Annotated in this window: 55 protein-coding genes, 1 tRNA gene and 3 pseudogenes (1 of these 59 only partly in view); 30 read left to right on the plus strand and 29 right to left on the minus strand. The window is 70.6% G+C overall.

What is annotated here, in order from left to right; translation table 11 throughout:
- Window positions 1-331 precede the first annotated feature (331 nt).
- Entirely contained in the window at window positions 332-1,777 is a 1,446-nt protein-coding gene (locus ABGB11_RS33945; RefSeq protein ID WP_347639569.1) for a non-reducing end alpha-L-arabinofuranosidase family hydrolase, read from the minus strand.
- Window positions 1,778-2,126: 349 nt separating this feature from the next.
- Between ABGB11_RS33945 and ABGB11_RS33950 the strand changes: the two genes are divergently transcribed.
- A complete protein-coding gene (locus tag ABGB11_RS33950) occupies window positions 2,127-3,536 on the plus strand; it encodes an endo-1,4-beta-xylanase (RefSeq protein ID WP_347639570.1) in 1,410 nt (469 codons plus the stop codon).
- 113 nt (window positions 3,537-3,649) lie between these two features.
- Here ABGB11_RS33950 and ABGB11_RS33955 read toward each other — a convergent pair whose 3' ends face one another.
- The 4 genes from ABGB11_RS33955 to ABGB11_RS33970 all read right to left on the minus strand — a co-directional run bounded on the left by ABGB11_RS33955 (window position 3,650) and on the right by ABGB11_RS33970 (window position 6,782).
- Window positions 3,650-3,826, minus strand: coding sequence for a hypothetical protein (locus ABGB11_RS33955; RefSeq protein ID WP_347639571.1), 177 nt, complete (start codon window positions 3,824-3,826; stop codon window positions 3,650-3,652).
- A 92-nt stretch (window positions 3,827-3,918) separates the two neighbouring features.
- Window positions 3,919-4,212: a hypothetical protein gene (locus tag ABGB11_RS33960; RefSeq protein WP_347639572.1), complete on the minus strand. Its 294-nt coding sequence runs from the start codon at window positions 4,210-4,212 to the stop codon at window positions 3,919-3,921.
- A 3-nt stretch (window positions 4,213-4,215) separates the two neighbouring features.
- A complete protein-coding gene (locus ABGB11_RS33965; RefSeq protein ID WP_347639573.1) occupies window positions 4,216-4,386 on the minus strand; it encodes a hypothetical protein in 171 nt (56 codons plus the stop codon).
- A 569-nt stretch (window positions 4,387-4,955) separates the two neighbouring features.
- Window positions 4,956-6,782, minus strand: a complete 1,827-nt coding sequence (locus ABGB11_RS33970; RefSeq protein ID WP_347639574.1) for a hypothetical protein — start codon at window positions 6,780-6,782, stop codon at window positions 4,956-4,958.
- Window positions 6,783-6,888: 106 nt separating this feature from the next.
- On the opposite strand from ABGB11_RS33970, the gene ABGB11_RS33975 reads away from it, so the two are divergent.
- From ABGB11_RS33975 to ABGB11_RS33990, 4 genes and pseudogenes are all read left to right on the plus strand, one after another.
- A complete protein-coding gene (locus tag ABGB11_RS33975) occupies window positions 6,889-7,251 on the plus strand; it encodes a hypothetical protein (RefSeq protein ID WP_347639575.1) in 363 nt (120 codons plus the stop codon).
- A 121-nt stretch (window positions 7,252-7,372) separates the two neighbouring features.
- Entirely contained in the window at window positions 7,373-7,594 is a 222-nt protein-coding gene (locus tag ABGB11_RS33980) for a hypothetical protein (protein ID WP_347639576.1), read from the plus strand.
- Window positions 7,595-7,889: 295 nt separating this feature from the next.
- Window positions 7,890-8,161, plus strand: a pseudogene (gene ccsA / locus ABGB11_RS33985) (cytochrome c biogenesis protein CcsA); the annotation flags it as partial.
- A gap of 182 nt (window positions 8,162-8,343) precedes the next feature.
- Window positions 8,344-9,726, plus strand: coding sequence for a tannase/feruloyl esterase family alpha/beta hydrolase (locus tag ABGB11_RS33990; RefSeq protein ID WP_347639577.1), 1,383 nt, complete (start codon window positions 8,344-8,346; stop codon window positions 9,724-9,726).
- A 68-nt stretch (window positions 9,727-9,794) separates the two neighbouring features.
- Here ABGB11_RS33990 and ABGB11_RS33995 read toward each other — a convergent pair whose 3' ends face one another.
- Window positions 9,795-10,922 carry a Clp protease N-terminal domain-containing protein gene (locus tag ABGB11_RS33995; protein ID WP_347639578.1) on the minus strand — a complete coding sequence of 376 codons (1,128 nt, stop codon included), beginning with the start codon at window positions 10,920-10,922 and terminating at the stop codon, window positions 9,795-9,797.
- 143 nt (window positions 10,923-11,065) lie between these two features.
- On the opposite strand from ABGB11_RS33995, the gene ABGB11_RS34000 reads away from it, so the two are divergent.
- The 4 genes from ABGB11_RS34000 to ABGB11_RS34015 all read left to right on the plus strand — a co-directional run bounded on the left by ABGB11_RS34000 (window position 11,066) and on the right by ABGB11_RS34015 (window position 14,705).
- Window positions 11,066-12,487, plus strand: coding sequence for a histidine kinase (locus ABGB11_RS34000; RefSeq protein ID WP_347639579.1), 1,422 nt, complete (start codon window positions 11,066-11,068; stop codon window positions 12,485-12,487).
- A gap of 5 nt (window positions 12,488-12,492) precedes the next feature.
- Window positions 12,493-13,146 carry a response regulator transcription factor gene (locus tag ABGB11_RS34005; protein WP_347639580.1) on the plus strand — a complete coding sequence of 218 codons (654 nt, stop codon included), beginning with the start codon at window positions 12,493-12,495 and terminating at the stop codon, window positions 13,144-13,146.
- A 270-nt stretch (window positions 13,147-13,416) separates the two neighbouring features.
- Window positions 13,417-13,815, plus strand: a complete 399-nt coding sequence (locus tag ABGB11_RS34010) for an STAS domain-containing protein (RefSeq protein WP_347639684.1) — start codon at window positions 13,417-13,419, stop codon at window positions 13,813-13,815.
- A gap of 197 nt (window positions 13,816-14,012) precedes the next feature.
- Window positions 14,013-14,705, plus strand: coding sequence for a GAF and ANTAR domain-containing protein (locus tag ABGB11_RS34015; RefSeq protein ID WP_347639581.1), 693 nt, complete (start codon window positions 14,013-14,015; stop codon window positions 14,703-14,705).
- 8 nt (window positions 14,706-14,713) lie between these two features.
- Here the strand turns inward: ABGB11_RS34015 and ABGB11_RS34020 are convergent, their stop codons facing one another.
- The 3 genes from ABGB11_RS34020 to msrB form a co-directional block, all read right to left on the minus strand.
- Window positions 14,714-15,010, minus strand: a complete 297-nt coding sequence (locus tag ABGB11_RS34020; RefSeq protein WP_347639685.1) for an FCD domain-containing protein — start codon at window positions 15,008-15,010, stop codon at window positions 14,714-14,716.
- A gap of 120 nt (window positions 15,011-15,130) precedes the next feature.
- On the minus strand, window positions 15,131-15,637 hold the full coding sequence (gene msrA / locus ABGB11_RS34025; RefSeq protein WP_347639582.1) for a peptide-methionine (S)-S-oxide reductase MsrA: 507 nt from the start codon (window positions 15,635-15,637) through the stop codon (window positions 15,131-15,133).
- 9 nt (window positions 15,638-15,646) lie between these two features.
- On the minus strand, window positions 15,647-16,114 hold the full coding sequence (msrB, locus tag ABGB11_RS34030; RefSeq protein WP_347639583.1) for a peptide-methionine (R)-S-oxide reductase MsrB: 468 nt from the start codon (window positions 16,112-16,114) through the stop codon (window positions 15,647-15,649).
- 479 nt (window positions 16,115-16,593) lie between these two features.
- On the opposite strand from msrB, the gene ABGB11_RS34035 reads away from it, so the two are divergent.
- From ABGB11_RS34035 to ABGB11_RS34085, 11 genes are all read left to right on the plus strand, one after another.
- Complete coding sequence (locus ABGB11_RS34035) at window positions 16,594-17,511, plus strand: NADP-dependent oxidoreductase (protein WP_347639584.1); 918 nt, start codon at window positions 16,594-16,596, stop codon at window positions 17,509-17,511.
- Between the two features lie 65 nt (window positions 17,512-17,576).
- On the plus strand, window positions 17,577-18,206 hold the full coding sequence (locus ABGB11_RS34040) for a TetR family transcriptional regulator (RefSeq protein ID WP_347639585.1): 630 nt from the start codon (window positions 17,577-17,579) through the stop codon (window positions 18,204-18,206).
- Between the two features lie 186 nt (window positions 18,207-18,392).
- A tRNA-Leu gene (locus tag ABGB11_RS34045) sits at window positions 18,393-18,465 on the plus strand.
- A gap of 164 nt (window positions 18,466-18,629) precedes the next feature.
- Complete coding sequence (locus ABGB11_RS34050; RefSeq protein ID WP_347639586.1) at window positions 18,630-19,424, plus strand: IclR family transcriptional regulator; 795 nt, start codon at window positions 18,630-18,632, stop codon at window positions 19,422-19,424.
- An 80-nt stretch (window positions 19,425-19,504) separates the two neighbouring features.
- Window positions 19,505-20,560 carry an ABC transporter substrate-binding protein gene (locus ABGB11_RS34055; RefSeq protein WP_347639587.1) on the plus strand — a complete coding sequence of 352 codons (1,056 nt, stop codon included), beginning with the start codon at window positions 19,505-19,507 and terminating at the stop codon, window positions 20,558-20,560.
- Window positions 20,561-20,583: 23 nt separating this feature from the next.
- A complete protein-coding gene (locus ABGB11_RS34060; RefSeq protein ID WP_347639588.1) occupies window positions 20,584-21,456 on the plus strand; it encodes an ABC transporter ATP-binding protein in 873 nt (290 codons plus the stop codon).
- Entirely contained in the window at window positions 21,453-22,256 is an 804-nt protein-coding gene (locus tag ABGB11_RS34065; RefSeq protein ID WP_347639589.1) for an ABC transporter permease, read from the plus strand. Before ABGB11_RS34060 ends, ABGB11_RS34065 begins: the two co-directional genes overlap by 4 nt.
- Window positions 22,253-23,956 carry a dihydroxy-acid dehydratase gene (locus ABGB11_RS34070; protein WP_347639590.1) on the plus strand — a complete coding sequence of 568 codons (1,704 nt, stop codon included), beginning with the start codon at window positions 22,253-22,255 and terminating at the stop codon, window positions 23,954-23,956. The genes ABGB11_RS34065 and ABGB11_RS34070 overlap by 4 nt, the downstream gene beginning before the upstream one ends.
- Before the next feature lie 40 nt (window positions 23,957-23,996).
- A complete protein-coding gene (locus ABGB11_RS34075; RefSeq protein ID WP_347639591.1) occupies window positions 23,997-25,286 on the plus strand; it encodes an FAD-dependent oxidoreductase in 1,290 nt (429 codons plus the stop codon).
- 9 nt (window positions 25,287-25,295) lie between these two features.
- Window positions 25,296-26,576: an aconitase X catalytic domain-containing protein gene (locus tag ABGB11_RS34080; protein WP_347639592.1), complete on the plus strand. Its 1,281-nt coding sequence runs from the start codon at window positions 25,296-25,298 to the stop codon at window positions 26,574-26,576.
- A complete protein-coding gene (locus ABGB11_RS34085) occupies window positions 26,573-27,010 on the plus strand; it encodes a DUF126 domain-containing protein (RefSeq protein ID WP_347639593.1) in 438 nt (145 codons plus the stop codon). Before ABGB11_RS34080 ends, ABGB11_RS34085 begins: the two co-directional genes overlap by 4 nt.
- A gap of 383 nt (window positions 27,011-27,393) precedes the next feature.
- Here the strand turns inward: ABGB11_RS34085 and ABGB11_RS34090 are convergent, their stop codons facing one another.
- Window positions 27,394-27,717: an amidohydrolase family protein gene (locus ABGB11_RS34090; RefSeq protein ID WP_347639686.1), complete on the minus strand. Its 324-nt coding sequence runs from the start codon at window positions 27,715-27,717 to the stop codon at window positions 27,394-27,396.
- Window positions 27,718-27,737: 20 nt separating this feature from the next.
- Here ABGB11_RS34090 and ABGB11_RS34095 point away from each other — a divergent pair, with 20 nt between their 5' ends.
- Window positions 27,738-28,007, plus strand: coding sequence for a hypothetical protein (locus tag ABGB11_RS34095; protein WP_347639594.1), 270 nt, complete (start codon window positions 27,738-27,740; stop codon window positions 28,005-28,007).
- On the opposite strand, the gene ABGB11_RS34100 is transcribed toward ABGB11_RS34095, so the two are convergent.
- Window positions 28,004-28,888: a LysR family transcriptional regulator gene (locus ABGB11_RS34100; protein WP_347639595.1), complete on the minus strand. Its 885-nt coding sequence runs from the start codon at window positions 28,886-28,888 to the stop codon at window positions 28,004-28,006. The two genes, ABGB11_RS34095 and ABGB11_RS34100, sit on opposite strands and share 4 nt — an antisense overlap.
- Before the next feature lie 193 nt (window positions 28,889-29,081).
- Here ABGB11_RS34100 and ABGB11_RS34105 point away from each other — a divergent pair, with 193 nt between their 5' ends.
- The 4 genes from ABGB11_RS34105 to ABGB11_RS34120 all read left to right on the plus strand — a co-directional run bounded on the left by ABGB11_RS34105 (window position 29,082) and on the right by ABGB11_RS34120 (window position 33,209).
- Window positions 29,082-29,960 carry an SDR family oxidoreductase gene (locus ABGB11_RS34105; RefSeq protein WP_347639596.1) on the plus strand — a complete coding sequence of 293 codons (879 nt, stop codon included), beginning with the start codon at window positions 29,082-29,084 and terminating at the stop codon, window positions 29,958-29,960.
- 12 nt (window positions 29,961-29,972) lie between these two features.
- Complete coding sequence (locus tag ABGB11_RS34110) at window positions 29,973-30,407, plus strand: nuclear transport factor 2 family protein (RefSeq protein ID WP_347639597.1); 435 nt, start codon at window positions 29,973-29,975, stop codon at window positions 30,405-30,407.
- A 96-nt stretch (window positions 30,408-30,503) separates the two neighbouring features.
- Window positions 30,504-31,865, plus strand: coding sequence for an FG-GAP and VCBS repeat-containing protein (locus ABGB11_RS34115; protein WP_347639598.1), 1,362 nt, complete (start codon window positions 30,504-30,506; stop codon window positions 31,863-31,865).
- A 264-nt stretch (window positions 31,866-32,129) separates the two neighbouring features.
- The gene (locus ABGB11_RS34120; RefSeq protein ID WP_347639599.1) at window positions 32,130-33,209 is read left to right on the plus strand and encodes a SagB/ThcOx family dehydrogenase; all 1,080 of its coding nucleotides are present in this window, start codon (window positions 32,130-32,132) and stop codon (window positions 33,207-33,209) included.
- On the opposite strand, the gene ABGB11_RS34125 is transcribed toward ABGB11_RS34120, so the two are convergent.
- The 12 genes from ABGB11_RS34125 to ABGB11_RS34180 are packed head-to-tail and all read right to left on the minus strand — an operon-like array spanning window position 33,199 to window position 46,640.
- Complete coding sequence (locus ABGB11_RS34125; RefSeq protein WP_347639600.1) at window positions 33,199-33,747, minus strand: cysteine dioxygenase family protein; 549 nt, start codon at window positions 33,745-33,747, stop codon at window positions 33,199-33,201. The two genes, ABGB11_RS34120 and ABGB11_RS34125, sit on opposite strands and share 11 nt — an antisense overlap.
- A 27-nt stretch (window positions 33,748-33,774) precedes the next feature.
- Window positions 33,775-34,938 (minus strand): aminotransferase class I/II-fold pyridoxal phosphate-dependent enzyme, encoded by a 1,164-nt coding sequence (locus ABGB11_RS34130; protein WP_347639601.1) that lies wholly within the window; start codon window positions 34,936-34,938, stop codon window positions 33,775-33,777.
- Entirely contained in the window at window positions 34,931-36,574 is a 1,644-nt protein-coding gene (locus ABGB11_RS34135; protein WP_347639602.1) for a rhodanese-like domain-containing protein, read from the minus strand. The genes ABGB11_RS34130 and ABGB11_RS34135 overlap by 8 nt, the downstream gene beginning before the upstream one ends.
- Window positions 36,571-38,937, minus strand: coding sequence for a molybdopterin-dependent oxidoreductase (locus ABGB11_RS34140; RefSeq protein WP_347639603.1), 2,367 nt, complete (start codon window positions 38,935-38,937; stop codon window positions 36,571-36,573). The genes ABGB11_RS34135 and ABGB11_RS34140 overlap by 4 nt, the downstream gene beginning before the upstream one ends.
- Window positions 38,934-40,328 carry an amidase gene (locus ABGB11_RS34145; RefSeq protein WP_347639604.1) on the minus strand — a complete coding sequence of 465 codons (1,395 nt, stop codon included), beginning with the start codon at window positions 40,326-40,328 and terminating at the stop codon, window positions 38,934-38,936. The genes ABGB11_RS34140 and ABGB11_RS34145 overlap by 4 nt, the downstream gene beginning before the upstream one ends.
- Window positions 40,329-40,940, minus strand: a complete 612-nt coding sequence (locus ABGB11_RS34150; RefSeq protein WP_347639605.1) for an urea carboxylase-associated family protein — start codon at window positions 40,938-40,940, stop codon at window positions 40,329-40,331.
- A complete protein-coding gene (locus ABGB11_RS34155; RefSeq protein ID WP_347639606.1) occupies window positions 40,937-41,977 on the minus strand; it encodes a M14 family metallopeptidase in 1,041 nt (346 codons plus the stop codon). The genes ABGB11_RS34150 and ABGB11_RS34155 overlap by 4 nt, the downstream gene beginning before the upstream one ends.
- The gene (locus ABGB11_RS34160; protein WP_347639607.1) at window positions 41,974-42,741 is read right to left on the minus strand and encodes an ABC transporter ATP-binding protein; all 768 of its coding nucleotides are present in this window, start codon (window positions 42,739-42,741) and stop codon (window positions 41,974-41,976) included. The genes ABGB11_RS34155 and ABGB11_RS34160 overlap by 4 nt, the downstream gene beginning before the upstream one ends.
- Window positions 42,731-43,510: an ABC transporter ATP-binding protein gene (locus ABGB11_RS34165; protein WP_347639608.1), complete on the minus strand. Its 780-nt coding sequence runs from the start codon at window positions 43,508-43,510 to the stop codon at window positions 42,731-42,733. The genes ABGB11_RS34160 and ABGB11_RS34165 overlap by 11 nt, the downstream gene beginning before the upstream one ends.
- Window positions 43,507-44,571, minus strand: coding sequence for a branched-chain amino acid ABC transporter permease (locus ABGB11_RS34170; protein WP_347639609.1), 1,065 nt, complete (start codon window positions 44,569-44,571; stop codon window positions 43,507-43,509). The genes ABGB11_RS34165 and ABGB11_RS34170 overlap by 4 nt, the downstream gene beginning before the upstream one ends.
- Window positions 44,568-45,443, minus strand: coding sequence for a branched-chain amino acid ABC transporter permease (locus ABGB11_RS34175; protein WP_347639610.1), 876 nt, complete (start codon window positions 45,441-45,443; stop codon window positions 44,568-44,570). Before ABGB11_RS34175 ends, ABGB11_RS34170 begins: the two co-directional genes overlap by 4 nt.
- A 39-nt stretch (window positions 45,444-45,482) precedes the next feature.
- Window positions 45,483-46,640 (minus strand): ABC transporter substrate-binding protein, encoded by a 1,158-nt coding sequence (locus tag ABGB11_RS34180; protein ID WP_347639611.1) that lies wholly within the window; start codon window positions 46,638-46,640, stop codon window positions 45,483-45,485.
- Window positions 46,641-46,868: 228 nt separating this feature from the next.
- Between ABGB11_RS34180 and ABGB11_RS34185 the strand changes: the two genes are divergently transcribed.
- Window positions 46,869-47,924 carry a LacI family DNA-binding transcriptional regulator gene (locus ABGB11_RS34185; protein ID WP_347639612.1) on the plus strand — a complete coding sequence of 352 codons (1,056 nt, stop codon included), beginning with the start codon at window positions 46,869-46,871 and terminating at the stop codon, window positions 47,922-47,924.
- Here ABGB11_RS34185 and ABGB11_RS34190 read toward each other — a convergent pair.
- The 3 genes and pseudogenes from ABGB11_RS34190 to ABGB11_RS34200 form a co-directional block, all read right to left on the minus strand.
- Window positions 47,905-50,052 carry a SpoIIE family protein phosphatase gene (locus ABGB11_RS34190; protein ID WP_347639613.1) on the minus strand — a complete coding sequence of 716 codons (2,148 nt, stop codon included), beginning with the start codon at window positions 50,050-50,052 and terminating at the stop codon, window positions 47,905-47,907. The two genes, ABGB11_RS34185 and ABGB11_RS34190, sit on opposite strands and share 20 nt — an antisense overlap.
- Window positions 50,053-50,113: 61 nt before the next feature.
- Window positions 50,114-50,650, minus strand: a pseudogene (locus ABGB11_RS34195) (PfkB family carbohydrate kinase); the annotation flags it as partial.
- Window positions 50,651-50,671: 21 nt separating this feature from the next.
- Complete coding sequence (locus ABGB11_RS34200) at window positions 50,672-51,796, minus strand: helix-turn-helix transcriptional regulator (protein ID WP_347639614.1); 1,125 nt, start codon at window positions 51,794-51,796, stop codon at window positions 50,672-50,674.
- Between the two features lie 130 nt (window positions 51,797-51,926).
- Here ABGB11_RS34200 and ABGB11_RS34205 point away from each other — a divergent pair, with 130 nt between their 5' ends.
- On the plus strand, window positions 51,927-52,526 hold the full coding sequence (locus tag ABGB11_RS34205; RefSeq protein ID WP_347639615.1) for a dihydrofolate reductase family protein: 600 nt from the start codon (window positions 51,927-51,929) through the stop codon (window positions 52,524-52,526).
- A 4-nt stretch (window positions 52,527-52,530) separates the two neighbouring features.
- On the plus strand, window positions 52,531-53,118 hold the full coding sequence (locus tag ABGB11_RS34210) for a dihydrofolate reductase family protein (protein ID WP_347639616.1): 588 nt from the start codon (window positions 52,531-52,533) through the stop codon (window positions 53,116-53,118).
- Window positions 53,119-53,127: 9 nt separating this feature from the next.
- On the opposite strand, the gene ABGB11_RS34215 is transcribed toward ABGB11_RS34210, so the two are convergent.
- Window positions 53,128-53,367: a hypothetical protein gene (locus ABGB11_RS34215; protein WP_347639617.1), complete on the minus strand. Its 240-nt coding sequence runs from the start codon at window positions 53,365-53,367 to the stop codon at window positions 53,128-53,130.
- Between the two features lie 4 nt (window positions 53,368-53,371).
- Between ABGB11_RS34215 and ABGB11_RS34220 the strand changes: the two are divergent.
- Window positions 53,372-53,782 (plus strand): annotated as a pseudogene (locus ABGB11_RS34220) (alcohol dehydrogenase catalytic domain-containing protein); the annotation flags it as partial.
- 42 nt (window positions 53,783-53,824) lie between these two features.
- Here the strand turns inward: ABGB11_RS34220 and ABGB11_RS34225 are convergent.
- Entirely contained in the window at window positions 53,825-54,151 is a 327-nt protein-coding gene (locus ABGB11_RS34225; protein ID WP_347639688.1) for a hypothetical protein, read from the minus strand.
- A 377-nt stretch (window positions 54,152-54,528) separates the two neighbouring features.
- Here ABGB11_RS34225 and ABGB11_RS34230 point away from each other — a divergent pair, with 377 nt between their 5' ends.
- Window positions 54,529-54,942 (plus strand): VOC family protein, encoded by a 414-nt coding sequence (locus ABGB11_RS34230; protein WP_347639618.1) that lies wholly within the window; start codon window positions 54,529-54,531, stop codon window positions 54,940-54,942.
- Window positions 54,943-55,354: 412 nt separating this feature from the next.
- On the opposite strand, the gene ABGB11_RS34235 is transcribed toward ABGB11_RS34230, so the two are convergent.
- Window positions 55,355-55,926, minus strand: the end of a protein-coding gene (locus ABGB11_RS34235) for a phosphopentomutase (RefSeq protein WP_347639619.1). Its footprint extends 601 nt past the window's final position; the window shows 572 of its 1,173 coding nt (coding positions 602-1,173); its start codon lies beyond the right edge, outside the window — the gene reads right to left on this strand; it ends in the stop codon at window positions 55,355-55,357.

Raw genomic sequence — 55,926 nt, forward strand, 5'->3', positions numbered from 1 at the left:
CACGACAACATCGCCGCTGCCAACCGGCACCACGCCCGCGACCCGCAACGCACCGTCACACTGCTCCAGACCACATGAACGACAACCCCAGGTCACACCCTCTTTTCACGACTTTGCCGGGTCCCTGCCCCGCTCGCGCACTGGATCCTGCGGATCTTCATGGCGCTCGTCCTCGCCCCGTCACCCGGCGACCTGGACGAACTCCTGGAGGACATGCTCCTTCCCGCCCTCGCCCCGTGAGCGAGCCGAGGTGAGACGTCGCGTGGCGGGCTCGGCCTTCCCCCCAGCCCCCCACGCCGGGTCCGCCCCGAGCCGGACCCGTGTCGAGTCGTCAGCGCTGCAGCGTCAGCAGGCCCGGCCGGTATGGCAGGAGGCCGTAGTCGCCGCCGGAGTTGGGGCTGCGCCCCTGGTAGAGCAACTGCAGATTGCACGGATCGATGGTGAAGGTCTGGTCGGCGCTGGTGCGGATCAGTTCGCCATGGCTGATGTCGTTGGTCCAGGTGGCGCCACTGTTCGCCTTGCCGGCGAAGGGGTTGCTCTCGGACGTGGCCTGCGGTGTCCACGAACCGTTCAGGCTGGTGGCCGTGAACGAGCGGAAGTAGCGCCCCTGGGAGCCGATCGCCTCGACGATCATGAGGTAGCGGTTCTGGTCCTGGAGCTTGTAGACCTGGACGGCCTCGAACAGGTTGTTGGTCGAATCGCTCATGACCACTGTCGACGTCGTGCCGAAACTGCCCGGGAAGTTCCCGATCGGCATACTGGCCCGGTAGATCTTGCCGTTGTCACCGGCGAAGAACAGGTACATGTTCGAGCCGTCGCCGATGAGCGTCTGGTCGATGGGCCCTGTTCCGGATCCGCTGATGCTTCCCGAGAAGAGCACCTGCTCGGACGACCAGCCATTCGGGTTGGCGGGGTCGCTCGACGTCCGGTAGGAGAAGGCGGTCCCACCCCACTGGTAGGCGAGCACCCAGACGTTCTTCGGCGCGAAGTAGAAGAGCGTGGGAGCGACGGTTGAATTCGACATCGTGTTCTGGCTGGCCGAGGCCATCTCAGACCAGTTGCTGAACAGGCCGAAGTTCATCGAACCCCACCTCGTCCCTGTGTCATGCGTCGTCGCATAGACGAGATGCCTGCCGTTGTACGGGGCGACGGTGAAGTCCTTGAGCGAGACCCACCCCGACTTGGGCTGCGCGAGGGGGCCTGTCGACGTCCAGCGGTATGACGACGGAAGATCACAGGTCGGAGTGGGGTCGCCGCCGTCGACCTCGACGAGCCGCCACTGCTGGTTGTCCCCGCCCCAGTCGTCGTACTGGACGATGTTCGCGCCGTCGGCCGTGGACCCGCCCTGCACTTCGAGGGCCTTGCTGCTGTGGCGCGAGACGAGCCTGACGTAGCCGTCCGAGCTGTCGGCCAGCCGCCACTGCTGGTTGGTGCCGTTCAGATCCGTCCATTGGACGATCGAGCCGCCGTTCGCGGTGGAGTAGTTGTAGACGTCCAGCACCTTGCCGGAGTGGCGGGACTTGATGCGGTAGTAGCCGCCACCGGAGTCGACGAACTGCCACTGCTGCTGGTTCTGGTCGTTCCTGGTCCATTGGGTGATGCGGGCGCCGTCGTTGGTCGCCAGGTTGTAGACGTCCAGGGTCTTGCCGCTGTTGCGGTTGACCAGGACGTACCACTTGTTCTCGTCCACGGTCGCGGCGTGGACGGCGCCGACGCTCAGCACGGACAGGAGCACCGACAGCAGGAGCGATGCCAGGACCGCACAGGTCCTCACCATGCACTTCTCCTTTTCGCTCGAATGTTAGCGCTAACATTCCTATGTCGGCGAGACCTCCTCTCCATCGGGGATCGGGGGGCGGTGGTGGTGGCCCGGAGTAAATACGAGACTGAGCGACACGTCAAGAACAACGATCGTCGAAAATTTTTCGGTCGTAGACCACCTGCTAGACCGCACACGCTATCCAGGTTAGAGATGAAAACTTTCAAAACTATTGACGAGATCTTCGAGGCCTCACACACTGGGGCCGCGACGCCCCGGTGGTGAGTGCGTTCCCGAGATGGGGCGCGGCGTCTGTTGCACGGCGATGTCCCGTGCTTCCACCCCTGTCATTCATGGAGGATCAGACGTGCGTGCGAACGTCATACCCAGGCCCCGGAGGCGGGCCATCCTCACAGGCGCCCTCGGGGTGCTCTGCGCAGCGGCCGCCCTGGTGGCGCCGTCTCCCGCATCCGCGGCGGAGAGCACGCTGGGCGCCGCGGCGGCGCAGAGCGGCCGCTACTTCGGCACCGCCATCGCCTCGGGCCGGCTCAACGACTCGGTGTACACCACCATCGCCAACCGCGAGTTCAACATGGTGACCGCCGAGAACGAGATGAAGATCGACGCGACCGAACCCCAGCGCGGCCAGTTCAACTTCAGCTCCGCCGACCGCATCTACAACTGGGCGGTCCAGAACGGCAAGCAGGTACGCGGCCACACCCTGGCCTGGCACTCCCAGCAACCCGACTGGATGCGCAACCTCGGCGGCGGCACGCTGCGGCAGGCGATGATCGACCACATCAACGGCGTCATGGCCCACTACAAGGGCAAGATCGTCCAGTGGGACGTCGTGAACGAGGCCTTCGAGGACGGCAACTCGGGAGCCCGCCGCGACTCCAACCTGCAACGCACCGGCAACGACTGGATCGAGGTGGCCTTCGAGACCGCGCGCGCCGCCGACCCGTCCGCCAAGCTCTGCTACAACGACTACAACATCGAGAACTGGACCTGGGCCAAGACCCAGGCCGTGTACTCCATGGTCCGCGACTTCAAGCAGCGCGGCGTGCCCATCGACTGCGTCGGCTTCCAGTCCCACTTCAACAACGGCAGCCCGTACAACAGCAACTTCCGCACCACCCTGCAGAGCTTCGCCGCCCTCGGCGTCGACGTGGCCATCACCGAACTGGACATCCAGGGCGCCTCGCCCACGACCTACGCCAACGTGACGAACGACTGCCTGGCCGTCTCGCGGTGCCTCGGCATCACCGTCTGGGGCGTGCGGGACACCGACTCCTGGCGCTCGGAGCAGACACCGCTCCTGTTCGACGGGAACGGCAACAAGAAGTCGGCCTACAACGCGGTCCTCAACGCCCTGAACGGCGGCGACACGACGCCTCCCGGCGACGGCGGAACGATCAAGGGTGACGGTTCGGGCCGTTGCCTGGACGTGCCCAACGCCAGCACCACCGACGGCACCCAGCTCCAGCTGTGGGACTGCCACGGCGGTACCAACCAGCAGTGGACCTACACCGACGCGAGCGAGCTCAGGGTCTACGGCGACAAGTGCCTGGACGCCGCCGGCACCGGCAACGGAGCCAGGGTCCAGATCTACAGCTGCTGGGGCGGCGACAACCAGAAGTGGCAACTCAACTCCGACGGATCCATCGTCGGCGTCCAGTCCGGCCTCTGCCTGGACGCGGCCGGCACCGCCAACGGCGCCGCGATCCAGCTCTACTCCTGCTGGAACGGCAGCAACCAGCGCTGGACCCGTTCCTAACCTGCTGCACACGGCGGCGGTGAACCCGTCGCAGCCCACCTCGCAGCCAGGGCAGTGAGGGCGTGGACACCGGCCGGGGGAAGGCGCGATCGGCGCCTTCCCCCGGCTTGCGGCTAATCGCGGCTGATCTCCTCGGCGGCCTGGCAGCAGCATCGGCCGGGGTCCGTGCAGGAATGACCCGGCTCGCCGAGGCCGGTGCGGCCGAACGCCGCGGCGGCCGTCCTGGCCTCGGCACCGTCTCCCCGCTCGTAGACGACCTTGCCGTCGACCACCGTGGCGGCGACTTTCATGTCGATGAGCTCGTGGGGTCCCGCGTCAGTACGTCGCCATCGCCGTCGGCGTCGGTCTGGTCACCGACTGGGATTTGTGGGACCTGGTGTGGCTATGCCTGGGCGATCAGTCGTCGGGTCAGCTCGGCGATCGGTGCGGAGCTTTGGGATCCGTAGTTGCCCAGGACGGCGACGACAAAATCGCCGCCGGGAAAGAAAACGAGCCAGGCGGACGCGCCGCTCGGGCTGCCCCCGGAGTGTCCGTGCCGCCACACGCCGTTGATCAGCCGGGTACCCAGGCCGGAGGCGCCGAACACGGTGACACCCGGTTCTTCTTCCGGGGGTGCGGGCGGCTTACCCGATTCCGAAGGCTTCTGGGCAAGCCCGGGTTGCTTTGGCCCCAGCATGAGTTAAACATACGGGGCTTCCAGCAACTTGCCGTGCATCAGTGCCCGCGCGAAACGGCCCAGATCCGCGCACGTCGCGAAGGAGCCACCTGCCGGCAACCCGATGAACTCGTTCAGTTCGAGGCCGTCGGACCACACGGCTTGCTCGTCACGTTGGTAATAGGGATGGGCCATTCGCGAGTCCATACGCTACTGGGGCTTGGCGAAGAAACCACTGTCGCGCATCTCGGCGACCTCAGTGGGGAAACTTTGAAGTTACGTCCCCAGCTTCTCGTCGTATTTCACCTTCTCCCGCTGCACGACTGATGGACGGCGAGAGCGGTGAAAATCTTGGTCACCGACGCGAGGAAGAAACGAGTATCGGGGCGATTGCGAAGTCTGGTGCCTTTGTTCGCGAAGCCATGTGATCGGCTCAGCACCGTCCGTCCGCGATGGGTCACCAGCAGCGAACCGGAGAACTGATCCTTGGCTTCGCGGCGAGCCGATCGAGTTCCCCACCGGGCTTGAGACCGTCGGGGACTCTGCCGGTTCCGCCCGTGGACGTCGCGGCGGCGGGCACGCCGATCATCGGTGCCTCCGGCGGCGGCCCCGTAGGAGGCGACGGCGGCGCCGCCAAGAGCCAGAAGGTTTACATCGCGACGTGCTGACCGAAGCCATGCCGACCCGGGCATCCCCGGACAGAACCGCACGAGGCACGCCGCGAGCAGTTTGGGTCCAATCGGCAGACTGGCACTGCTCGGCTGTCAGTCTGGTGAGGGCTCGTTCTTGGGCTGTGGTGCCGGGCCGGGCATGTCGGGCGGCGACGTGGGTTCCGGATCGGGGGTGGACACGCCCGGGGCGGAGGGTTCTGCCGGGCGGTCGGTGGTGATGGCCAGGCGGTCCAGGTAGGTGATCTGCAGCGCGGCCAAGGCGAGCAGCGCGACGATGACCACGATCAGGGGTGTTGCCGGTCCGATCGGGACGTCGGATCGGCTGAACTGGCCCAGGTCGTTCGCCAGTGCGACCGGCACCGTCGCGTTGTCGCGCCGGGCGCCGACCAGCAGCGGCCACAGCAGGCTCTGCGCGTTGATCAGGGTCACCGCCATGCCGAGGAGCGCGGCCATGGGAAGCGCCGGTGCGACGACGACGCGCAGGAATCCGGTGGCGGCCGGAGCCCCGGCCGCCACCTGCGCCTGCCACAAGGGGGCTCGGCCGCGGCACACCAGCGTCAGCACCACCAGCGCGGGGACGCTGACCAGCATGGGCGGGGTCAGGACGACGGACGTGTCGAGCAGACCAAGGCGCTGGGCGTTGTCCCAGCCTGCGAGGCTCAACGGCCCGATGCCGACGAACAGCCACGGCGCGAAGGGCGCCAGCAGCCACTCGCTGTGGCGGCCCATCGGCCGCAGCCCTCCGATGCCCAGCGCGGCCACGAACGCGATGCCCACCGAGACGAACGCGCTCAGCAATGACGGCACCCAGGTGTTGAGATACGTTCGCGCCTCCGCGCTGGACGGTGCGTCGTCCGGTGAGGAGAACAGCGCCGACAGCCACGGCCACATACCGATCAGGGCGACGGCCAGGACGGCGAGCAACGCCATCACGGCGACCACGGTGCGGAGCGGGGATCGCGGCGCGGTGCTGTCGGCCGGGGTGACGTCGATGCGCAGCGCGGCGATGATCACGACGAGGGTGGCCGCGATCCCCAGCACCCCGAGGATCAGTCCGGTCACCGTGGCGATGGCGGCGCCGTGGCCGAAGTCGAAGGCCGTGAACGATCGGCTGTATTGCAGCAGGGCCAGCGTCTGGGTGGATCTGGCAGGCCCTCCGCGGGTCGTGGTGAAGACCAAGGTGAACGCCTGGAGGCTTACCGCGAACGTGGCCAGGGCGGCGATGGCCGCGACCGCGAAGGCCACCGGCCGGGCCCGCCGTCCGCGCAGCGCCGCGAGATGGCCGAGCAGGGCGAGCCCGCACACCGCGCCGAAGGTCGTCAGCCCGCTGATCGCCACCACCGCCACCCGCGCCGAGCCGGGGCTGGTGAGTTCCCCGAACGCGGTCTCCAGTCCCCCGTCCCGCGTGCCCAGCAGCCAGGCGATGGCATAGGCGACGGGGGCGAACGTCACCAGCGGCACCGAGAGCAGCACCCGCCCGGCACGACGCGGCCACGTCCCGGCACGGTGCAGCGCCCCGGCGAGGAGCGGAGCGACGACGACCGCCACGACGAGCGGGACGACGGCCAGCGACAGAGTGAACGCCAGGGCCTTCCAGAACTCACCGTCGCCGAACAGGTCGAGGTAGTTGTCGAGGCCGACGAACTCGGGGTCGATCCGGGGGCCGCCGCGGCCGAGGCGCGACGGCCCGCCGCGCTCGAAGCCGCGCATGATCGTCTGGACCGTCGGCACGACCAGGGAGATCAGCGCGCCCAGCAGGGCCGGGCCGAGCAGCAGCAGTCCGAGCGCGAGCCGCAGGCCGCCGCCTTGCTCGGGCCGGGCGGCGGGCGATGGTGCGGGTGGCGGGGCGGCGGGGGGCGGAGAGACATCATCGGCTCCGGGGGGAAGCGTGGTTCGAGCGGCGCGGCGATGGCCGCGCACCCGCCTCAGCCTGCCCGATAACGGGCCCGGTCAACGCCGGTAATGGCGACGTTGCGACGATATGCCCAACTCTCCCCCGGGTCAGGTGGCGGGTTGGGCGGCGTGCATGGCGAGCGGTCTCAGTCGCGGTTACCCGGGCGCCGGGAGGCTCCTGGACCGCGTCCTGGTTCTGCATCAGGGACGGACCGTCGCCCTCGACACCCCCGGACGGCTCAAGGACCGGTTCGGCGGCCTCGTCCGGCTTCACCTGGTCTGGCGCCAGGCCCCGCCGCTCGCCCCCGGCGATCTCGGCGGCGAGATCCACGAGCACGGGAACCGGTGGTCGGCACGGCTTTCAGTCCAGGACGCGCAACGAGCGCTGGCGGAGATCCTGTCCGGGTCCGCGTACGCGGCGCTCGACGACTTCAGCCCGGCCCCGCCCAGCCTGGAGGACGTCCTTCTCTCTTACGACACCGGCGAGGAGACCTGATGGCGTCCACGTCAGCGCGCTCACCTCGGCGATCGCCTTCGGCGGCCTCGGCGCGCTCAGCGGTCTCGCCCCGGCGCGTCCGGAGACCGCCACGCTCGCCGGGCAGTTCGGCCTGACCGCCGTGATGTTCGTCGGCCTCATCCCGCCGGACTCGCTGCCGGACCGGTCGGCACCGATCCGAGCCGCCGTGCCGCTCGCCTACGACATCGACGCGTTCGCGTCCGCGCTCACTTCGCATCCCGACTGGGCGGCGATCGTCCTGCGCCTCACCGGCTCGGCCGTGTTCGGCGCCGGCTGCCTCGCCCTCGCCGCCCGCTCCTACCGCAAGGCCATGAACCGCTGACAGGAGGACCTACGCCGCCCGCACCGATCTCACCCGCTCCGCGCCGGAGGCACTTCGACGGACCTTCACCACCGATTCCCTGGGACGCTATGCGCTCGGGCTCACCCTGATCGGGTGGGTCGTCCAACTGGCGGCGCTCGGCACGCGAGGTCTGGCCACCGGACGCGTCCCGTGGGCCAACATGTACGAGTTCGCGTGCGCCGTGACGTTCGCCGCCGTCACCGTGCTGTACCTCCGCGAGGGCCGCGGTACGGCCGCGCGGGACGCTCTGCGGACCGATCTCACCGTCGGCGCCCTCGCCGCGCGGCTGCCGTCCGCCACCGCGCTCGAACGGCTGGCACGCCAGACGATCACCTTCGCTTTCCCGTCTGGACGTTCGCGATCGTCGCCGGTGCCACCTGGGCCGACAACGCCTGGGGACGCTGGTGGGGCTGGGCCCCCAAGGAAACCTGGGCGTTCATCACCTGGGTCGTCTACGCCGCCTACCTGCACGCCCAGCGCACCCGCGGCCGGAACGGGCGCAAGGCAACTCAGGTGATCGGCCACATATCCAGGCTCTCGATATGAGGCGCAGCACACCAGCGGTGGGAGGTCGACCGGTCGTTGTCCCGGGATCATGAAGTGGCAACCACAGGATGGCGACGAAGAGTGGCTCCCGCCACGTGGTCGCCCACGTTGCCGGTCAAGCAGCATGGCGTCCGCCACGGGATCGATCGATGAGTCCCGTTTCCCACCCTTGGGAGCTGCACATGCCCATGTTTCGCAGATCATCCGTCACCACGAGCCTGCTGGGGCCGCTCATCGCGGCCCCTCTGGTGATGGCCGTGCCGGCCGCGCAGGCCGAGACCCGCTGCACCCACATGAACAAGGTCCGCGTCCCCGGCGCGGTGCACCAGGTCGCCGCCTGCCTGGACGACCTGACCACCGCCGGCACGGTCGCCTCGGGCCACACCGACAAGGCCGACTGGCAGGGCCTGCACTCGGTGGCCACCCGGAACCCGAGCGGGGTGCCGGGCATCCAGATCGACGGCTACTTCCGCGACGACTCCACGTTCAACACCACCCACGGCTGGAACCACGACTCCCAGTTCGTGATCCGCCTCCCGAAAAGGTGGAACGGCGGACTGGTCGTCTCGGGAGCGCCAGGGAACCGCCGCCAGTACGCCAACGACTTCACCATCTCCGACTGGGTGCTGGCCAAGGGCTACGCCTTCGCCTCGACCGACAAGGGCAACAACACCGCGCAGTTCTACAAGGACGGCAAGCGTCCCGGCGACGCCTACCGGGAGTGGTACCACCGGATGACCCAGGTCACCGTCGCGGCCAAGGCGACCGTCCTGCGGCACTACGGCAAGGCTCCGCGCAGGACGTACGCGGCGGGCATCTCCAACGGCGGGCAGCTGGTGCGCTGGGCGCTGGAGAACCACCCCGAGCTGTACGACGGCGGCATCGATTCCGAGGGCACGCTGTGGCCGCGCAAGGGGCGGAACGCGCTGACCTACCTGCCGGTGGCGCTGCGCAACTACCCCAAGTACAAGGCGACCGGCGATCCCAAGGCGCACGCGGCGATGCTGAAGGCCGGTTTCGCCCCGGGCTCGGAGTTCCTGTGGGACTTCAACTACACGGCCATCTGGGACGGCACGCAGCGAAGGGCCCGCGAGGAACTCGACCCCACCTACGACGGCGATCTGGACGCGGGGATCCCGTACTGCGAGAGCGGCACACCGAACTGCGACGCCGACTACGAATACTTCTCGCGTCCCCGCGCGGTGCACGACGCGGTGAAGCGGATCTCGCTCACCGGCCGCATCCGCAAGCCGCTGATCACGGTGCACGGGACGTTGGACAGCCTGCTGCCGATCAGGGTCCACGGCGACGTGTACGCCTCGCTCGTCCGTTCGCACGGGGCGGGCCCGCTGCACCGCTACTACCGGATCGGAGGCGCCTCGCACCTCGACATCGAGTACGACATGTTCCCGGACAGGATGCGGCCGCTGCTCCCCTGCATGCGGACGGCCTTCGAGGACCTCGAACGCTGGACGGGCCCGGGCGGCGGTCAGGCGCCCCCGCCCAGTGCCACCATCCCGCGCCAGACCTCCGGTGACGTGGTCAACACCTGCGCCATCGGCTGACCGGGTGCGCTGCGGCCGCATCGTGCTTCTCGGTTCCGGTGAACGGGTCGGCATCGGCTTTCGCGGAGTCAGCCGAGTGCCCGGCGGAGTTCCTCGACGTCCAGGCCGATGGCGGCCAGTACCGCGTGGCACGGGTCGTCGGGGTCCGCCAGCACAGCGGACAAGAGGTGCGTGGTCCCGGTCGACGGGCTCTTGCGCTCGTTGGCGAGCAGGCGTGCGCGGGTCAACGCCTTTTCGGCGCTGCCTTCCACGTTCGGATTGAGCGACCCCGCTCGGTCGCCGGCCGGGATCAGGTCGGCGACCGCGCCCAGCACGGCGGACGGGGTGGCCCCTCGGGTGCGCAGCAGTTCGCCGCCCATGTTCACCTGGGCCACCCCGTCGCGGAAGCGGTGTCCCGCGATGGCGATCTGGTCGTCCAGGACGAGGATGGAGAGCAGAAGATGCGCCGTGGTCACGCTGGAGTGTCCGAGCCGGGCGGCCTGCCGCTGAGCCTCCGAGCGCACCGTGGGCACGACGGGCGACCCGTGGCCGCCGCTGGTGAGCCACCTGCCGATGCGGCCGCCCCATCCCCGGCTCGGAGAATGATCGAGCATGCCCAGGTTCCGGAGCCCGTCGAGGCTGCGCATGTTGGGCCTGCCGTCCTCGCGCGCGGTCGGGTGCACGGCGAGCCTCGCGAGGAGCTCGTCCCGGTCCAGCCGCCGTTCGAGCAACGCCTCACTCGCCCGGTTGCCGGGGTCGTGCAGCAGTCCCATGAGCAGGTGGGTCTCGTTCGCCCAGGCGAGGCCGAGTTCGTGAGCGGACACGAGCATCCGGCCGAGCGCGGCGACCAGCGCGCCGGTGGGCGGCAGAGGCCGGTCCTCCGGCGAGTCCGGCGTTTCACTCGGCTTCGCGTTCCGGCGAGCGACCCACTCGGCCTCGTGCAGCAGCGCGGTGACCGCGGACGCGGCCGACGGGTCGTCGCCGTCGTCCTCGCTCAGCCAGACCGTTTCGTCCTTGGCGAGAATGACCCCGCGCAGTCCGCCATTGTCGCGAGACAGCAGATCCGCCGCCGCGGATTCGCCTTTGAGCAGTGCGAAGAGCACGTGCTGCGTTCCCACGGTCCGGCCGGTCCGGGCGGCTTTCCGGTACGCCTGTACCAGCGCACCCACGACCTCGACGGAGGCGTCGGTGGTGCGGGTCTGCGATGCGTTCATCATGCGATCCCCTTCGTTGATCATCACGAGGTAGCCTATGAACGCGCCATTTCGCCGGGCATCTGCCGATCAGCCGGACTTCGTGGCCGATCGGCCATCATGAGCGAGCCGATCGGCGCGGCGCGCGAGCCGCGTCCCGACCACAGGTGAGGTGTTCGCAGATTTCCCCGCTGGTCGAACGGGCCCGCTCCCTCCGAACGGAGGCCGTCCGCGAGGCGAAGGAGGCGCGGGCCGCCGTGCGCGCCGCGCCGCGCCGTGTGGTGGCCGGCGAACTGGCGATGTCCCTGACGGCGCTCGCCCTCGGATTCCTGCCTCTCTGGACGTCGCCGCCCTCTCCGGGCCTCGTGGCCGCCACCGCGGCGAGCGCCTGCTGGGCGGCGCTCCTGGTCCCGGCGCGCAGGCGCTGGCCGGCCGCGACCCTGGTGGCCACGGCACCGGTGCTGGGCGGCACCAACGTCGGGGCGATAGCGGTCCTGCCCGTCATCGCATACTCCACGGCACGGCGCATCCGTCCCGCCCGGCGCCTGTGGACGATGGTGCTGGTGACCGCGGCCGCCGGCCTTCCCCTCGGCGTCGCGTTGGAGATGAGCTCCTCGGTCGGGCTCGGCGAGGCGCTCGCCGGTTACGTGCTGAGCGCCGCGTTCCTCCTCCCGCTGCCGGCGTGGTCCGGGAGCCTGATGGGGCAGCGCCGCCCACTGGTCCGGTTGCTGCGCGAACGCAACGAGTACCTGGAGCGGGCGCAGGAACTCACGGGGGAGAAGGCGCGCATGAAGGAACGCGCGCGAATCGCCGCCGAAATGCATGACATGCTCGGACACCGGCTCACCTTGATATCGATTCACACCGGAGCACTGGAAATCACCATGGCCGAAAAGGCCCCCGAGGTGAGCGACCAGGCCGAAGTGCTGCGCACCACGGCTGCGGCCGCAATGGCCGAACTGCGCGAAATCCTCGGGGTCCTCCGCGACCCCGTGGAGGCCGCCGAAACCGCCGGCGAACACAAGGGGACTCGCACCGACATCGCCCACCTGGTGACCGAATCCCGGCAGGCCGGAATCGACGTCGACCTGGCGTGGTCCGGCGAGGACATCGACGACGCGGACCCGCGGACGCGCCAGGCCGTTCACCGCGTCGTCCGCGAAGGCCTGACCAATGTGCACAAGCACGCCCCGGCCACGCGCACCAGGGTCGAGGTCGCCAACGGCGCCGGCCGTGTCCGCGTGCGCGTGATCAACGGCCCGGTGCCGGGCACGCCCCGGCGCGGCCCCGGCACCCGCCAGGGCCTGGTCGGACTGGACGAGCGGATCACCCTGCTCCACGGAGCCCTCACCGCCGGGCCCACGCCCGAGGGCGGATTCGCGGTCGCGGCCGACCTCCCCCTGCGTCCACCCGTCCCCATGCCCGGCGACCCCGCGGTGCCGCGCGACATGCCCGAACCGCCCAAGCCGCTCGACGGCGAAGCCCTCACCCTGTCCCGGGCGCTGGGCGCCGGATGCCTCGGGCTGGTGGTGCTCGTCCCGGTCGTCCTCGGCACCGCCGCGCTGATCATCGCGCGAGCCCTAGAATGACGCGCGTGATCCGGACCCTGATCGCCGAGGACGAGGCGCTCATGCGGGCCGGCATGCGCCTCATCCTCGACCACGCCGACGACATCGAGGTCTCGGCCGAGGTGTCCGACGGCCCCGCCGCCGTCCAGGCCTGCCGCGAGCAGCGGATCGACGTCGCCCTGCTGGACGTCAACATGCCCGGCGGCGACGGCCTCGCCGCCATCCCGGGCATCGTCCGCGACTCCCCCGGGACCAACATCGTCATGGTCACCGCCTTCAGCGACGATCACAACGTCGCCCAGGCCCTCCGCGCCGGCGCCGTGGGTTTCCTGCTCAAGGACACCGGCCCCACCGAACTGATCCGGGCCGTGCGGGTGGCCGCCACCGGAGAGTCGGTCCTGGCTCCGCAGATCACCCGCCGGCTGATCGAGCGCCACCTGCTCACCGACGACGGCGCCGCAACGGCCAGACGCCGGATCGAGCAGCTCACCGACACCGAACGCGACGTCCTCCGCCTGGTCACCGCCGGCCTGTCGAACGCCGAGATCGGCCGGCGACTCCACATGGCCACAGGCACCGCGAAGGCGCACATCAGCCGCATCCTCACCAAACTCGACTGCACCAACCGGACCCAGGCCGCCATCCTGGCCCACGACGCCGGTCTGCCCGCCACCCAATGAGCGCGCCCGCTTACCGCGCTCGCGCATTACAGCCTGTCTCCGGCGTGTACTTCTTTTTCCGGGGCGCGACCGGCAGCGGCACAGGGCCTTTGACGTTGGATTTCACCGTTTTCGGGTGACATCGGCATACGTGGCGAGAGCCCCCGGAGATCTTCCACAGTTTGAATCTTGCCCCTCCGGGGAGGACCATAGAACCAGACACCGGCTCTTCGGTGCCTTCAGGGTCCAGAAGCGTGGCTCACCTTTACTTCAATCTCGAGTGAGGTGGCCATGTCCACGCCCTTCAGAACGTCGACCGGAATCACCGTCGAGCTGACCGGTCAACACGCCCTCCTTCGACTGCCGACAGAAGTCGATTTCGCGAATTACGATGATCTGCATACCTGCGCGCAGCGGCTGCTGAACGACGGCGTCCCTGCCATGATCTTCGACCTGACCGGCTGCGCGTACTGCGACTCCAGCGTCGTGGACGCGATCCTTCGCGCGCACCGCCGCGCCAGAGAGCTGAACACGCCCCTGACCCTGCGGCTCCCGCCGTCCGGGATCGTGCGCCGCGTCTGCGCCATCACGGGCGTGACCCGCATCGTGCCCTTCGAGGAGTCCACGGTCTCCGTCCAGCAGGTATCGCGCGTCCGCCTCGGATCACCCGAGCGCCGCTTCCGCCGCTGACACCCCTCCGGAACCCCCGCTACGCGCGGCCGCCGGCGGCCTACCCGTAACCGAGATAACGAATCCCCTACACGACACGCCCGGCAGAACGAGTGATCGTTAAAGTTGGGCGGGCAGGAAGGATCGGTGACGCAGGTCTTCTCAGAGCGGGTGATTGCATGGGAGGGGACGGATCTGGTGGGCGTGAACCCGAGGAGTTGGCGAACGCGCTGGCGCGACTGGCGCGCACCCTGTTGAAGCAGCCGACCGTCCCGGCCACATTGCGAGAGATCGTCTCGGCATCGATCCAGCTGGTCGACGGCTGCACCGACGCGAGCGTCATGGTGGTGCACCGCGGAGGCCCGCACGTCCTGGCGGCGTCCAGTTCGCTGGCCCGTGACTGCGACGAGATGCAGGCGCGGTTGGGCGAGGGCCCGTGTTTCACCGCGGCGAGCCACAACGTTCAGTCGGTACGGATCACCGACATGTCCCGTGCCGACGAGCGCTGGCCGAGTTTCGTGCGCGGGGCGCAGGAGCTCGGGGTGGGGTCGATGCTGGCGTTCCTGCTGTTCACCGACCTCGCCGACCCCAAGCAGCCGAACCTGGGATCGCTGAACCTGTACACGCGCGACCCGGGCGCGCTCACCGACCGCTCCGAGCAGATCGGGTGGCTGCTGGCCTCCCACGCCGCCGTCGCGCTGGCAGGTGCCAACAGCGAGGAGAACCTGCACGCCGCCATCTCCTCGAACCGGCGCATCGGCGAGGCCACCGGCATCCTGATGGAACGCCACAGGATCACCGGCGACGACGCCTTCGCACTGCTGTCGCGCGCCTCCCAGAACCAGAACGTCAAACTCCGCCACGTGGCCGAGCAGCTCATCGAGACCGGGCGGCTGCCCGGCGCCCGCTGAACCGGGCGTCAGGTCGCGGGGTCGCCGCTCAGGGCCGTGACGCCGCTCGCCGCCGCCTCGTGCAGGTGCGCGTCGCACAGCTCGGTCGCGCGCCCGGCGTCGCGGGCCGCGATGGCCTCGACGAGGGCGCGGATCTCCGCCACGACCTGGAGTCGGCGTCCCGGCTGGGAGAGCGAGGTGGCGCGCAGGAGCCGCACCCTCGCCTGCACCCGGCCGAGGATGTCCGTCGCGCGGACCGTACGGCCGATCATGAGCGGGGAGGCGTACGTCCGCCGGTCGGACCTGGCGGCGCTGGCCGAGGAGATCGCCCCCGGAACCTCACGCGCAGCGGCACGCCGGTGGCCGCCCCGGCACCGGGGTCGGCGGCTGAGCCCCCTGGGCCTGGGGCCGGACCCGCGGACCCGGGGTCCGCGGGTCCGGCGGTGTCAGGCCGTCGCCCGCTTCGGCAGCTTCCACCCGGGGCGGGGGAAGTGGCAGGTGTAGCCGTTGGGGTACTTCTGCAGGTAGTCCTGGTGCTCGGGCTCGGCCTCCCAGAAATCGCCCGCGGGCTCGACCTCGGTGACGACCTTTCCGGGCCACAGCCCCGAGGCGTCGACGTCGGCGATCGTGTCCTCGGCGACGCGCCGCTGCTCATCGCCGGTGTAGAAGATCGCCGAGCGGTAGCTGGCGCCGATGTCGTTGCCCTGGCGGTTCCTCGTCGTCGGGTCGTGGATCTGGAAGAAGAACTCCAGCAGCGTCCGGAAGTCCGTCTCCTCAGGGTCGTAGATGACCTCGATGGACTCCGCGTGGGTGCCGTGGTTGCGGTAGGTGGCGTTGGGCACGTCGCCTCCGCTGTACCCGACCCGCGTGGACACGACGCCGGGCTGGTGGCGGAACAGCTCCTCCATGCCCCAGAAGCAGCCGCCCGCCAGGATCGCCTTCTCGGTGGTCACGTCGTCTCCTTACCTCTCGCCGGTGTCGCTCGTGAACAACGTCCGGTACTCGCCATACCCTTCCTTCTCCAAGTCGTCGAGGTGGATGAACCGCAACGACGCGGAGTTGATGCAGTAGCGCAGCCCACCCTCGTCTGCGGGTCCGTCGGGGAAGACGTGGCCGAGGTGGCTGTCCCCGTGGAGCGAGCGGACCTCCGTCCGGATCATCCCGTGGCCGGAGTCCTCGCGCTCGACGACGTCCGTCCCGGCGATCGGCCTGGTGAAGCTCGGCCAGCCGGTGTTGCTGTCGTACTTGTCGGCGGACGCGAACAGCGGCTCGCCGGACACGACGTCGACGTAGACGCCGGGCTCGTGGTTGTCCCAGTAGGCGTTGGCGAACGGACGCTCGGTGCCGCCCTCCTGGGTCACGCGGTACTGCTCCGGATCGAGCCGCGAAACGGCTTCCGGGTTCCTGTGGTACTGGGTCTGCCGGGGCACAGCTCTCCCTTCCCGGCCTGGCGCCGTGAAGCTGGAACCAGGTGAGGTGCACCTGGACGCACATCTACAGACGCTCCACGGTCTGGTTCTATTCCCACACAACTGGACTCTATAGTCCCAAACCGAGGCGAGGTCAATCACCCGCACCCCCTGCGGCCCCCCGATGCCGCAGGGCGGCGCGTGCCACCTTAATGGGCAGGTCAAGCCTTAGATAGCGCGGCGCGTTCACCATCGGACGCTCCGGGGTCGCCGTGCGTTCGATCAAGCTCGCACATGACCATTCATTGTGGACTTGACCGACCAGTTCCACCGCGGCTAGGTTCGGATCATCCGGCTGTGTGCCTCCCTTGGCGACCGACCGTCCGACATGGGCCGACCGCCGCTGACGGGGCTGGGGAGTCCCCCGCGTCCGCGAGGAACCGAGGCTGGTGAACCGAGATGTCGCGCAGGCGAGGACTGGATCGAGGGAGGGGCGCCCGATGAAGGCGATCGTGGTGACGGACGAGGCCGCGGGTACCGCCGGAATGACGCCGGCGGAGCGGCCCGAGCCGCAGGCGACGATCAACGATGTCGTCCTTCAGGTTCATGCGTCGGGGTTCACCCCCGGAGAGCTGACGTGGCCCGGCACCTGGACCGATCGCCTCGGCCGCGACCGGACGCCGTCGATCCCCGGACACGAGCTGGCCGGAGTCGTCAGCGCCCTCGGCTACGGCACGCGGGGGCTGTCGGTGGGACAGCGCGTGTTCGGGCTCGCGGACTGGACCCGCGACGGCACCTTGGCGGAGTACACGGCCGTCGAGGCGCGCAACCTCGCGCCACTGCCGGGCGACGTCGACTTCACCGTGGGCGCGAGCCTGCCGATCTCGGGCCTGACCGCGTGGCAGGGACTCTTCGTGCACGGCCGCTTCGAGGTCGGGCAGAGCGTCCTCGTGCACGGTGCGGCCGGCGGAGTCGGATCGATGGTGACGCAGCTCGCCCACGAGGCCGGCGCCTACGTGATCGGCACCGGACGTGCCGCCGACCGGCAGGCCGCGCTCGACTTCGGCGCCCAGGAGTTCGTCGACCTCGGCAACGACTCGCTGGATGACGCCGGGGCGGTCGATCTTGTTTTCGACGTCATCGGCGGAGACATCGGGAAGCGGTCCGCGGCCCTGGTCCGCCCCGGAGGAATGCTGGTGACCATCGCGGGCCCGCCCGAGGCGCGGCCGGCCGACGGCCTGGCGGTCGACTTCGTCGTCGAGGCCGACCGCGCGCAACTGACCGAGATCGTCCAGCGGGTACGGGACGGACGGCTCCGGACGAACATCGGCACCGTGGCGGCCCTCGACGACGCCGTCACCGCCTTCAACCCGGCCGAGCGCCCCCGGGGAAAGACGATCATCCGCGTCCGTCCATGAGGCCGCGGACCGCGCGGCGAGCGGGAGGACCGGCGCCGATCGTCTAGGCCGGTAGCCTTGCCTTCGTGACCGGGTCAGGGATAGCCGGACAGGGGCCGAGGCTGACACGTCGCGGCGCGGCGACCAGGCGGCGCATCATCGAGGCCGCGGCCGAGCTCATGTACGTGAAAGGGGTCAGCGCGACCACCCTGGACGAGGTCCGCGCCGCGAGCGGCACGAGCAAGTCCCAGCTCTACACCCACTTCGCGGACAAGGAGCAGCTGGTCCGCGCCGTGGTCCAGCTCCGCGCGGAAGAGATCATGGAGCGCGAGCACGCGGCGCTGCAGCGCCTGAGATCGTTCAACGGCCTGGTCCGGTGGAGGGACGCGATCGTCCAGCGCAACGCGCTGCAGAAGGGCGCGTACGGATGCGTCCTCGGTTCGATCGCCGGAGAGGTCTCCGACCAGGACGAGGTGGCCCGCCTGGCCCTCGCGAAGACCTTCGAAGAGTGGGAACACCTCATCGAGGCCGGACTGCGCCGCATGCAGGACGCCCGGACCCTCACCTCCGACGCCGACCCTCGGAAACTCGCGGTCGGGCTGATGGCGGCGCTTCAGGGCGGCTACCTATTGGCACAAACCGCTCATGACGTCACACCCATGGAGATCGCACTCGACATGGCGCTCGATCACGTGCGGATGTACCTCTCGCCCTGACAGGCGCATTGCCCGCCCGTCGTGGCCGATTACGGCCATTTACGCGCGGCCTCATTAGCGCCGCCCTTACCGGACGCAGGCGGTGGACCTTTAGTTTCGCCTCGGAAGCCGAATGCCTGCCCTCCACCATCCCCCGCGTGCAACGACCACGCATATCGCCCGCGAGCTTAGAGTCGAATCCACACAGCCCCTGTAGCCCAACGGTAGAGGCAGTCTCCTTAAAAGAGGCCATCTGTCGGTTCGACTCCGACCGGGGGTACCCATTCTTATTGCATGGTCGGCGAATGGCTTGTCCCGGGTGTGGCGGTCGGAGTGTGGCCTACAATGACGGTCCGGCTGGGCCGCGCCCCCGAACCAGGCCTCTGACCTGCTCAGACGTGGTGGGAAGATCGCGAGCCGGGGCAGCGGACGAGGCGGGTGAGGATGCCGAAGGAGCGTCGGTCCGTTCTTCGCCGTGCGCTGCGCATCCTTGACGTCTTCGAGGACGCCGCGGACGGGCTGAGCCTCTCGGAGATCAGCCGCCGCTCCGGCGTCCCGCTCACCACCACCCATCGCATCGTCGGGGAACTGCACGAGTGGGGCGCGCTCGAACGCGACGACTCCGGCGCCTACCGGATCGGGCTGCGGCTGTGGGAGGCGGCCTCTCTCGCACCACGGTCCGTGGGCCTGCAGCGCGTCGCCCTGCCGTTCATGCAGGACCTCTTCGAGACGACGCACCGCGGGGTGCACCTCGCCGTCCGGGAGCAGGACCAGGTCGTCTTCGTCGAGCGGTTCGTCAGCCCCGAGGTGGCGGGCGACCGGCCCCGGGTGGGCGGACGCTACTCGATGCACGCCACCGCGGTCGGGCTGGTCCTGCTCGCGCACGCCCCGCTGGAACTGCAGGAACAGGTCATCGACGGGCCGCTCGCGCGGTACACGCCGCACACCTACACGAGCGCCGGCGAGCTGCGGAGGGTGCTCGCCGACGTCCGGCGGTCCGGGTACGCGATCAGCGACCGGCAGATCAACCCGAAGCTGTCCTCGGTGGCCGCGCCGATCTACGGCTCCTCCGGCGGCGTCGTCGCGGCGCTCTCGCTCATCCTCCCCTTCGAGGAGTTCCACGGCCCGAGCGTCCCGCACCTGGTCCAGGCCAGCGCTCGCGGGATCTCGCGGGCGCTGGGAGCGCCCCAGGGGCGGATCGGTCCGCACTCCCCTTCCGATATGCGGAAAGGCGGGTAGTCGGCGGCGGCGGCGGGGAGCGACCCTCAGTCCGTCGGCCAGGGGGTGTGACCTGGCCAGATCGGACTTAGGAGGGGTTCGTGCCCGTGACCGAGTTCATCTCATCCGCCCTCGACCGCCGATCGTTCCTCATGATGGCCGCCGCCGCGGCGGGCTCTCCTCTGCTGGCGGGTTGCGGCGATTCGGGCGCCGCCGGTTCGGGCGGTGGCAAGAAGACCACGTTCCTGAGCTACCTGCCGCTGGAGACCCTGTCCCTCGCTCCCGAACTGCTCGCGGTCGCGGGCGGCCACTTCGCCAAGCACGGCCTGGACGTGAAGCTGCAGCCGGTCAAGGGATCGCCCCAGGCCATGCAGACGCTGCTGGCCGGCATCTCCCCCATCACCCGCGTGGGCCAGATCGACGTGATGACCGCCGTCGCCGACACCGACCAGCCGCTGGTCAACATCGGCACGCTCAGCCGCGGCTCGTCGTTGCGCTTCGTGTACAGCAAGAAGAGACACCCGCTGGTCAAGCCGCAGGACCTGGTCGGCCAGACGATGGGCGTCCCGTCCGAGGGCGGGACGAGCGACAAGGTGGTGTCGCTGGTGCTGGCCGGCGCCGGGCTCGACCCGAAGCAGACCAGGCGGCAGGTCGTCGGGCTCACCCCTGGAACGTTCAATCTGGTGGAGCAGGGCCGCATCGTCGGCTACGTGGTGAGCGTCGACACCGCCAACCTCCTGACGTCCAAGAACCCCGACGTCGGCCTGTTCGATCCCGGCAAGTACGTCAAGTCCGACCAGCAGGTCTACGTCACGACGAAGGACGCCGCGAAGAAGGACGCGCAGACCCTCACGGCGTTCATGGCCGGGATCCGCGACGCGGTGGCGGCGATGGTGGCCGACCAGTCGCTCGACGAGACCGTCAAGAAGCTGCGCGAGGAGTACTCCTTCGCCTCCCTCGACAACGACAAGGTCGCCAAGGCCAGCCTGACCATGCTGCGGAACTCCTGGACCGGCGGGGATCCGAGCAAGCCGCTGCTCGTCACGGACAAGGCCGTCTGGACGGCCGGATACAAGGAGCTGACGTCCGCCGGCGTCGCCAAACCCGGCGGTGACGCGCCCAGCTGGTTCGACAACGGCCTCCTGCCCAAGACGTGAACCAGATCGACTGGAGGAAGCGGATGCCCAGGCACAGCGCCAAGACGCTCGGGGAGAGCCCGGCCGAAGCGCCGCCGCCCGGATCGTCCCCGGAGGCGAAGGCGGGGACGGCGGCCAAGCTGGAACTGATCGGGATCGGCAAGCAGTTCCGGAGCAGGCGGACCACCACGCAGGCCCTGTCCGGCATCGACCTGACGATCAGCGCCGGCGAGTTCGTGTCGGTGATCGGGCGTTCCGGGTGCGGCAAGACGACGCTGCTGCGCATGCTGGCCGGCCTGCTCGGCCCGTCCACGGGCGAGATCCTCGTCGAGGGCAGCCCGCTGTGGCACGGCTCGCGCGTGGACTCCTCGGTGGTGTCCCAGCTCGGCGTCGTGTTCCAGGAGGCCAACCTGTTCCCGTGGTACTCGGTCGCCGACAACATCTCGCTCCCGCTGCGGCTGCGCGGGGCCGGCAAGCGGGAGCGGCGGGACCGGGCGCACGAGCTGGCCGAGCTGGTCGGTCTCGCCGGGTTCGAGTCGTCCTACCCCCGGGAGCTGTCCGGGGGGATGCGCCAGCGGGCCGCGATCGCCCGCGCGCTGAGCACCGGGCCGAAGCTGCTGCTGATGGACGAGCCTTTCGGCGCGCTCGACGCGCTCACCCGGGAGCGGATGAACCTCGAACTCCAGCGCATCGCGCTGGCCACCGACGCCACCGTCGTCTTCGTCACGCACGACATCACCGAGGCGGTCTTCCTGGGCGACCGGGTAATCCATCTGACACCGCGGCCCGGCCGGATCCGGCAGATCACGCCGGTCGACTTCGAACGGCCGCGCGGCATCGACGTGCAGACCGAGCCGGAGTTCGGCGCGATCGTGCGGGGCCTGCGCCACGCGCTGGACGAGGAGGAACAGGGATGAGGAAGGAACGGTCCAGGAGCCGGAAGATGCTGCCCTGGCTCAGCACCCCCGTCATCCTGCTGGCCTTCTTCGGCGCCTGGGAGGTGTTCGTCCGCGCCTCCGGCATCTCCGAACTGGTCCTGCCGCCTCCGGCGAAGGTCTTCGAGAGCCTGCGGACCGTCGTCGAGGACCCGGCGACCTGGGGGCACGCGCGGACCACCGCGACCGAGACCATCGGCGGGTTCCTGATCGCGCTCGGGACGGGCGTCGCGGTCGGGGTCGTGCTCGGCAAGGTGCCCTGGCTCGAACTCAGCCTGCGGCCGGTGATCGTGGCCTCGCAGGTCGTCCCCAAGGTCGCGCTGATCCCGCTGTTCGTCATCTGGTTCGGGTTCGGGATGACGTCCAAGGTGATCATGGCGGCGATGCTCGCGTTCTTCCCGATCATGCTCAACGTGCAGCTGGGGGTCCGCTCGGTGGAGAGCGGCCAGCGCGAGGTCATGCGCAGCCTCAACGCGAGCAGGTGGCAGACCTTCACCCACCTGGAGCTGAAGAGCACGATGCCGTACGTCTTCGCCGGGATGGAGGTCGGCATCGTCTTCGCGATCATCGGCACGATCGTCGGCGAGTACCTCGGCGGCAGCGAGGGCCTGGGGTACCTCGTGGTGCGGACGCTCAACGAGCTGGACGCCCCTGCCCTGTTCGCGACGATCATCCTGCTGTCGGTTCTGGGGCTGCTGCTCTACTTCGTCGTCAACGGCCTGAAGCGGTTCGTCATCCCGTGGCACGAATCGGTCTACGGCCGGCAGGACGTGAACCGGTGACCCGGCGGCTGCGCAGCGAGGTCCCCGACGGCAGCCCGCGCTGGGCCACCCGGCGCGCGCAGTGGCACGCGCTCGGGCTGACCGACGCGGACCTGGACAAGCCCAAGATCGCGATCGTGAACTCCTCCTCGGGTCTCGCCCCGTGCTTCAGCCATCTCGACCCCGTCGCCGCCGCCGTGAAGCGGTCGGTCGAGGCGGCGGGCGGCGTGGCGTTCGAGATCCGCACCGTCGCGCCGACGGACTTCATCATGAGCGCCGGCCGCTCCGGCGGCCACGTCCTGTCGAGCCGGGACCTGCTGGCCGCCGACATCGAGGCGGTCGTCGAGGGCGCTCGGCTGGACGGCATGGTGTGCCTGGCCTCGTGCGACAAGACGACCCCCGGCCAGCTCATGGCGGCGGCACGGACCGACGTGCCGTCCCTTCTCGTCGCCTGCGGCTACCAGAGCTGCGGACGGCTCGACACGGGCGAGCGGGTGGACATCGAGGAGGTCTTCCTGCGCGCGGGGAGCCTGAAGTTCGGCGGCATCACCTACGACGGCCTGTGCGACCTGAGCGAGCGCGCGATCACCGGGCCGGGCGTGTGCACCGGCATGGGCACCGCCAACTCCATGCACATCGCCGCCGAGGCGCTCGGCATGACGCTTCCCGGCACGACGCCCGCGCGGGCGAACGGCGAGACGATGTGGCGGGCCGCCGAGGCGAGCGGCGCGGCGATCGTCGAGGCGGTCCTCGACGACCGCCGGCCCCGCACGATCATGACTCCGGCGGCGTTCGCGAACGCGGTGATGTCGGTGCTCGCGATCAGCGGTTCGATCAACTGCGTCAAGCACCTGCAGGCGGTCGCCCGCGAGGCCGGCAGCGGGGTCGACGTCTACCGGCTGTTCGAGGAGTACGCCGGGACGATCCGGCCGCTGTCCGCCGTCCGTCCCAACGGCGGGGACTCCATCGAGGAGTTCGAGGACGCCGGCGGCGCGCTGGCCGTCCTCAAGCAGCTCGGCGGCGCCCTCGCCGGCGACGCGGTCACGGTCACCGGGGAGACGATGGCCGCCCTGACGGCGCGCGCGACGGTGAAGGACGAGCGGGTCATCCGGCCGCTGCGCGACCCGCGGGCGGACCATCCGACCGTCGTCGTCGTGCGCGGCTCGCTCGCGCCCGACACGGCCATCGTCAAGCTATCGGTGACCGAGGCCCGGCCCGCGACGTTCGAGGGCCCCGCCCGCGTCTTCGACGACGCCCCGTCGGCGATCGCCGGGATCGAGGGCGGGCGGGTACGGCCCGGCGACGTCCTGGTGCTGCGCGGGCTCGGACCGGTGGGCACCCCCGGCATGGGCATGGCGTCGCAGACCGTCTTCGCGCTCGCCGGCGCCGGGCTGACCGGGCGGGTCGCGGTGGTGACCGACGGGCAGCTGTCCGGGCTCGTCAACAAGGGCATCGTGGTCGGCGAGGTCTCGCCCGAGGGCGCCCTGCCGGGGCCGCTCGGCGTGGTCGCCGACGGCGACCGGATCTCGATCGACCTGGACGCCCGCCGCGTCGACCTGCTCGTCGACGAGCCGGAGCTGGCCCGGCGGCACGCCGCACGGGAACCGCACCGCGTCCCCGGCGACAGCTCCGGATGGCTCTCCGTCTACGCCCGGTCGGTCGAGCCGCTGCCCCTCGGCGCCACCCTCCGCGGCAACGACATCCCCGCGTCACGCCCCTGACCGTCCCGCCCGCGCCGCTCCAGGACCTTCGGGAGAAGGAATGCCGCACAAGCTCACCGAGCTCAGGATCAACACCGTCACCAAGCCGGTCGGGAACCCGACCGAGGACCTCACCGCCGACGTCTGCGTGGTCGGGGCGGGCATCTCGGGCCTGTCCGCCGCCGTGGAGGCGCGCCGGCTCGGCCGGACGGTCGTGCTCGCCGACGCCCTCCCGCTCCTCGGCGGGCAGTGCGTGAACTCGATCATCGGGCTGTTCTGCGGCGTCTACGGGAACGCCCCGCAATACCGGCAGCTCACCCACGGGATCTTCGACCCCATGTTCGCCGACCTGGGCAGGACCGGCGACATCCATGTCAACCGGGGCCACACGATGACCGTGGCCTACGACGAGGTCGTCCTCGGCCGGTGGATCGAGAACCTCGTCCAGTCGCTGGGGATCCAGGTCGTGCTCGGCGCGTCGGTGCTCGACGTCGAGGCGGACGGCGGCCGGATCGACGCCACCACCTTCGCCACCCGGCACGGCCTCGTCCGCGTGCGCGCGACCGGCTTCGTCGACGCGAGCGGGGACGCCTCCCTCACCTGGGAGGCGGGCCTGCCCTGCCGGATCCCCGAGCGCACGGTCTGGGGCTCGCAGCAGATCCGGCTGGAGAACCTCCGCGAGGAGTTCAGGCCCGACCCCGCCGAGCTGGTCGCCCGGATCGAGGAGAAGGCGACCGAGTACGGCCTGGTGCGGCGCGACGGCCTGGCGTTCTTCTTCCCCGGCCGGAACACCGCGGTGATGAACATGACCCACGTCGAGGCGCCGCTGGAGGCCGTCCGGGCGTCCAGCGCGCAGATGGAGGGCCGGGCCCAGGCCGACCGCGTCGTGGAGTTCATGCGCCGGGAGTTCCCGAAGGCGTTCGGCGAGGCCAAGGTGCGCAGCTACGGCTTCCCCGGCCGCCGCCAGACGCGCTGGATCGCCGCCGTCCACCAGCTCTCGGTGGAGGAGGTCCGGTCCGGGCACCGCTTCGAGGACGCGGTCGCCCGCACGGCCTGGCCCATCGAGCTGCACGACAGGGCGGAGGGGTACGTGTGGGAGACGTTCGACGCGGACCACGTGCACTACGTGCCGCTACGGAGCCTGATCCCGGTGGGCGCGCACAACCTGGTCGCGGCGGGCCGGTGCGTCGACGGCGACGCCGCCGCGCTGTCGAGCGTCCGGGTCATGGGCCCGTGCGCGGCGATGGGGTTCGCCGCCGCGCACGCGGTCGACCTCGCCGGCGAAGGCGGCGTCCAGCAGATCGACCCGGCCGAACTGCGCGAACGCGTCAAAGAGAACGTCGATGGCTAGGAGGCGCCGGTGAGGCTGGCGGACGATGAGAAGGCGATGCTGGACGGAGCCGAGGGGCCGGCGGTGGCCGCCGCGATGGACCTCCTGGTCCGGTACGGCGAGGCGCTGGGCGCCGACGGTCTCTGCGACATCCGCAACGTCGCAGGCACGATGACCCAGCCGTCGCCGGTGAAGGCCAAGCTGGTGCGCGAAGGCGGGTGGAACAAGGCGTTCTCGGTGATCAACCTCGACAGCGACGACGAGGTGGAGATCCCGCGCATGCGCGTGCCCACCTGCCAGTTGCAGCAGGGGTTCGGGGAGGACGCGCTCGGGGTGGCGCCGTACCCGGCGAACATGGTCGCGCTCCAACAGGACGCCGAGTCCTTCTACGGGGCGCACGGCGTCAACATCCTCGCCACCTGCACGCCGTACCAGGTGGGGAACCTGCCGGTGCGCGGCGAGCACTGCGCGTGGATGGAGTCGTCGGCGGTCGTCTACTGCAACTCCGTCCTCGGGGCCAGGACCAACTGCGAAGGGACCGCGTCGACCGGGGCGGCCGGCCTGACGGGGAAGATCCCCTGCTGGGGGAACCACCTGCCGGAGAACCGGTACGGCACCCACCTGATCGAGTCCGCGATCCCGGTCGAGGGGTTCCTCGACTGGGGGATGTTCGGGTACTTCGTCGGCGAGACCGTCCAGGAGAACCGCCCGGTCCTCACCGGCGACCTGCGCCGCCCCGACCTGAGCGACCTCAAGCACTTCGGCGCCGCGACGGCCTCGTCGGGCGGCGTGGAGCTCTACCACATCCCCGGCGTCACTCCTGAGGCGCCCACGCCCGAGGCGGCCTTCGGCGGGCGGGCGCTGCCGGAGAAGATCGTGTACGGCGAGCGCGAGCGCCGCGAGGTCTACCGGAAGCTGAACGACCAGGGCGAGTCCGCGGACGTCGACTTCATCCTGCTCGGCTGCCCGCACGCCTCGCTCGACCAGATCGCCCGGACGGCCCGCGCGCTCGACGGGAAGAAGCTGAACGCGGGCACCGAGCTGTGGATCATGACCCCACGCGCGCTTCGCGAGGTCGCCGACCGCAGCGGCTACACCGAGACCATTCACAAGGCGGGCGGGCGGCTGCTGACCGACTCGTGCCCGGCGATGTCCAGGTCCGCCCCCGAGGGCACCCGCGTCTTCGCCACCGACTCGGCCAAGCAGGCGCACTACCTGCCCGCGATCCTGGGCATCGAGGCATGGTTCGGGACGCTCGAAGAGTGCGTCGACGCGGCCGTCACGGGGACCTGGCGAGGAGGACCGGCATGATCATCGAGCTCCGCGGCCGCGGCATCGTCCCCGGCCTCGCCGAAGGGGAGGCCCTGGTCTCGCGCGAGACCATCTCGGGCTGGGGCGGCATCGACCCCGCGACCGGCACGGTGATCGAGCGCCGCCACGAGCTGTTCGGGGTCTGCTTCACCGGCAAGGTCCTGGTCTTCCCGGGTGCCAAGGGTTCCTCGGGGTGGTCCGGCTTCTTCCAGAGCACCCGGCTCCTCGGCACGGCGCCGCTCGCGATGGTGTTCACCACGCTGTCCACCAAGTCGGCGCTCGGCGCGGTGGTCACCCGCGTCCCGGCCGTCTCCGAACTCGACCGGGACCCAGTGGAGATCATCCAGACCGGCGACCACGTCACCGTAGACGGCCGCCGGGGACTCGTCACCGTCACGACCACGGGCGGCGATACGCCAGAACGCTTTCGGTAGGCGAAAGGCTTCAAGCCTATACTTTAATTGCGGCAACTGGACCTGAACCTGCTGGTAGTGCTGAACGCCCTGCTTGAAGAGGGCAGCGTGATGGGTGCGGCCGAGCGGCTGCACCTGTCGTCACCGGCGGTCAGCCGCAGCTTGGGACGGCTGCGGAAACTGACCGGTGACGACATCCTGGTGCGGACGGGGCGCACGATGGTTCCGACGCCGTATGCGGCGGCGATCCGGGACGATGCGCGCCGGTTGCTCAGCGAGGCCCATGACGTGCTCGTGCCGCGCGGCACGCTGAACCTCGGAAGGCTGGAGCGCACGTTCACCCTGCAGTGCCACGATGGGCTCGGCATGGCGCTGGCGCCGGCGTTGCTGCGCAGGGTGCGGGATCAGGCTCCGGGCGTCCGGCTCCGGATCCTCGCGGAGAGCTCCGTGGACACCGACGATCTGCGGCGCGGCCGCGTCGACGTCGAACCGGCTTCGCTCATCGCCGCACACGCCTCGTCGTCGAGGTGGCTGCCGTGTTCGATGGTGAGCACGCCGGCCTCCGGGGCGGCCATGATGCCCGCCTTGCCGTGGCAGTGGGCCGCGACACCGCGTTCCGCGAGCCCGGCGACCTCCACGATGGTGCGCAGTTCGCGGACGGTGAATTCCTGGTGGTTCGGATCGTCGATGACGCTGGGCACCCCGCCGGACGCGCACACCTTGATGATCCGGGCGTTGCGGCGGACCTGTGCGCGGACCGCCTTGGCGCATTCGACCTCGCCGCGGCCGGCTCACCGGGCCGATCGACGAGGTCCTGGCCGCGGCCAACGGCCCCGCCACCCTCGGTCGCCAGGCGCCTCGCTCCGGCCTCCTGCGTGAAGGCTTCGACGCGGACATCCTCGCCATCGACGGCGACCCCCTCGGCGACATCTCCCTGCTCGCCGACCCGTCCAGGATCACCGCGGTCTGGCAGGCCGGCACGCTGGTGAAGGACCTGGCCGACCGCACTCGCGGCTAGAGATCCGCTGCCAGGTGCCTGACCACCTCGGCGAAGTCGGTCACGGGGCGGGCGGCGCCGTCCAGGGACCAGCACAGCGCGATGCGGAGCGGCGGGATGTCGGTGATGGGGCGCCAAGCGAGGTCGGGGCGGCCGTAGTGGAGCGTCATCGACTCGGGGCCGATGCAGATGGCGAGGCCGGACGCGACGTGTTCGAGCATCTCCTCGACGTTGTCGTTCTCCGGTCCCCAGACCGGCGGACGGCCGTCGGGACGGGGGTTGACCGCCCACCAGTCGACCCACGCCGCGGGCGCGCGGCGGGTCCACACGATCGGCTCGTCCGACAGGTCCATGATCGAGAGCTCGGCGCGGTCCGCCAGCGGGTGCCCGGCGGCCAGCCCCGCCATGCGCCGCTCGCTGGTCATCACCTCGGTGTGCAGCCCGGCGGTGTCGGCGGGAAGCCAGACGAACGCGACGTCGACCAAGCCGTCGTGCAGTGCCGTCACCTCGGTGCCCCACTCGTAGCGCTTCGGCTCGACGCTGGAGCCCGGGTGCCGCCGCATGAATTCGGCGTAGGCCCGGGTGGCGAGCGCGCCGGCGCCGGAGGCCTCGAACCCGACACGCAGCACACGCGCGCGTTCGGCCGCCGCCACGCGCGCGGCCCGCTGGGCCACCTGCCAGTCGGCGACGAGGCGGCGGGCGGCGGGAAGGAGGGACTCGCCCGCGGCGGTCAGCCGCACCTCGCGTCCGCTGCGCTCGAACAGGGTGGTGCGCAGGCCGTCCTCCAGCGCGCGGATCCGGCGGCTGAGCGCCGGCTGGGAGACGAACAGGCGCTCGGCCGCCCGGGTGAAGTTGAGCTGCTCCGCGACCTCGATGAAACAGCGCAGGGAACGCGTGTCCACGTCCACGCCTCCACCTCCCGCGACGCGCCACGTACTTCGTGATCTATGCGTTTCGCGCATCACGATAGGTCTTGGACACGCCCGGGTGAATCGCGGTCTGCTGGAACGGCGGCGGGACGTCGCTCTCCCCGACGCCCTCGCGATGGCTCCGCGTCCCGGCCGTTCGGTGATCCCTTCTGACAGGAGTAGATGAATGCTGCCTCGATCCTCCTCTCGACGCCGCGTCCTGGCCGCGGGCGCCGCCGGGCTGGCGGGGGCGCTGACCGGCGGTCCCGCCTCCGCCGACCCCCAACCGAGCCCTGCCGGCCCGAGCGGACGGTTCGCCCGCAAGACGGTGCTCATCACGGGCGCGACCTCGGGCATCGGCAAGGCGACCGCCTACGCCATCGCCCGGGAGGGCGGACGGGTGATGTTCTGCGGGCGCCGCGCCGAGCTGGGCCGTGCCAACGAACGGGAGATCCGCGCGTTCGGCGGCGAGGCGACCTACCACCGGGCCGACGTACGCGAGGAACGGGACGTGTCCAGGCTGGTCGCGGCCTGCGTGGCGAAGTACGGCCGGATCGACGTCGCGGTCAACAACGCCGGGATCGAGACGCCCCGTCCGGCACCCCTGCACGAGCAACCGGTCGAGGACTTCGACGGGGTCTGGCGGACCAACGCCCGCGGGGTCTTCCTGTCCATGAAGTACGAACTGCCGCAGATGCTCCGTCAGCGCGGCGGCGTCATCGTCAACACCGCGTCGATCTCCGCCGAGGTCGGCTTCGCCACCATCGCCCCGTACAACGCCAGCAAGCACGCGGTCGCGTCGCTCACCAAGGTCGCCGCGCTGGAGTACGCGGACAAGAACATCCGGATCAGCGCGCTGGCGCCGGGCGCGGTCGACACGCCGATGCTGCGGCGCGCCGCCGAGGGGTTCGGGGTCACCTACGAGCAGATCGCCCAGTACTACCCCATCAAGCGGATCGTCCGGGCGAGCGAGATCGCCCGCGTGATCATGTTTCTGGCCTCGGACGAGGCGAGCCCGGTCGTGGGAACCGACGTCGACGCCTCCGGCGGGTACCTGACCGGGTGACGGGGGACGACCATGAGAACCGCGATCGCCATGGCCGCACTCCTCCTCCTTGCGATCGGTACGGGGGCTTGCGAGAACGGCGAGCCCGCGGACGACCAGGCCACCGCCCGGGAACGGCCCGGGCCGGTGGTCCAGGTCGCCCCGCAGGCCGGCCGGTACATCGACGCCGTCAACAGGAGCGACCTGGACGCCCTGGTGGAGTCCTTCACCTCCGGCGGAAAGATCGTGGACGTGTCGCGCGAGATCAGCGGCCGTCCCGCGATCCGCGACTGGGCCCGCGCCGAAGTCATCGGCGGCCGGCTCGAAGTGCTGTCGGTGACTCGCATCTCCGGCGGGCAGGACCTGCTCGTCCACTGGGCTCCGCGGGGCAGCACGGGATGGCGCGCCCACTACAGGTTCACCTTCCAAGGCGACCGCATCGCGCTGGCCGACCTGCAGTACGCGTGACCGCCGACCGGGATGATCAAGGGGTGACCAGGCGGTAAACCATAGTTGATCTTGAGGCGTCGTACAGGCGACCGCAGAGCCGACGAAAGGACGTCCATGCGCATCCGGGTTCTCCCCACCGTGACCGCCATCGCGGTCGCCGCCGGCGCCACCGCCGCCGCGGCGATCGCCCAGAACGGCGACGGCGGTCGCGGGCGCGGCGCGATCCCCGGAGACTTCAACGGCGACGGGCATCGCGACATCGCCGGCCTCGGCGGCGACTCCGTCATCATCGTCTTCGGCGGCCCCGCGGGCGCCGATCCCGCCCGCCGTCAGGTCCTCGCCAGTTCCCACCTGTCCGACAAGCCGCTCAAGTCGGCCGACTTCGACTCCGACGGCTACGCCGACCTGCTCACCCGCGAGTCCAGGGGGAACTCCAAGAGAATCACGGCGACCATCATCTACGGCGGGCCGAGGGGGCTGACCACACGTACCGCGGCTCTGCCCGAGGCCACCGGAGGGCTCGCCATCGGCGACTTCGACGGCAACGGGGTCCCGGACGTGGCCTCCACGGGAGACGCTCCGAAGACCGACCCACGCGTATTCGACCTCGACACCGTCGTCGTGTACGCCAATCCCGGAGCCCGACCCGGCAAGGCGAAGGTCTCCAGCGTCGCCAGGCGGGGAAGCTACGACGTCGAGCGGACCCTGCTGACGGGCGATTTCAACGGTGACCACCGGACCGACCTGATGATCGGCGCCTCCAGCAAGATAGACGGCGTGATGGAGAGCTCGTGGTTCGAACTGCACCCGGGCACCCCCCACGGGCTCGGACCGGCCATGATCCTGCCCGAGGAACAGACAGGGGACGCCGTCGCGTCCGATGCCGTGGCCGGTGACTTCGACGGCGACGGCCGCACGGACCTGCTGGCGGACGTCGGCCTCAACTACCCGCCCGAGGACCGCGCGGAGCTCATGATGCTGCGGGCCACCGCCGAGGGCTTCGTGAAGGCCCGCAGGTTCGACGACGCCGCGCTCGGCCTGCGCGGCCGGAGTGTCGGCACGATGCTGGCCGGCGATGTCAACGCCGATGGGCGGGACGACCTCATCGTCGGGACCTGGAACCCGCTCGACCGCTGGTCGCAGGTCGATCCAGGAGCGGTCTCCGTCCTGCTCGGAAGCAGTGCCGGTCCCACCACCAAGGGTGGTCGGACGTTCCGCCAGGGCGCCGAGGGCGTCCCCGGTGCGGCCAGCCCCAGTGACCGATTCGGCGACGCACTCGCACTCACCGACACCAACGGCGACGGCCGGAGCGAGTTGGTCGTCGGCGCGCCGGGTGAGGACGACGACACGGGGGGCCTGTACATCTTCCCCGGCACCGCCGCCGGAACGCTGACCACCAAAGGCGTCAAGCACTTCGGTTCGGCGGCCGTGGGTCTCGACGGTAAGGCTCAACTGGGCGAATACCTGCTCGACTGATCCATGAAGCTGAAATGAAGCCAGTTCGTGAAAGGCTCCTGATTGCCTTGTCCATCGCAATTGGAGGATGCCATGCGGACGGTTTCGATGAAGACGCGGCCGGTGGTCCGGACCGAGCGGCCCAAGGGGGGCGCCGTCGTTCTGAACCCCTGGTGGACCAAACGATGAGGCGCGGGCCCAGGCTCGGACGCCTGGGCCCCGGTTCTGTTTCCCGTCGCATCTGTTTTGGAGCCCTCAGTGCGTCTTCGTCGTTCTCGTTGCCTGATGTGCTACTGGAACGACGGCCAATTCGTCCTGCACCCGTATCCCTCGGGCACGCCGGTCACGGTGCATCCGGTTGCGGCCGAGATCCTGTCGGCGTTCGAGGACTGGTGCGGTGTCGAGGAGGCGGCCAAAACGCTGGACCACCTTGCCCGAGAGACCGTCGACGAGGCCGCCGGGGCACTTCTCGACGCCGGGGCGCTCGTCGCCGAGGACACCCCCGAGGCTGAGCGGGACGCGCGTGTGGACCGCGACTGGGGCGCCTGGACCCCGGAGGCGTCCTTCTTCCACTACGCGGTCCAGGACGTCTACGACGACCTCCCTCTCATCGAGGAGTCGCCGGTCGTCGAGCCGGCCGAGCTGCCCGCCGTGTTCACCGGCTTTCCCGGCGTGCCGCGGCTTCCGCTCCCCCGCCGCCCCGCCGACCTCCGCGCCCCCTACGAGCAGGTCCTGTACCGGCGCCGGACGCACCGCGACTTCCTGGCCGCCCCGGTGGGCCTGGACGTGCTCGCCGCGCTCATGGCCGCCGTGTTCGGCCCCGTCGACTTCGTGGACAGCGGGCAGGGGCCGGTCTACCGCCGGACCAGCCCCCAGGGCGGCGCCCGGCAGGAGATCGACGCGTACGTGGGCGCCCTCAACGTCTCCGATCTCGCTCCCGGCTGGTATCACTACAACGCGCTGCAGCACAGCCTGGAACTGCTCACCGAAGGGCTGACCGGGCAGGAGGCCGGGTACCTGTGCGCCGACCAGGACTGGTGCGGCGACGCGGCGTTCCTGATCGTCCTCGCCGCCCGGCTGGAGCGCATGAGCGTCAAGTACCGCGCGCCGCGCACCTATCGCGCCTGCCTGCTCGACGCCGGCCACCTCGCCCAGACCTTCGCGCTGACCGCCACCGCGCTGGGTCTCGGGCCCGCCCAGACCGCGGCCTTCCGCGACTCCGCCGTCGCCGAGCGGTGCCGCCTCGACAACTCCGGCCGCACCCCGCTGTACGTCCTGGCCGGCGGCACCCCTCATCCGGACCCGCGGAACGTCCCGGCACCGGCGACGCCCGACACCTGGCGCGGCATCACCCTCAGCAGTTGAAGTATTTTCCGCTCGCGAACTCCTGCATGTCGTCTCCGTTCAGTGACCAGCGGCGGCGGCGGAGGCCCGTCAGGTCCTTGCCGTACACGTGGATCTCCACCGTGTCGGTGCCCGTCAGGTTGTGCATCGAGTGGATGTCGTCGTCCGGGACGAGGACGGAGACGGCGCCCGCGTCGTGCCGGTGGTGGTCGACCGGGTTGAGGGTGTCGTCGCCGGCGAGTTCGTAGCGCCGCTCCTCGATGCGGTTGGAGATCAGCCCGATGGCGCCCCAGGTCTCGTGGGTGTGGGGCGGGGCGACCTCGCCGGGCGCCCACACGATCGAGCTGATCGTGAAGGTGGGCGAGCGGTGCAGGATGTACCGTCCGCGGCCGTTGTGGGCGGCCGACCGCCGGGTGAACTCGACGGGGATCGGGGCCGGCCGGGTGACGAGCTCCTGCAGGAGCTCGGAGACCGTGGTCGCCAGCGCGTCGTCGGGCAGCCTGTCCTCGGCGGTGGTGAGGTCGGTCAGGTCGTGGATGAACCGTTCGAGGGCGCTCATGCGTCGTCTTCCTTCGTGATCGTCGGGTCAGGTGAGGGTGAGGGCCGCCTCCATGCGGCCCAGGGCCTCGGCGAGGATGAGGGGCGAGGTCGCGAAGTTCAGGCGGGCCCACGTCGGGCAGGACGCGGCGAAGTCCTCGCCTGCCTGGAGGGCGACGCGGGCGTTCTTCAGAAGGTGCTCGTGAGCAGACCCTCCGCCCGGGGGCAGCTGCGTGAATTCGAGCCACGCGAAGTACGTGCCTTCCGGCATGTGGGCGCGGACGTCCGAATGGGCCGCCACCCAGTCGAAGACTCTGCGGCGGTTCAGTTCGAGGATCTCCAGGACGCCGCCCAGCCACTCGTCCCCCTCGTTCCAGGCGGCGGCCGTCGCGGCGGCGGAGACGCCCGACACCCTGCCGAGCACCCGGTCGGGGAACGTCGCGGTGAAGCGCCGCCGCAGTGACTCGGACCCGAAGTGGACGACCGCGCACCGGAGGCCGCCCAGGTTGAACGTTTTCGTGGCCGACTGGAGCGTGACGGTGGTGGCGCCGGAATCCAGGGCCACCGCGGAGAAGACGGTGTGGGCATGGGGGGCGTACACGAGGTCCGCGTGCACCTCGTCGGAGACCACGACGACTCCGTGTTCGAGGGCCACCTCGGACAGGTGCCGGAGTTCCTCGGCGGTGAACACCCGGCCGGTCGGGTTGTGGGGGTGGCAGAGCAGCATGAGCCGCACGTCGGGGCGCGCGGCCTGCCGGGCGAGCAGGTCGAAGTCGATGGCGAACCCGTCCGGCCCGTCGACCATCGGGACGTCGGCGACCTTCCGGCCGCTCACCTCGACGCTCCGGACGAACGGGGGGTAGATCGGGCTGAGGACGATGACCCCGTCGCCGGGTTCGCTGTAGGCCATCACGGTCGCCGTGAGGCCCTGCACGAGGTCGGCGATGACGGCCGTCCGGTCGGCCCTGGCCTCCCAGCCGAAGCGGGTGCGCATGCGCGCCGCGAAGGCTTCGCCGACACCGCGGTGCTCGGCGTCGAAGGGGTAGGTGAAGGTCCCCGCCCGCGCCGTCTCCAGCACGGCGCGCCTGACCGCCTCCGCGGGCTGGAAGTCCATGTCGGCGAGCCACATCGGAAGCACGTCATCGGCGTAGGTGCGCCATTTCTTGCCTCCGCGGCCGCGTAGCGCGGCCTCGGTGAGCTCCAGGTCAGCCATGGTCCCCTCCGGGAGACCCGTCGGCCTTCGCCAGCATCTCCGTTCCGAGGCGCTCCTCCCAGTCGAGGTAGCGGACCATGTCCTCGCGGTTGCGTTCGAGCAGCTTGGGACGCCGTGCGACCAGTTCCGCGTCTTCCTTGGCCTCGGCCAGCGAGACGTCCGCGCCGTCGAGTCCCTCGTCCGTCGCCCGGCCCGAGGAGATCCACCCGTTGATGCCGCCTCGGAGCACCGAGACGTTCCGGTACCCCATGTCCAGCAGTGTCCTCGCCGCCAGCGTCGAGCGGAGTTCCCGGTCGGAGGCGAGGACGAGGCGGGTGCCGGCCTCCGCGTGGGCACCGATCCGCCGTTCGAGGTCGCCTCGCGGAATCCACACGGACCCCGGGATGTGGCTCAGCGCGTACTCGCTGCTGCGCCTCACGTCGACGAGCACGCCTGTGCCGTCGCGGAGGGCGTCCGACAGTTCGCCGCCGTCGATCGTGGGGACGTCGGGTCCGGAGAACGCGAGGTCGTCCAGGTAGGCGTTCGGATCACCGGTCTCGACGGGGCCGTCGTGCTTCGCGAGGCCGCCCGCGAGCCAGGCGACGCGGCGGTATCCGATCCGCGCCAGGAGCGCGGCTCCGATCCTGGCTCGCGTCTCGGTGCCGGAGTAGCACACGAGGAGCGCGTCGCGGACGGCGAGCTGCTCGTCCACCGCGTTGGCCAGCTGGCCCGCTGGACAGGAGACGGCGCCCGGGATGTGTTCGGCGGTGAATTCGTCGACCATGCGGACGTCGATGACGTAGCAGGGTTCGCGACGTTCACGCAGCGCGGCGAGTTCGGATGCCGGGATGGAGAACGCATGTGTGCCCCGGACGAACCTGTGCGCGAACTCGGCGGATCTCGCCGATCCTTCGGTTTCCGCATCCGAGCCGTTCCACGGCCTCTGCTCCCTTTCGAGCTCACGGCCTGACATGACCCACGCCATCGTCCCGTTGCGGAGGGCGAACACGTTGTCGAAGCCGGCCTGCCGCAGCAGATAGGCCCCGACGATGCTTCGTGTCCGGCCTGCGCAATGGACGATGATCGGCGCGTTGCGGTCGGCCCGTTCGATCCCGGCGTCGAAGACCGTGGAGACGAGCTCGCCGCCGGGGACGTTGTAGGCACCGGGAATGTGCCCCTTGGCGTATTCGCTGGAAGTGCGCGCGTCGAAGATGAGGGGTTCCCCGGCTTCCGCCAGGGCCGCGACCTCGTCAGGCGTGAGCTGCTGGACCTCGTCGGTCACCGAGAGCTTCTCACCGAAGGTCTTGCCGAGGACGTTGACCCCGTAGACCGGTGAATGTCCTTCCGCAGCCCATTGGTCGATGCCGCCCCCGAGGACGCGGACGTCTCGATAGCCCATTTCCAGGCAGGTCCGCGCAGCCAGGACACTTCGATGGTTCCCGGTCGAGTACAGGACGAGGGGGACGTCCTTCCACGGCACCAGCCGTTCGAGGCAGATCTCGATGAGTCCTCGTGGAAGCGGGCAGCTGCCGGGGATCTGGCCGAGTGCGTACTCCCCCCGCTCCCGGACGTCCAGCAGAGCATGGGCGTTTCCTGCGGCGCGCCACCGCTCGATCTCGTCGTAATCGATGAAGACGACCTGGTCTTCGGCACTCATGTGCTGCTCCTGTCTTCCACGGATCGAGGGCGGCTGTCGAAAGCCCGGAGTGAAGGGGATGGTTCGGCACCGGATGGTTCGGCACCGCGCGGGGGCATGTGAACCTGCACGGACGGGGCGGGCCCCTTATGAAGGCGCACGTCGACGCTGACCAGCTGACCGGTGCATCCCTGGGCGAGCCGCGACGTACCGCGGTCGGCGGTCAGGGTGTTCACGTTCCCGTGCCCGCAGGGCGAGTCGACGTCGGAGGGGTCCACGGGGGCGTACCACGCGCCTGTGGAGAGCTGGACGCACCCCTTCTTGATGTCGGACGTGAGGACCGCGCCCGCCAGGCAGCTTCCCTGCGCGCTGCTGATGACGACGACGCATCCGGCCGTGATCTCCCGCCGGGCGGCGTCGTCGGGGTGGATCAGTACGGGCTCGCGCCCGTTGACCTTGCTCTCCTGGCTGGCGGGGCCCATGTCCAGCTGGCTGTGCAGCCGGTGCGCGGGCTGGGACGCCAGCAGGATCAGCGGGTACCGCCCGCTCGGTTCGGCGTCCGGCGGCAGCCAGGTCGGATGGCCCGGGCAGTCGTCGTAGCCGAACGAACGGATCGTTTCGGAGAAGAGTTCGATGCGCCCGCTGGGCGTGTTCAGCCGGAAGGTCTCCGGGTCACGCGCGAAGTCGTGCAGCATGACCTGGTCGTCCGGGACGTCGGGCAACGCGGTGTGGCCCGCCCTCCAGAACTCCTCGAAGGGCGGCGGGGCCGCCCCTTCGCCGGCGACTTCGCCCCGCCAGCGCTCGTAGATCCGGCGCAGCCAGTCACGTTCCGGCGCGTCTTCGGTGAACGCGGACCCGACGCCCATGGCCGCCGCCAGCTCGCTGAACGTCTCGTAGTCCGTCCTCGCGTCGCCGGGCGGGTCGCACGCCTGGTGCATGGCGATGAGGTACGGATCGTTCCGCGAGGCGCCGATGTCCGACCGCTCGAAGGACGTCGCGCTGGGGACGACGATGTCGGCGTGCCCGGCCATCGCGGTCCAGAACGGTTCGTGGACGACGACCGTGTCCGGCATCGCCAGCGCCCGGCGCAATCGCCCGATGTGCTGATGGTGGTGAAATGGATTGCCGCCGCACCAATAGACGAGCCGTGCGTCCGGATAGCGGTGGACGCCCCCGTTGTATTCGAAGCGGGCTCCCGGGTTGAGGAGCATGTCGGCGACCCTCGCGACGGGAATGAACGCGTCGACGGGATTGTGCCCCTGCGGAAGCGTGGGGAGAGGGTTGCGCCGTTGGGGCAGCCCCACGTCGCCCATCGATCCGTAGCCGTGCCCGAAACCGCCCCCGGGCAGGCCGATCTGGCCGAGGACGGCGGCCAGCGCGATCGCCGTCCACGGTGGCTGTTCTCCGTACCGGGCCCGCTGGAGTGACCAGGTGACCGAGACGAAGGTCCGGTTCGCCGCCATCCGCAGGGCCAGCGCGTGGATGTCGGCGGCCGCGACACCGGTGATCCCCTCGGCCCATTCGGGGGTCTTCGGGACTCCGTCCTCCAGCCCGAGAAGGTACGCCTCCAGCCGGTCGTAGCCGGCGCAGCGCGTGCGGAGGAACTCGACGTCGTGCAGGTTCCCGGTGACCAGGACCCAGGCGAGGGCCAGCATCATCGCGACGTCGGTGCCGGGGGTGATCGGGCACCACCGGACGTCGGGTCCGTCCGGGCAGTCGGCCCGCGACGGGCTCACGGCGACGACGGCCGTCCCGCCGTCGATGATCCGGCGCAGGGCCGGCGCGCCGCGGTGCCGGGTGATCCCTCCGGGGGCCACCTGCATGTTCTTGGCGGGCATCCCGCCGAAGGCGACGATCAGGGTGGTGTGCTCGGCGAGCACCGACCAGCCGGTGAGGCCGTGGATCGCGTCCACGCCGGGACCGAGCACGTGGGGAAGGATCACGCTGGACGCGCCCGTGCTGTAGGTGTTGACCGAGCGCGCGTAGCCGCCGATGGTGTTGAGGAACCGGTGCACCTGGCTCTGCGGGTGGTGGAACCGGCCCGCGCTGCCCCACCCGTAGGAGCCGCCGAAGATCGCGGCGTTCCCGTGCACGTCGATGACGCGCTCCAGTTCGGCCGCCAGGAGCGCGGTGAGTTCGGGCCACTCCACACGGACGAACGCGTCGTTCCCGCGTGCACTGCTGGGGCCGGGTCCGTTCTCCAGCCACCCGCGCCGCACCATCGGGTGGCGAATCCTCGCGGAGTGCCCGTTGGCAGGCCCCATGTTGCGGAGCAGGGAGGAAGGGGCCGGATCGAGTTCGTGCGGGTCGACAGCGAGCGCACCGTCGCCCGTCCGGACGCGGAGAGGGCCCCAGTGGGAACTGGTCGGACGGCCGTTGCTCATGTGACCGGCGCCTTCAGCGGCGGCCGGAGGTCGTGCCACCCGGTCGCGTCCTGCACCGTCATGGCGAGGGAGAGGACGTCCAGGTCCTTGCCGGGACCGGCCGCAATCTGGAGCCCCACGGGCAGCCCGTCGGACGCCGTTCCGCACGGAATGGAGACCGCCGGCTGGCCGGTGACGTTGAAGCAGTAGGTGTTGGCGAGCAGCGTGGCCTGGGCCGCCGGCGCCCGGCCGGGGCCGCAGTCGGCGATCCTCGGGGCGGTGACCGGGACCGTCGGGCCGATCACGGCGTCGAAGGGGCGCTGGGCGGCGAGCATCTCCGAGGCGAGCCGCCGCCTTTCCCACTTGGCCTTCCGGTAGAGGGGAGCCGACACCTCCAGGCCGGCCTCCAGCCGCGCCCGGACGTCGTCCCCGTAATCCGCGGGACGATCGCGAAGCCAGCGGCGGTGCACCTGCGCCGCCTCGAACGCCACCACGGCGGCGGTGAAGGCGCGGGCCTCCTCCTCGTGGCGAAGGTCGACCCAGTCGACGGTGGCGCCGAGGTCTCCGAACGTCCTGAGAGCGGAGGTGATGACCTCGTGCACCTCCGGGGAGGCCGCCGCGAGATGCGATCTGACGATGCCGAGGTGCAGCCCCCGCAGCGAGTCCCGCCGGCGAGGGCCTCCCTGGTCGGCGCCGCCGTCCGGCGACACCCTCTCCGCGACCAGGCTCCCCAGGACGTGGGCGCACCCGGCCGCCGTACGGCTGAGCACGCCGACGGTGTCGCAGGACGGGCTGAGCGGGAACACCTTCGTCGTCGGGACGAGGCCCAGGCTGGGTTTGAAGCCGGTCACGCCCGTCAGGGCGGCGGGGATGCGCACCGATCCCCCGGTGTCCGTCCCGAGCGAGGCGCCGCACGCGCCGACGGCGACCGAGACGGCGCTGCCACCGCTCGATCCGCCGCTCACGCACCGCGGGTCCCACGGGTTGGTCGTGGTGCGCGCCTTGACGTTGACGTTGGTGGCGCCGTAGGCGAACTCGTGCATGTTGGTCTTGCCGACGTGCAGCGCTCCGGCGGACGCCAGCCGCCGCCAGGATTCGGCATCGGCCGGGGCCTTCTCGCTGAACCACGAGGATCCGGCCGTGGTCGGCAGTCCCGCGACGTCGATGTTGTCCTTGACGCTCACCCCGAGGCCGGCCAGCGGGCCGGGCGACCCGCGCAGGAGATCGTCCTCCGCGCGCCGAGCGTCCGCGTGGAGGCGCTCGGCGCTGACCGTCACGAACGCACCCGTCTCCGGCTCCCAGCGTTCGATCGCGGCGAGGTGATCCGCGGCGACCTCCGCGGGAGAGGCGTCCCGCCGCAGGACGGCGGCCTGTATCTCCTCCAGGGTGAGATCGGACAGCGATGTGGCCATCTACCTCGCCTCGTCCGGATCGAGGACGGCGACGCCGATCGAGCGGGGGGCGCCGCCGTTGATCGGCATGATGTCCATGGGGCACACCGAGAGGTGCGCGACGAGGTCCCGGAGGGCCCGCAGGCTGACGGAGGAACCGGCGGGCGCCGGCGATTCCAGGAACGTGAGCCGCCCTTCGCCGTCGATCGGCGAGTTCTGGAACAGGTTCAGCGGATCGGGCAGCACCTCCACGTCCCCGTGCCCCTCGGCCCGCAGCGCGGACCGCAGGTTGTCGGCGCAGTTGCGGTGCTCCGGTGCACCGAGCTGCTGGTAGCGCCACCGGTCGCAGGGAGGCATCGTCATGTCGTGGACGCCCGGTGACGAATCGGCGATCAGGGTGATCAGCGGCTCGCGGCGCCTGGTGACGAAGGTGCTTCCCACGACCGGCCGGATCGTGCGGAGGGAGGCGCGCGAGTGGCTCATGGACGCGAACCCGGCCGGGTCGCCCGCCGCGAAGAACCACGCGTCGACGACCTGGCCGCCGAACGTGTTGACCACCTCGATCGTCTGGCCCGACGCGACACGGAAGGTCCCGACGTCGCCGGCTCCGACCGTCGTGAGCTGCCTGGTCACGACGCCTCCTGCAACGGCGCCGTCAGGTCGACGTCGGCCCACTCGGTGGCGACGAAGCCCACGCGGTCGCCGGAGTGGACGATGGGATCGCGCCGGATGCCGATCACGAGAACGGGGGTGGGCAGCGACACCGCCTCCACGACGTCCCCGTACACGTTGCTGATCTCACCGAGCGGCCGCCCCGCGGGCAGCACGTCGCCGGGCTTGGCGAGGGCGCGGAAGAAGCCTCCCTCGGCCGAGGTGACATGGGTCCGCCGCGTCGCCCTGCAGATCGAGGTGGGGCGGTCGATCGGCGCTTCCGGCGGCACGGCCGTCCCCGTCACCGCGGCGAACCGGAGGAGGCCGCGCACCGCCCTGCCGACGGCCGGACGGTCGTTCCTGCCCCCCGCGCCCGCCTCCAGCATGAACGCCGGCTTGCCGAGCTCCATCATCTGGTAGTCCAGCGCCCCCTCGATCGGGCCGGGCAGTTCGCCCGGGCCGGAGATGTCCATCCGGCAGGCGACGCGCAGCTCGAACAGGGCGAGCAGGGACAGCAGGTCGCGTTCCTCGCCGGCCTTCGGATGGAGCTTGTAGACGCCGTAGTTGCAGGCGTCGAGGAACGGGCCCATCGTGTGGATGTTGACGGCGGTGTCGGCGAGCGGCGACAGCTCGGCGAAGAGGCGGTGGGCCAGCCGCTGCGTGCCGAGGAAGTCGGCCCTCCCTGGAAAACTCTGGTCGAGGTCCGTTCCGTCGAACGGGGAGTGCTTCCGCCGATGGTCGACGGCCAGCGGGTTGGCGACGGGCGTCACGATGACATCGCCGCTCAGCGGACGGCCCGAGACGGCCCGGAAGAACTCCGTCGCCACGATGGGCGCCTGGGACTCGTCGCCGTGCACCGCCGCGTTCACCCACAGGCTCGGCCCGTCGCCCGTGCCGCGGGCGATCAGGTAGGGGATGCCGATCGCGTTGCCGCTCGCCAGCCGGCCGACGTCCATCAGCCCTCGGTCGACCTCTCCCGGAGCCATGCGGGCGAGGTGGTCGGCCACCGTTGCGTTCATCGGGGGATTCCTCCGGATTTCGAGGGCGAGTCGACGGCACCGGGCCGTCCTCCGAGGAAGACGTTCTTCATCTCGGGGTCGTTGAGGATCTCGTCGGCGGGTCCGCGCCGGTGGATCCGGCCGTCCGTCATGACGACGGCGATGTCCGAGGCGGCCAGCCCCTCGATCACGTTCTGCTCGACCATGACGACGGACACGCCGCCCGCGGCGATCTCCTGGAGCTTGTCGAAGACCTGGCGGCGGGCCTTCGGGGAGAGCCCGAGCGACGGTTCGTCGATGAGCAGGGCCTTCGGGCGCACCACCATCGCCATGGCGATCTCCAGGAGCTGCTGCTGGCCGCCGCTGAGGTTCCCGGCCGCGCGTGCCCGGGCGGCGGCCAGCGCGGGGAACTCCTCCAGCGCCGCCGTGATCGCGGCCGGGCGCTCGTTGCGCGGCAGCGTGTAGGCCCCGAGCCGGAGGTTCTCCAGGACGGTCATCTGCGGGAAGTTGCAGCGGCCCTGCGGAACCAGGCTGATGCCCGCCTTCAAGCGTTTCCAGGCCGGCATCCGGCGGACCTCGGCGTCGCCGATCCGGACGGAGCCCGTGCACCAGCGGGTCAGGCCGTAGATGCCGTTCAGAAGGGACGACTTGCCGGCCCCGTTCGGGCCGACGATGGTCGTGATGCTGCTGTCCGCGAAGCCGTGGGTGAGATCGTTGACGATCGGGACGTCCGCCAGGTATCCGGCGGAGAAGTCGGAGACGCGCAGCCTCGGCTCAGTCTTCATCGTGGTCCGCCTTCCTGCCGAGGAACGCCTCGTACACGGCCGGGTCGTCCCGGATCACCGAGGGCGGGCCTTCCGCGAGCTTCCGGCCGGCGTCCAGGACGACGACCGAGGAGCAGCAGGTGGTGATGAACTCGACGTTGTGCTCGATGATGAGGAAGGTCTGCCCTTCCTTGTTGGCCTGGAGGACGGCGTCGCGGATCAGGTCGATCACGCGCGGGTTGACGCCCGCCAGGGGTTCGTCCAGCATCGCGATCCGCGGCTGCGCCCCCAGCACCGAAGCCAGCGTGAGCAGCTTCTTCTGGCCGTAGGAGAGGATTCCCGCCGGCGCGGCCCGCAGCCGTTCGAGACCGAACAGGGTCAGCCAGGCCATCGCGCGGTCCAGGTCGGCGCGCCCCCGCCGGCCGCGGCGGGGCCGTTTCGCCCCCGTCAGCCCGCGAAGCGCTAGCTCGATGTGCTCGTCCAGGGTGAGCTCGTCGTACAGCCGCACGGTCTGGAAGGTCCGCGCGAGACCTGACCTGGCGATCGTGTGGGGCGCCTTGCCGAAGATGGATCGCCCGTCCAGCGTGATCCGGCCCGAGTCCGGGCGGACGAACCCGGTCATGCAGTCCAGCGCCGTCGACTTGCCCGATCCGTTCGGGCCGATGAGCCCGAGGATCGTGCCCACGGTGAGGGTGAAGTCGACGTCCTGCAGCGCGGCGACGCCCATGAAGGACTTTCCGAGGCCCGCCACCTGGAGCGCGGCGGGTGCCTTCGCCTGAGAAGCGTTCATCGCTGCCCCTCGACTCTCATGGCGCGCAGGCGCCTGTTCACCGCCCGCGTCCGCAGGAGCCCCCCTGCGCCCTGCGGGGCGAACAGGAGCCCCGCGACCAGGATCACGCCGTAGATCACCAGGCGGGCCTCGTCGGCCATGCGGAGGAACTCGGGAAGGGCCGAGAAGACCACGGCGCTGTAGACGACCGGCCAGAAGGTGCCCGCACCGCCGAGGATGACGATGATGAGCATGACCTGCATCAGGTAGAAGTCGAAGATCGACGGGTCGATCGCCGTGAGGCGGAAGACGTGCAGCGCGCCGGTGAGCCCGGTCACGAACGCGCAGAGGGTGAAGACGGCGAGCTTGTAGCTGTTCGTCGCGTAGCCCTGCGCCTTCGTCAGCGGCTCGTTGTCGCGGATGGCGATCATCACGGTGCCCGCGGACGACCTGACCAGCCGGTGCATGCCCCACAGCGCGCATACCGTGAACCCGGCGAGGAGGAGGTAGTAGTGGCGCGGGGTCTCGGCCGCAAGGTGGACCGAGCCGAGGGACAGCTCGGGGGCGGGCAGCCCGAAGATGCCCTGCCTGCCGCCGGTCACGCTGGTCCATTCCGCCGCGACCAGCGCGCAGAGCAGCGAGAAGCTGAGCGTGATGATGGCGAACGCCTCCTGGGACAGGCGCACCGTCACGGCGCCGATCAGGGCGGCGACAGCCGCCGCGACCACGCCCGCGGCGAGGAAGGCGAAGGGCTGCCAGATCCCGGTATGGCTCACGAGCCAGCTGCTCGTGTAGCCGCCGATGCCGACGAAGGCGACCTGCGCGAAGGAGAGCATCCCCACGTAGCCGTAGAGAAGGTTGAAGGCCGTTCCCAGCACCATGAACGTCAGTGCGAGGCTGGCGACGTCGATGTAGTAGTCGTTGGCCACCACCGCGGGCAGCACCGCGAGCGCCGCGGCCAGCACGAGCAGCGGGTGACGCTGGATCGTTCCCATCAGCCGGTTCGCCGGGGACGGCGCTCCCCCATCGGCCGCCGCACCGGTCTTGGTGGCGGAGTCGTGCGCGTTCATGGCCGTGGTCACACCCGCACCTCCTTGGAGAACAGCCCCTGCGGCCGGACGAGCATGATCACGATCATGAAGAGGAAGACGCTGACGCTCTGCGTCATCGCCGACCCGTAGCCGCCGGCGAAGCTCTCCAGGACGCCGACGCCGAAGGCGACGACCACGGCGCCGGGCACGCTGCCCAGGCCGCCGATGACGACGATGGCGAACACCTTGAACACGATCGTGATGCCCATCTGCGGGCTGACCGTGAACACCGGGGCGAGGGTCGCGCCGGCGAGGCCGGCGAGGCCGACTCCGAGCGCCATCGCGAGCCGGCCGATCCTGGTCGGCGAGATGCCGACGACCAGCGCCGCCGTCGGGTTCTGGGAGACGCCGCGCATGGCCCGGCCCACCTGCGTCCGGTTGAGGAACAGGTAGAGCGCGCCGAGGGCGACGACGGCGACCACGACGATGAGCGCCCGGCCCGCCGGGACCATCACCTCCCCCAGCATGACGTGCCCCTGCGGCCGCGCGTCCTCGGAGAGCTGCCGCGGCCCGGCGCCCCACAGCATGATCGATCCGTTCTGGATGATCATGGCGAGGCCAAGGGTGAGCAGCAGGGTCCGGGAGAACGCGCCGTCCGGGGGAAGGCGCCGCAGCAGGCCGTCGTGCAGGACGGTGCCCAGCGCCGCCATGATCCCGGCGCTCAGCAGCAGACCGGCCCAGTAGCCCCCGTGCGGGATCAGGAAGTAGGCGGCGAACGCGCCGAGCATGTACAGGGCGCCGTGGGCGAAGTTCACGACGTTGAGGACGCCGAAGATGACGGCCAGCCCAGCAGCGAGCAGTGCATAGCTGGACCCCAGGATCACCCCGTTGACCAGCAGTTCGAACATGTAGGTCGTATCCACGGGCGGTTACCTCCAACTCCGGCCGGCGAGGCGGCCGGATCAGGTGGTGACGTCGGACTCGATGAAGACCTCGTCTTTCTTCAGCTGGAGGATGAACGCCTTGTCGTGCGCCTGGTTGTGGTCGTCGAACTTGACCTTGCCGCCGGTCAGCGAAGCCATGTCGGTCTTGACCAGGGCCTTCTGGAGGTCGACGGGATCCGAACTCTTCGCCCGCCGGACGGCGTCCGCGATGACCATCACGGCGTTGTAGCCCTCGAAGGACTCGTAGGTCGGCGCGGTCCGGTGGCGGCTCTGGTAGAGCTTGGTGAACTTCGCGTTCTCCGGCGTGTCGATGAGGGAGCTGTAGGGATAGACGCTGGACGAGCCGGCGAACTGCTCCTTCTTGAGGATCTCCAGGTTCTGCCCCTCGAACTCGACCCGTCCGGTCATGGGCAGGCGCAGGCCCGCTGCGGCCGCCTGCCGCAGGAATCCGAGATGGTCGGCGCCCGAGACGTAAAGCGCGACGCCCTCGGTCCCGTTGTTGCGGTACTTGCTGATCTGCGTCGAGAAGTCAGCGGTCCCCTGGGCGACGTAGTCGATGCCGGTCACCCCGAGCCCGTTCTGCTTGAGCGCCGCATCGAGCGCCTTCGCCCCGGTACGGCCGTAGGTGCTGTCCTCTGCCAGGATCGCCAGCTTCCGGATCTTGCCGGCCGATGCCAGGTGGGTGGCCAGCGCGCCGGCCAGCGTCGCGTCGGACGGGTTGATCCGGAACGTGAACTCGTTGCCGCCCTTGCCCGAGGCGGTGGTGATGTCCGGTGACGTGGACGTCGAGACGATGAAGGGCACCCGGTGGCGTTTCGCCAGCGGCATGGCGGAGAGCGTGACCCCGCTGCAGAGCGCGCCGATCACCGTGGACACCTTCTGTTTCGTGATGAGCTTGGTGAGCGAGCTCGCGCCGTCGGTCGGGTTGCACGCGTTGTCCTCGGCGGCGAGCGAGAGCTTGCGCCCGCCGAGGACGCCGCCCTCGTCGTTGATCTGGTCGATGGCGAGCTCGACCCCTCTGCGCTCGTTCTCGCCGAGTGACGCGGCGGACCCCGACAGCGGGGTCGAGAGCCCGATCTTGATCGGCCCCGACGCGTCGCTCCCCGCGGCGCTGCCGCAGCCGGCGGCCGCGAGGATCAGGGCGGCGGACATCGCGAGCGTTCCGGTACACCTCATCTATGCCTCCAGTCGTTCGGGCATCGCCCTCACGGCACCCGCCGCATGACCGCGGATGAGGTAACAGGACCTGCCCACCCTTCAGCCGCCGCAGCGTTCTTCCGACATCTCCGGAAGGATGTAACTGCAATCGACTGCACATAGGTACAATCGACTGCAGGAAGCTGCTTTGTCAAGAGGTGCACCGGGCGTTCCCGCCGGTTGACCCGCATCGCAAGGAGGCGACAGGTGACGGAAGAGCCGACGGAGCAGGGGCAGCGGACGCCGACGCACAAGCTGATCGCGCAGGAGGCCGGCGTCCATCCCTCCACGGTGTCGAGGATCCTGCGCCGGCCGCCCGGCCCGCGGCGGTCCGACTTCGCCGAGACGGAGGCGCGCGTGCGCGAGATCGCCAAGCGCCTCGGCTACCGGCCGGACCTCACGGCGGCCAGCCTCCGGACCAAGCGCAGCCGGGTCATCGGCGTCCTGATGCCGCGGCTCCACGACGTGGTGCTCGCGGCGATCCTCAGCGGGATCGACACCGAGGCCTTCGAACTCGGCTACCAGACGATCGTCACCAACACCCACGGCGTACCGCGGCAGCGCCTGGAGCGCGTGGAGATGCTGCTCAGCCGCAAGGTGGACGGCCTGGTCATCGGCGACGCCACCCTGGACGACAGGATCTACAAGGAGCTGAGCCGCTCCGACACCCGGCAGGTCCTCGTCAACCACCGCCAGGCCGGGCACGTGTCGGTGACCGGCAACGACCGGCTCGGCGGACGGCTGGTGGGCGAGCACCTCCTGGAGCGCGGGCACCGGGACATCGGCATCATCGCCGGACCGCGCTACCCCGTCGCCCTCGACCGCGTCCAGGGCTGCGTCGAGGCGTTCGAGCGAGCGGGCGTCACCGTCGGGCAGGACCGGATCGTGCACACGGACTTCGATCCGGAGGGGGGCAGGCAGGCGGCCAGGAAACTGCTCGAACTCCCCCGCCGGCCGTCGGCGATCTTCGCGGTGAACGACTCGGCCGCCATCGGCGCCATGGGGACGCTGCGGGACCACGGGCTGACCGTCGGCCGCGACCTGGCCCTGGTCGGCTACAACGACATCGCCATCGCCCGGGACCTGCCCATCCCGCTCTCCAGCGTCCGTACGCCGCTGCGGGATATGGGCGGGACGGCGGCTCGCCTGCTCGTCGCCATGCTCGAGGGGGGCACCGGCGAATCCGTCATGCTCGATCCCGAGCTGGTCGTCCGCCAGTCGAGCGCCGCCGAGCTCTCGGCCCTCAGCGGAGGAGCCGGATGAGCAGGAGTGCGATGTCATCGTGCCGCCGTGCGGACGTGGGCGCGTTCTTCAGGAGGGTGTCGGCGACCTCGTCCATGGTCTGGTCGGTCGCGGAGGAGAGGTGGCGGGCCAGTTCGGCCGTCGTCTCGTCGATGTCGGTACCGGGGACCTCGACCAGCCCATCGGTGTAGAGGGCCAGCACGGTACCGGGCGCCAGGGGGATCTCTTCGGTGGAGTAGTCGGTATCGGGGGCGATGCCGAGCAGGAGCCCGGGTGACAGGGAGAGCGCTTCGGCCTTCCCGTCGGGACGGCGGATCAGGGGCGGCGGATGGCCCGCGGTCGCGAACTGGGCACTGCGGCTCTCCAGATCGAGCCGGGCGATCAGGCAGCTGGTGAACAGGCCGGAATCCAGGTCGTACAGGAGCCGGTTGGTGCGGGCGAGGATGTCGCTCGGCGGTGCGCCGATGGTGGCGTGGGCATGGACACCGGTGCGGACCTGGCCCATGAGGGCGGCCGCGGTGGTGTGGTGCCCCTGGACGTCGCCGATCGTGGCGACCGCGGTGTTCCCGTCGATGCGGATGATGTCGTAGAAGTCTCCGCCGATGTCCAGGCCGAGGCCGGCGGGCCGGTAGCGGGCGGCCAGGTCGAGGCCGTCGATGTCGGGCAGGCTGCGGGGCAGCAGCGTCGCCTGCAGGGCGTGGGCGAGCTGGTGCTTGGTGTCGTAGAGGCGGGCGCGGTCCAGCGCCTGGGCGATGAGCCCGGCCAGGGACATCAGGATGGCGCGCTCCGCCCGCGAATGGTGGCGGACTTGCTCGTAGGTGAGGATGAGGGAGCCGATGACGCGGTCAGAGGCGATCAGGGGCAGGAAGGCGCGCGCTTCCGTGCCCTCCACGTGGATGGCCGCGGGGTAGGCGCGTCTCAGGTCGGCGAACGTGGAGAAGAAGCCGGGCCTGCCGGACTCCAGCGTCCGCGCGGCCGGCACATGGGAGGTCAGCGGCGCCCCTTCCAGACGTTCCACGATCTCGGCGATGCGTCCGCGGTGGCCGATGACGCGGAACCTGCCCTCCTCGACCGTCAGCAGCGCCATGCCGCTCGGGCCGAAGCCGGGGACGATCTGGTCGGCGGCGAGGTCGACGACGTCGTTCAGACCCGCCGCCTCGGTGAGCGCGGCCGCCAGATGCATCAGCTGGTAGATCGTCGACACCCCGGTCAGCTCCGGACCGGCCGGGGGCCGGCGCCGCATGGGCTCACCGCCGGAGGAGCCGTCGGTGCCGGCCGGGATGATCTGGACGCTGATCCCGGAGGTGTCGGGATAGAGGTGGAAGGTCAGCCGGGTGCCGGACGGGCGCACCGCGCTGAAGGACGAGGGCTGGCGGCTGATCACGGCGGCCCGGTAGTGGTCCTCGAAGAGGGTCGGATCGCGGAGCCACGGCAGGAGCTCCCACGGGCGGGCGCCCATCAGCTCGTCGCCGCCGACACCGAACATGCCGATCGCGGCGGAGTTGGCGAACACGACCCGGCCGTCCACATCGAGGGCGCAGCAGCCCGTCGGCAGGCGTTCGGCGAACCTGACCGCCGCCCGCGCCTCGTCGTCCGCCGGCGGGCGGTCGTGGACGAGCCGAGGGGGCGGGAGGATGTGCGGTCTGTCCGGGTAGTGCGTCAGGCCCCCACCGGCGTTCCGCCGCAGGAGCAGGCCCGCGCGCCGGCGGAACACCGTGATCGCCTCGCGCTCGCCGGAACTCAGCTCCTCCGGCCGGGAGACCGGCCAGACCAGCACCAGGCTCCCCACCGCATCGGCCTCGTCGCCGATCGGCGCCACCGCGAGCGCGTAGTCGTAGGGCATCGTGAGCCCGAGGCGAGGGTAGGAGCGTGCGATCTCCTCGCGGCCGCTCAGCCAGAGGAAACGCCTCTGGCGGGCGGCATCGGAGATCGGGTTCGCGTCGTCCAGGGAGACCCGTTCCCACGGGGCGGCGATCTGATGGGGGGCTCCGCAGAGCACCGCCATCCTCAGCACCCGCTCGCCCGCGGGCAGCAGGAACACCGCTCCGATCGAGGCGTCGACCTCCATCATCAGCTCGACCAGGGCCGTCTCGAGTCGCTCGATGCCGGTGTCAGGAGCGGCGCTCGCACGGGAGCGTTGCGATCCCATGGTCTCCACCCCCGTCCACATGCCGGCGAACCGCGAGAACTGATCGTTCGTGTGGCGTCCCTTAGTGGCCCGAAGGCATACCCGCCCCGGCCGGACGTACTCCCTGGTCACAGGCGAGACATCGGGAAACACGCCCGTCCTTACCCGGCGGCGAACGCGTCGCCGGCGCCGATCGAGTCGACGGGGTCGACGCGGCCCGGCCCCACAGCCGCGGCCGGTGGTTGAGGTCGAGGCTGATTTGCGCGTTCCGCGCCCGGGCGAGGCGGCACAGCGCGGTCACGGCGTCCCGGCAGGACGGGCCGAGCGCGGGCGTGATCCGGGTGATGTGCACGATCCGCGGCTCGAACGGCAGGGCCTCGACGTCCTCCCGGCACAGCCGGGACCTGGCGGACCCGGCGCGCAGGTAGTGGACGCGGGTGACGTCCGGCAGCCGCTGCTCGAACATGATCAGGCCGGTGGGCGCGGCGTCGTCGCGGCGGACGGCCGACGTGTCGCCCCCTTCGGCGCGCAGCGTGCGGGTGATGAGGTGCCCGGCCTCGCCGGCCCCGACGCGTCCCGCCCAGGCGGTGGTGTGGCCGAGCCGGCTGAGGCCGATCGCGACGTTGCTCTCGGCACGCCGTCATCCCGCGTCCGCGGCGGCTCCCGACGTCAGGGAGACGGCGTGGTGATCGAGGAACAGCCGGGCGATCAGGTCGCCGCGCGAACCGCTGCCCGACTTGGCGAAGATCGACTTCAGGTGGTCCTGGACGGTGTACGACGACACCCGCAGCCGGGCGGCGATCTGCTTGGTGGAGAGACCCCTGGCGACCAGCTCGGTGACCCGGCGCTCGCTGTCGGTGAAACCGTAGGCGTCGACCATCAGGGGGGCCATCTCGGCGGGGCGGGCGGCCTCCAGCATCACCGCGACCTGCGGGTCCGGGCCGTCGTCCAGCAGCGAGCCCCGGACGATCAGCCACCGGCCGGTCCGGGTGCGGGCCCGGGCCCTGGCCGGCCGGGCGCCGGCCGGCTCGGGTGCCGCGCCCGGTGCCGGGCCGAAGAGGGAACGCGCCTGGCGGGCGACAGAGGAGATCACCAATGGGAGCCGAGCGCCCGCCCTGCCGCCGGTGCCCAGCTCGTCCAGCAGGTGATCCGCCGCCCTGTTGCACATGCGCACGCCGTCATCGGCGTCCAGGACCAGCAGGCCCACGTCGTCGTCACCGGCCTGCGCGCCGCCGAGCAGCAGACCGCGCCGCAGTCCATCGGTCACCACGCCGGCGATCGACGCCGCGAACTCCACCTCGGCCGGGGTGAAGTACGGGCGGCCCGCCTCCCGGAACACGGTCAGCTGGCCCCAGGTCCCGGTGCCGTCGCCGAGCATCACCCGCAGCTCGTCGGAGAATCCCCCGGGGCGGCGGATCTCCCGCTGGCGCAGGCTGCGGTCGAGGTCACCGGCGGTGGCGCCGCTCAGGCTGCCGGCCGGGCGGGGGGCACGGGCGAGCTGCGCCCAGCTGTTGAAGTCCGGCTCGCGCACCTCGATCTCCACGAGCCGGAGCAGCTCGGCCGCGGGCAGGCCGTTCTCGACGAACTCCGCGGTCGGGAGCATGGTCGCCGGGTCGGTCGTCATCAGGCAGGTGCCCTCGGCGGGCACGGCCCGCGCCAGGGCATCGCCGACGGCCCGCGCGAACTCCGGCATCGGCGACCCGCGGTGGGCCAGCCTGACGATCTCGTCCCGGACGCGCGCGTGCGCCGCCGATGTATGGGCCACGACCCGGATCTTATGGGGATCGGCGGCGTCATCCCAGAACTCTGGGATACACCCTGGCTTCACGATCCCGGATGCTTGGCGAACGCATCACCATCCGCCCGGCGGACCGGGCCGCTGAAGGAAGGACGCCATGAGCACGACCGTGTTGTACATGTCGATGTCGGTCGACGGGTTCATCGCCGGACCGAACGTGGCGAAGGGCAACGGTCTCGGCGACGACGGGCATCGGCTGCACGAGTGGTTCCTCCCCGATGCCGACGCCGAGCGCAGGAAAGGCGACCACCTGACGGGGGTGAACCGCGAAGTGATGGACGAGGTCTCGGCCACCGGCGCGGTGGTCGTCGGCCGCCGGACGTTCGAGCTCGCCGGCGGCTGGGGCGGCGACCACCACGACGGCGTGCCGATCTTTGTCCTGAGCCGCCGGCGACCCGATCCGGAGTTCCAGTGGCCCGGGGTCAGCTATGTCGGCGACGTCACGGCCGCGATGAGCATGGCCAAGGACGCGGCCGGCGGCAAGGACGTCCTCGTCCACGGAGCCCGTACCGCTCGGCTCGCACTCGCCGCGGGCGTCCTGGACGAGTTGCAGATTCACCTGGTCCCGGTCCTGCTCGGGCAGGGCGAGCCGCTCTTCGAGGACATGCCGCCCGACCACGTCGAGCTCGAACTGCTCCGTGCCGTGGACGGGCCGGGCGTGACGCACCTGCGCTACCGCGTGCGGGCGGAGGGCTGAGGCGATGGCGATCATCCGGCTGTACATGACCATGTCCCTGGACGGCTACGTCACCGGGCCACAGGACGGCATGGAGAACCCGATGGGCATCGGCGGGTTCCGCCTCTTCAACTGGCTCGACCGGCGCAACGACCCGGGGCCGAGCGGACAGGTCCACGCCGAGGTGCTGGCCACCCGCGCCGTCATCTCCGGCCGCCGCACCTACGAGCACGCCGGCCGCTGGCAGGGCGACCATCACGACGGGGTCCCGGTCTTCGTCCTGACCCACGACGTCCCGGACGACCCGCCGCCGGGCAGCGTCCGCTACGTGACCGACGTCCGCGAGTGCGCCGCACAGGCCCGCGCGGCGGCCGGAGACGGCGACGTGATGGTGCACGGCGCCGGGGCGGCGCAGGCACTGCTCCGGGCAGGGCAGCTCGACGAGCTGGAACTGCACGTCGTACCGGTCCTGCTCGGGCAGGGCCGGAGGCTCTTCGACCACCTGCCCGCCGAGCACATCGAGCTCGACCCGGTCCGCCGGTTGACCACCCCGCAGGGCGAGGATCCTGCGCGGCAGGTCACGCACCTGCGCTACCGCATCCGCCGTCCGTGACCCGGAGCCTCAGCGGGTCAGGACGACCTTGAGCGCGCCGGTGCGGGCGGCGTCGCCGAACACCTCGTAGGCCTTCGGGAATTCGTCGAGGGTGAAGGTGTGGGTGACGAACGCGGCGGCGTCGAGCTGCCGGGCGGCGGCCAGGCGCAGCAGGGTCGGGGTGGAGAAGGTGTCCACCAATCCCGTGGTGATGGTGATGTCCCGGATCCACTGCTCCTCCAGGTGCAGCGCCGCCGGAGCACCGTGCACGCCGATGTTGGCGATCCGGCCGCCGGGCCGGGCCAGCGCGACCGTCAGCTCGAACGCCTCGGGGACACCGAGCCTCGATCGTCACGTCCGCGCCGAGACCCTCGGTCATCTCGCGGACGATGGCCTGCGCGTCCTGCCGGGAGTTGTTGATCGTGGTGTCGGCACCGAACCGCTTGGCCGCCTCCAGCCGGCTGTCGGCCAGGTCGATCGCGACGACACGGCTCGGGCTGAACAGCCGCGCCCCCATGATGTCGTCGAGGACGGCGACGCGCTGGTGCGCGTGGACGCGGTGACCATCTGCGGGACGGACCTGCACATCCTGAAGGGCGACGTCCCGGAGGTGACCGACGGGCGGATCCTGGGGCACGAGGCGGTCGGCACGATCGAGGCCGTGGGCCCGGGAGGGCCGAACGTCCCGCCGGGCAGGCTCAACGTCCCTGCCCGCCCAAAGGCGGCACTAGCCGCCGGAGCGGTCGTCTTCGATGACGGCGCGGATCCGGCTCCAGGCGGGTTCGACGTCGGTGTCGGGGGCGGGTTCGAACACGAGCACGCCGTCGCCGAGGTCGAGGGTGAGGACCGGATCGCCCGCCTCGCTGAGCATCGGCTCGGCCGCCTCGCTGAGCATCGGCTCGGCCGCCTCCACCCCGTACGGCGCCTCCAGGACGCTCATCTCGCCCTCACCATGCGGATCGAACATCAGCAGCCCGGACGCCACCCACAGGGCACCGCGGACCAGCGCCTTCTCCGGCACGGCGACCCGGTCGTAGGGCAGCGGCCCGCACAACCGGCCGATCAGGCAGAGGCGGGGGCGGCGGCCCGCGGTCAGCTCGGCGACGATCTCGTCGGTGCTGCCGAGGCTGGGCGGGACGACGTAGAACGCGAGCCCGGGCAGCCTAACCGTTGGGGAGGTCAGCGCCGGGGCAGGTGCGCGCCGAGCAGTAGGCGCGCGCCCGTGCCGAATGGGACGACCGCAGTTTTCAGGAAAACCGGGGAGATGAACTGTTCCGGAGCACGGCCCACAGCGGGAGCCGGTCGGAGACCCTGCCGACGCAGCGCTCGGGACCGGTCAGGAATCAAGAAGCCCCGCTCGCCGCCCCTGCGTAGCGTGATTTCTGGAAGGGCGCAGACAGCGCATTCGCTCCGACCAGAAGGGGACAGGAAATGAAGGCGAACGTTAGCGCGATCCTTCTCGGCGTCCGGGACATGGACCGAGCCAAGGAGTTCTACACCGAGGGCCTCGGCTGGAAGATCAAGGACGACTGGGGAATCTCGGTCTTCTTCGAAACGGAGGGGGCCACGCCGGTGGGCTTCTACGGCCGCGAGGGACTGGCCGAGCAGGTCGGCACCAGTCCCGAGGGCAGCGGCTTCAGCGGGCTGGTGCTCACCTACGTCGTCCGTAGTGAGGGACGCGTCGACGAGGTCGTCGAAGAAGCGCGGAAGGCCGGCGCCACGATCCTCAAGCCCGCCGGCAAGCTGCCGTGGGGCGGGTACGGCGGCACCTTCGCGGACCCGGACGGATACGTCTGGAGCCTCGCCTACAGCGACCAGAAGGCCGACCAGCCCTACGCGGAATAGCCGCCGAGCTTCAGGGTGGGAGACTGCCCGGCATGGTCGCTCGGATCCCAAGGCCGACCCCGGCTTTATCTGCAGGCCGGACGTGACGTTCTGCTGTGAAAGCTCGACGGGCTCTCGGAGTACGACGTCTACTTCGGTGACACGTTCGGGCGTCCGTCCGGCGAGGCCATGCCCTGGTTCGCCGACGGCGCCGAGACCAACGCGGACATGTGGGCGACGGCCGGCGAGTCGCGTGAGGAGATCATCAAGCTGTACCGGCGGGCTTGTGATCGACGGATCGGCGGGGCTGCGGCCCGGGCAAGGACAGCATGCCGTCCAGTGACGAGGCCTGGTGGGAGGACTACCGGGCCCGGCTCGAACGCGCGGCGCGGGAAGCGAGCACGGGCTGACGCGCGGGCCGTCCGGCCCGGGCTCACCGGTGGAGGTCGATGCCCAAGGCGCGGGCCGCCGTCGCGGCGATGGCCGCCAGCGTCGGGGCGTCCGGGGCGGTGCCGGTCGGGAGTCGCTGGTTGTAGTGCAGCACCGGGACGAACTCCCTGGTGTGGAACGGGTGGCCGATCGTCGGGTCGTTCCCGTGGTCGCCGGTGACGATCAGGTGATCGTCCGGACCCATGATCGCGAGGAGGGACGCCAGGCCCGTGTCGACCTCCTCCAGGAGGGAGCCGAACCGGCGCGCGTCCTGCTGGTGGCCGGCCAGATCGGTCTCCTGCACGTTCGCCACGACGAGGGCGTCGGCCGTGCGGGCGAGGGCCTTGGAGGTCTGCGCGAGGACCTCGCCGGTCTCGACGGCCGGCCGGTGCTCGGCGGACGGGCACGTGATGATGTCGGCGGCCTTGCCGGCGAGGGTCACCGGCAGGCCCGCCGCGGCGGCGCGCGAGGGGAGCTGCCGGGTGTGGTCGATCTCCACGGCCAGGTGGGCGACCCGGAGGCCGTCGTTGACGTAGAAGCCGGAGGCGGGCGTGTCCAGGCCCGCCGTCCCGTGCG

Source organism: Actinomadura sp. B10D3 (genome assembly GCF_039871695.1).
Lineage (GTDB): Bacteria > Actinomycetota > Actinomycetes > Streptosporangiales > Streptosporangiaceae > Spirillospora > Spirillospora madurae.

Coding starts and splice junctions, on each gene's coding strand:
- ABGB11_RS33945 (WP_347639569.1), bottom strand. CDS start 1,777: ATGGTGAGGACCTGTGCGGTCCTGGCATCGCTCCTGCTGTCGGTGCTC.
- ABGB11_RS33955 (WP_347639571.1), bottom strand. CDS start 3,826: ATGAAAGTCGCCGCCACGGTGGTCGACGGCAAGGTCGTCTACGAGCGG.
- ABGB11_RS33960 (WP_347639572.1), bottom strand. CDS start 4,212: ATGCTGGGGCCAAAGCAACCCGGGCTTGCCCAGAAGCCTTCGGAATCG.
- ABGB11_RS33965 (WP_347639573.1), bottom strand. CDS start 4,386: ATGGCCCATCCCTATTACCAACGTGACGAGCAAGCCGTGTGGTCCGAC.
- ABGB11_RS33975 (WP_347639575.1), top strand. CDS start 6,889: ATGGCGAGCGGTCTCAGTCGCGGTTACCCGGGCGCCGGGAGGCTCCTG.
- ABGB11_RS33990 (WP_347639577.1), top strand. CDS start 8,344: ATGCCCATGTTTCGCAGATCATCCGTCACCACGAGCCTGCTGGGGCCG.
- ABGB11_RS33995 (WP_347639578.1), bottom strand. CDS start 10,922: ATGATGAACGCATCGCAGACCCGCACCACCGACGCCTCCGTCGAGGTC.
- ABGB11_RS34010 (WP_347639684.1), top strand. CDS start 13,417: ATGTCCACGCCCTTCAGAACGTCGACCGGAATCACCGTCGAGCTGACC.
- ABGB11_RS34035 (WP_347639584.1), top strand. CDS start 16,594: ATGAAGGCGATCGTGGTGACGGACGAGGCCGCGGGTACCGCCGGAATG.
- ABGB11_RS34050 (WP_347639586.1), top strand. CDS start 18,630: ATGCCGAAGGAGCGTCGGTCCGTTCTTCGCCGTGCGCTGCGCATCCTT.
- ABGB11_RS34060 (WP_347639588.1), top strand. CDS start 20,584: ATGCCCAGGCACAGCGCCAAGACGCTCGGGGAGAGCCCGGCCGAAGCG.
- ABGB11_RS34065 (WP_347639589.1), top strand. CDS start 21,453: ATGAGGAAGGAACGGTCCAGGAGCCGGAAGATGCTGCCCTGGCTCAGC.
- ABGB11_RS34075 (WP_347639591.1), top strand. CDS start 23,997: ATGCCGCACAAGCTCACCGAGCTCAGGATCAACACCGTCACCAAGCCG.
- ABGB11_RS34085 (WP_347639593.1), top strand. CDS start 26,573: ATGATCATCGAGCTCCGCGGCCGCGGCATCGTCCCCGGCCTCGCCGAA.
- ABGB11_RS34105 (WP_347639596.1), top strand. CDS start 29,082: ATGCTGCCTCGATCCTCCTCTCGACGCCGCGTCCTGGCCGCGGGCGCC.
- ABGB11_RS34110 (WP_347639597.1), top strand. CDS start 29,973: ATGAGAACCGCGATCGCCATGGCCGCACTCCTCCTCCTTGCGATCGGT.
- ABGB11_RS34115 (WP_347639598.1), top strand. CDS start 30,504: ATGCGCATCCGGGTTCTCCCCACCGTGACCGCCATCGCGGTCGCCGCC.
- ABGB11_RS34120 (WP_347639599.1), top strand. CDS start 32,130: ATGTGCTACTGGAACGACGGCCAATTCGTCCTGCACCCGTATCCCTCG.
- ABGB11_RS34125 (WP_347639600.1), bottom strand. CDS start 33,747: ATGAGCGCCCTCGAACGGTTCATCCACGACCTGACCGACCTCACCACC.
- ABGB11_RS34130 (WP_347639601.1), bottom strand. CDS start 34,938: ATGGCTGACCTGGAGCTCACCGAGGCCGCGCTACGCGGCCGCGGAGGC.
- ABGB11_RS34135 (WP_347639602.1), bottom strand. CDS start 36,574: ATGAGTGCCGAAGACCAGGTCGTCTTCATCGATTACGACGAGATCGAG.
- ABGB11_RS34140 (WP_347639603.1), bottom strand. CDS start 38,937: ATGAGCAACGGCCGTCCGACCAGTTCCCACTGGGGCCCTCTCCGCGTC.
- ABGB11_RS34145 (WP_347639604.1), bottom strand. CDS start 40,328: ATGGCCACATCGCTGTCCGATCTCACCCTGGAGGAGATACAGGCCGCC.
- ABGB11_RS34155 (WP_347639606.1), bottom strand. CDS start 41,977: ATGAACGCAACGGTGGCCGACCACCTCGCCCGCATGGCTCCGGGAGAG.
- ABGB11_RS34160 (WP_347639607.1), bottom strand. CDS start 42,741: ATGAAGACTGAGCCGAGGCTGCGCGTCTCCGACTTCTCCGCCGGATAC.
- ABGB11_RS34165 (WP_347639608.1), bottom strand. CDS start 43,510: ATGAACGCTTCTCAGGCGAAGGCACCCGCCGCGCTCCAGGTGGCGGGC.
- ABGB11_RS34180 (WP_347639611.1), bottom strand. CDS start 46,640: ATGAGGTGTACCGGAACGCTCGCGATGTCCGCCGCCCTGATCCTCGCG.
- ABGB11_RS34190 (WP_347639613.1), bottom strand. CDS start 50,052: ATGGGATCGCAACGCTCCCGTGCGAGCGCCGCTCCTGACACCGGCATC.
- ABGB11_RS34205 (WP_347639615.1), top strand. CDS start 51,927: ATGAGCACGACCGTGTTGTACATGTCGATGTCGGTCGACGGGTTCATC.
- ABGB11_RS34210 (WP_347639616.1), top strand. CDS start 52,531: ATGGCGATCATCCGGCTGTACATGACCATGTCCCTGGACGGCTACGTC.
- ABGB11_RS34230 (WP_347639618.1), top strand. CDS start 54,529: ATGAAGGCGAACGTTAGCGCGATCCTTCTCGGCGTCCGGGACATGGAC.